This window comes from Collimonas sp. GW821-FHT07E08 (genome assembly GCF_059418905.1).
Window position 1 is genome coordinate 1 of the sequence record NZ_JBWKQR010000022.1, and the last position, 57,671, is coordinate 57,671.

Genomic DNA, 57,671 nt, shown 5'->3' on the forward strand with positions numbered 1-57,671 from the left:
TTTGTAGTGCTCAGGCCAGTCGAAGCTGAAGTCGACAGCGAGGCGATGCCGGTGGATGTCGATGTCGACAGCGAAGACACGTTGCTGTTGGTCGTGCTCAAACCAGTCGAGGTAGAAGTCGACAGCGAGGCGATGCCGGTAGATGTCGAGGTCGACAACGATGAAACATTGCTGTTCGCTGTGCTCAAGCCAGTCGACGTTGATGTGGAGAGCGACGAGACATTGCTATTGGTCGTGCTCAGACCAGTCGAAGCTGAGGTCGACAACGAGGCGATGCCGGTGGAAGTCGAAGTCGACAGCGAAGTCACATTGCTGTTGGTCGTGCTTAGACCAGTCGAAGTTGAAGTCGATAGCGAAGCAATACCGGTAGATGTCGAGGTCGACAGCGACGAGACATTGCTGTTGGTGGTGCTCAGACCGGTCGAGGTAGATGTCGACAGCGAAGACACGTTGCTGTTAGTTGTGCTCAAACCCGTCGAGGCGGAGGTCGACAACGAGGCGATCCCGGTGGAAGTCGAAGTCGACAGCGAAGACACGTTGCTGTTGGTCGTACTCAAACCAGTCGAGGTCGAGGTCGACAATGAAGCGATGCCAGTAGATGTCGAGGTTGACAACGACACAACATTACTATTGGTCGTGCTCAGGCCAGTCGACGTTGATGTGGAGAGCGACGAGACATTGCTATTGGTCGTGCTCAGGCCAGTCGAGGTTGAGGTCGACAACGATGAGACATTACTGTTAGTGGTACTCAAACCGGTCGAGGTAGATGTCGATAGCGACGCCACATTACTATTGGTGGTGCTCAGGCCAGTCGAAGCTGAAGTCGACAGCGATGCGATGCCAGTTGATGTGGACGTCGACAGCGACGCCACATTGCTATTGGTTGTGCTCAAACCTGTAGACGCCGACGATGACAACGACGAAACATTGCTGTTCGTTGTACTTAAGCCAGTTGACGTCGATGTGGAGAGCGACGAGACACTGCTATTAGTCGTACTCAGACCAGTCGAGGTTGAAGTCGACAACGAGGCGATGCCGGTAGATGTCGAGGTCGACAACGATGAAACATTGCTGTTAGTGGCGCTCAGGCCGGTCGAGGTAGATGTCGATAGCGACGAGACATTACTGTTTGTAGTGCTCAGGCCAGTCGAAGCTGAAGTCGACAGCGAGGCGATGCCGGTAGATGTCGAGGTCGACAACGATGAAACATTGCTGTTCGCTGTGCTCAAGCCAGTCGATGTTGATGTGGAGAGTGACGAGACATTGCTATTCGTCGTGCTCAGGCCAGTCGAAGTTGAAGTCGACAACGATGAGACATTACTGTTGGTGGTACTCAAACCAGTCGAGGTAGAAGTCGACAGCGAGGCGATGCCGGTAGACGTCGAGGTCGACAGTGAAGACACGTTGCTGTTGGTCGTACTCAAACCCGTCGAGGTTGAGGTCGACAATGAAGCGATGCCAGTAGATGTCGACGTTGACAACGACGAGACATTACTATTGGCGGCACTCAAACCGGTCGAGGTAGATGTCGACAGCGACGCCACATTGCTATTGGTGGTGCTCAAGCCCGTAGACGCCGACGTGGACAACGACGAAACATTGCTGTTCGTTGTGCTTAAGCCAGTTGACGTCGATGTGGAGAGCGACGAGACACTGCTATTCGTCGTACTCAAGCCAGTCGAAGTTGAAGTCGACAACGAGGCGATGCCGGTGGATGTCGATGTCGACAGCGAAGACACGCCACTATTAGTCGTGCTCAGACCTGTGGAAGTTGAAGTCGACAATGACGAAACATTACTGTTAGTAGTACTCAGGCCTGTAGAAGAAGAGGTCGACAACGACGAAACGCTGCTGCCGGCCGTGCTCAAGCCAGTCGATGTTGAAGTCGACAATGATGCGATACCGGTTGACGTAGACGTCGACAACGATATGACATTGCTGTTGGTCGTACTCAGGCCTGACGAGGTTGAGGTCGACAACGAAGCGATCCCGGCGGAAGTCGACGTCGACAGCGAGGCGATACCGGTAGATGTCGATGTCGACAACGATGAGACATTACTGTTGGTGCTACTCAGGCCAGTCGAAGTTGAAGTCGACAGCGAAGACACGTTGCTATTGGTCGTGCTCAAACCAGTTGAAGACGATGTCGACAGTGATGAGACGCTGCTATTGGTGGTGCTCAGGCCAGTCGAAGCTGAAGTCGACAGCGAGACGATGCCGGTAGATGTCGATGTCGACAACGACGAGACATTGCTGTTTGTCGTGCTCAAACCTGTCGACGTTGAAGTCGACAGCGAAGCTATGCCAGTAGATGTCGATGTGGACAACGACGAAACATTACTATTCGTTGCACTCAAGCCAGTCGAAGTCGATGTGGATAACGAAGAGACATTACTGTTGGCGGTGCTCAAGCCCGTTGACAAGGAGGCTTCCGCCGCCCGTGACGTGCTGATACCCGTTGAAGTGGATGTGGATAACGACGAAACGCTGCTATTGGTAGTGCTCAATCCGGTCGATGTAGACGTCGATAGCGAAGACACGTTGCTGTTGGTAGTGCTCAGACCGGTCGATGTTGATGTCGACAAGGAGGCGATACCGGTTGACGTGGATGTCGACAACGATGCCACATTGCTATTGGTCGTGCTCAAGCCTGTCGATGTTGATGTCGACAATGAAGCGATCCCAGTTGACGTAGATGTCGATAGCGACACCACATTGCTGTTGGTGGTGCTCAGGCCAGTGGAAGTCGAAGTAGACAACGATGAAACATTACTGCCGACAGTGCTCAACCCCGTAGACAAGGAGGCTTCCGCCACCCGTGACGTGCTGATACCGGTTGAAGTGGATGTAGATAACGACGAAACGCTGCTATTGGTAGTGCTCAACCCGGTCGATGTAGACGTCGATAGCGAAGACACGTTGCTATTAGTCGTACTCAAGCCCGTCGAGGTGGAAGTCGACAGCGACGTCACGCTGCTGTTGGTCGTACTCAGACCTGTGGAAGTCGATGTAGACAAGCTGCTGATGCTGCTTGTCGTAGTACTCATTCCCGTACTCAGCTGGTTAACGGTTACGGCATCCTGAGCGGCAGAACCATCTGCTACATTGGTGATGCGACGCAAAGCGGAGGCAGCGCCAACTGATATTTCAGACAAGGGCGCTGTGGTTCCGGTCAAAAAGCCAACACCGGTAGGCGCGGCCGTTCCGGTGACACTGCCCTGTCCAAGAGCCACGCTGTTGGTATATTTTGCATTTGCCCCGACACCAATAGCAACAGCATTGGCGGCGGTGCTAGATACGACCGATAATTGACCAATCGCAATCGATTGCGCTCCTGCAGCACTTGCTCCACCACTGCCGGTACCGGCCCCGCCGCCAATCGCGACCGACGAAGCACCGCCGGCGATGGCATCATCACCCAACGCAAATGCTCCGATACCGCTCGCCTTGGAACCGGATCCAATCGCAGTTGAACTCCCTCCCGTCGCCGACGAGTTGTTACCGATGGCTATGCTATAGGCGGTAGCCGCGTTTGCTCCATTACCTAACGCGACAGCGGCCGTGTCTCCGGCAATTGCGCCATTTCCCACGGCAGTAGCTTGCTGGCCAGTCGCGGTCGCAGCGCTACCAATTGCAGTACCCCCGGTATTGTTTGCCGATGCCTGTCCACCCGAGGCAGCAGTCCCCGAACCGATAGCGATACCCGTAGAGCCAGTTCCAGTAGTCGTGCCGGAAGTACCGTTGGTATAACTCGCAAATGCAGCTGGGGACATCAATACGGTTGCCCCCAATACCGCAGCGGCAATTGCAGCCCCCACTTTCGAGCTGCTGCGCTTGCCGCGCGCTGCGGTATTTTCGGAAACAGCAACCCAGGCACCAAGTGCTTCGCTGTAGACGGTACGGTAGACTTTATTCATGAAAAGCTCGATTCAAGATGTGGTGAGGCTTGCTGCAAGGGATCAGACTGATCGCGCAAGCGAGATCACATGGAAAAAAATAGGGAAATAATTGAGCGCAGCCAAAGGGATGCAGGCACGGCGTCATTTCGCAGCGGTCTCTGCCGGACCATACTGGTAGCCGACCGGGACCCAGCGCTGGTTCTGCCAGACCAGCGCGACCTTTTCCCAGGCACGTGCTTTGGCATAACCCGATATAAAGGTGACGCTGGAAAATTCGCCGCGAGGCAAGCTGGGGTGATCGATCTGATGCTCCATCGCTTGCCAGATGCGCTTGTCAGGTGCCGCACCGTACTGGCTGTGGGCGGTGGCGATATAGGCGACCCAGGTTTTCCGGTCAGACTGGTCTTTCATCAAGGCAGCGCTTTGCTCCCACATCTGCCCCGCCTGGTCGGCATCGGCCAGAGCCAGCCATTGTTTCGCTGTCTCAATGGCGGCGTCGGCAGATTGCGCCATTGCGGCCGCCGAAAACAGCATGCCGGCGGCAAACAGCGCGGCCAGTTTCACCATCCTGAGTGCGCTGCAGAACCCGCCGCACAAGGGCCGTGCGCCATTGAGCAAGGATTCGATCGATGTCCTCTGATGCAATTTACTCATTTTCCACCTTGAAAATTTGACGTTTCATAACCAAAAAGAACTCGGCTTCATCGCATCAAAGGCAGGGAGTTCAAGTGACTTGGGCACTTGCCTCGGACCTCGATTGAAAAATTTGGAGCTCAAACGACTTGCCAGGCGAGCGGAATCCAGTTCCGCAGTTGCCTTTTTTGAATTAACAATATTGGACTTTAAGTAACATTCGTTGCTACTTTGAGTCCTTCTTGCCAATCACTTTGCTGCATAAAAAAAACAGCCAATTCAAACCGCTATCCGGCTTGTCCTGTCAAAATTGCCGACAAGCAAATGAAGGCGCCGCGATTTGCGCAATACCCATTTTTCCAAGACGTTCAGCACTTCATCCAATGATGTAATTTGAACATCAATAAATGTCCAGATTCATAATTTGATGGAAGTGCCAAATGTTAATTTCAATTAACATTTATGTCATCAAAATAAGTTCCCTAAAGTCGCCAATAAACAACGAATAAATTTGTATATGACGATGAAGTTTTTCAGAAAAATTTCTACTTTTATTGCCTTATTTGCATTATTTTTTCCAAAAAAAACCGTACCTCCCTATATATATGGAGATTTATAAGTTATATAGATTTTGAATATCAAAAATGAGGGGTTTCCTGGAATCAAGGAAAATAGATCGAATTAATTCTCCGCCTTGAAATATAAACTTGCTTAATAGAATCAAATTCGCCATTTATTTCTTCGTGGAAATGATAAATAATGTTTCTTATAATTAATAAATTGCAAATGAGAAATTATATGAACAAACGTTAAAATCTGATCATCACAAAGCGATCTGTCGATCGCAGGAAATATCATTTCATCTAGCTTAAATTGCAATTTTTTCCAGGAAAAAGAAACACTGTTTCAAAGCTTGACATGACATGTGAGGCCAGCAGAGGAACAATGCTGCGCAGCGTGTTAACGTTGCCTGAGGATTTTTTGTCGTAGCGCAGCGAAAGCTTGTACGACAAATGGAAATGTAAAGTTGATTGCTAATTCGACAGCAAAATCCGCCCTATCCTATAACAGCACACAGACCGCCCGGGCAATAAAAAACCCGCAATGACATAGTCATTGCGGGTTCATTGCCGAGCTGGGGCAAGCTACCTGGTATCGTCTTGCCCGTCGCTTTCCGCCTCCGCCTCGGCTTCCGCCTGGCGCCGCGCGATTTCTTCCTGGTGGCGCGCCAGCAAGGCGGCGCGCGTTTGCGGCGTTTCCAGGCTGATGCGGCCTAGCGCTCCGGTACGGTAATCTTGCAGCAAGGTATGCGCGGCCTTCTCCAGATCCAGGTCGCCGCCCTTGAGACGAAAACCCCGTCGCACCGCCACTCCTTCGATCACGCTGACGCCGTCGATGCCTTCCGTCTTGATGCCGTACCGCGCAGCCAATAACGGCGCATAGCGAACCAGCAACTCATCGGCCAGGAACGTGGCGACCTCTTCCTCAATCAATGCGTTGGTGCCTATGGCATGGCTGGCGGCAAGCATCAGGCCGTCGCTCGGGTGGGCAATCTTCGGCCACAACATGCCAGGAGTATCGATCAGCACCATATTGTTGCCCAGGTACAGCCGCTGCTGCACCTTGGTCACGGCCGGCTCATCGCCTACCGCTGCCACACGGCGCTTCAGCAAGGCGTTCATCAATGTCGATTTGCCGACGTTGGGAATGCCCATGATCATCATGCGCAGGGGCTTCAAGGGCGTGCCGCGGTGCGGCGCCAGAGTCAGGCACAAACCCGGGATCTTAGCCACATCCGAAGGTTTCTTGCAGCTCAGCGCCACTGCGTGGACATTCTTCTGGCTGTTGTAATAGGCAAGCCAAGCCTGCGTCACGGCAGGATCGGCCAGGTCGCTCTTGTTCAGGATCTTCAGGCAGGGGCGCTGGCGAAACACGCGCAGCTGTTCGATCATGGGATTGCAGCTGGCTTGCGGCAGGCGGCCGTCGAGCACTTCGATCACGAGATCGACCTTCTCCATGGCTTCCGCCGCCTTCTTGCGGGCGGCGTTCATGTGGCCGGGGAACCATTGTATGGACATGCGTAGTCTTGTCTGGCTAAAATAAACCGCTATTGTACGGACTTATTCCGGTCCTACCTCAATCCTGAGGCCGCGCATCGCATGGCGCAGGACGCAGAACGTCAAACCGCCGCACCTGGCCGGGCCCTCCCGAAGCCTTTTCCCATGCCCCTGCAGCAACATGGTTATTCGAGTTCGGCCAGCACTTTCATGTGCGCGACTACGCTGCGGCCCAGCGCCGACAGGTTGTAGCCGCCCTCCAGGCAACTGACGATGCGGCCCTCTGCATGTTCTGCGGCGACTGCCATGATTTGTCGGGTAAGCCAGGTGTAGTCTGCCTCGACCAGTCCCATCTGCGCCATATCGTCTTCCCGGTGCGCGTCAAAGCCGGCCGAAACAAAGATCATTTGCGGCCGGTGCGCCTTCAACGCCGGCAGCCATTGCTCCGTCACCAACTTCCGTACCACGGCGCCGTCGCTGTAGGCCGGCACCGGGATGTTGACGGTATTGTCGCCTTCCGGCTCGGTGCCGCAATGCGGGTAAAACGGGTGCTGGAAAAAACTGACCATCAGCACTCGCGGATCATGCGCAAAAATCTCTTCGGTGCCATTGCCGTGATGGACATCGAAATCGACAATCGCCACCCGCTCCAGTCCGTGCGCTTCCAGCGCGTGACGGGCGGCAAGCGCAATGTTATTGAACAGGCAAAATCCCATAGGGGTGCGCGAGGTAGCGTGGTGTCCTGGCGGACGCACCGCGCAGAAGGCATTGCTGACTTCGCCTGCCAGCACCGCATCGGTCGCTGCCAGTGCCGCGCCCGCGGCGCGCAGCGCAGCTTGCCAGCTATACGCATTGACCGACGTGTCGGGATCGAGCGGATAGCAGCCCGCCTTGCCGGCCAGCGCCAGGCTATGTTCTTTGACCAAGGCAATCATGGCAGCGCTATGCACGCGCGCCAGGTCGCTCTCTTGCGCCAGCGGCATGCCGCGGTAATCAAGCAGCTGGTCGATGCGGCTGGCAATCAGCTGATCTTCGATCGCCTGCAGCCTGGCCGGCGATTCCGGATGGCCTGCGCCCATGTCGTGCAGCTTGCAATCGTGATGGGTATAGAAAGCAGTAGTCAATTGATCTCGCCAAAAGTCTTGCTGAAAATGGGGCTGCAATCCTGTTAGTGTACCCAAGAACCGGGGGATGGGTCAGCGTATCCGCCCAATCCCGCCGAATCGGCCCACTGAAATCGGGACAGCTTGAAAAAAAACACCGCATTTCTTCAAAGGAACTAGGATAACTTCGGGGAAGTTTGTATGATTCTCTCTCCGTTACGCTGCCCTCACCAGACAAACCCATGTTCGCAAAAATCCACGCAGTTGCACAGCAGGTCGGCCAGATCGTCGTCGGCAAGGACCACCAGATCCGCCAGGCATTGGTATGCCTGCTGGCGGGCGGCCACCTTTTGATCGAGGACGTGCCCGGAGTCGGCAAGACCACGCTGGCGCACGCGCTGGCCATTTCCCTGGGCCTGCGCTTTAACCGGCTGCAATTCACCAGCGACCTGCTGCCGGCGGATGTGGTGGGGATTTCGGTTTTCGATCGCGAGAAGAGCAGCTTTGTATTTCATCCAGGCCCGGTATTCACCCAGGTGCTGCTGGCGGATGAAATCAACCGGGCCACGCCCAAGACCCAGTCGGCGCTGCTGGAAGCGATGGAAGAGCGCCAGGTCACCGCGGAAGGCGTGACGCGCGACCTGCCGGAGCCGTTCTTCGTCATCGCCACCCAGAACCCGGCGCACCAGGTTGGTACTTTCGCCTTGCCGGAATCGCAGCTGGACCGCTTCCTGATGTGCCTGTCGCTGGGTTATCCGGACGCCGCCGCCGAGCGCGCGCTGCTGATGGGAGAAGACCGCCGCGTCTTGCTGAAATCGATCGTGCCGGTGATGCAGGCGGCGGAACTGATTGAAGCCAGGCAAGCATTGAAGCAGATCCATACCTCCTCTTCCTTGGTCGACTACGTACAAGCGCTGGCCCATGCTTCGCGCCAGAACGGCCTGTTCGCAGAAGGCATGAGCCCGCGCGCCGCCATCGCGCTGCTGCAGGCGGCGCGCGCCTGGGCTGCCATGGAAGGCCGCAACCATGTCATTCCAGAGGATGTGCAGGCGGTCCTGGTGCCGGTGACGGCGCACCGCCTGCGCCCGCTCAAGGCGCATGCCGGCAGCACCCTGGGCGCGCGCGACCTGGTGCTGCAGCTGATGAAGTCGGTCGCGGTTTAACCGGCGTTTTCATGGCTGCCAGCCTGCCCCCGCTACTATGCTGACATCTCTCCGCCAACGATTCCGAAACTGGCTCGACCAGTCTCTGTTCCAGCTACGCGACGCCGAAGCGGGCGAAGTATTGCTGACCCAGCGGCGCGTGTTCATCGTGCCGAGCCGTCCCGGGCTGGCGTTTGCGGTTGTGCTGGTATTGCTGTTCTTGTGTTCGGTCAATTACAACCTGAGCCTCGGTTTTGGCCTGACCTTCCTGCTGGCCGCCTGCGCTGTCATCGACATGCACCTGACGTTCCGTAACCTCGCCTATCTGTACCTGACGCCAGGCAAGGCAGCCGCGGTATTTGCCGGCGAGGACGCGCTGTTCGAGCTGCACCTGACAAACCGCCGCAAGCATGCCCGTTACGCGATCATGCTCGGCTTCATCGGACGCGGCCTGCCCGCCATAGAACGCGCGATGGATATCTCGGCCCATAGCACCAGCCACCTGACGCTGGCGCTGACCACCACCCGCCGCGGCTGGCAGCCGGCTCCCAGGATACGCTTGCGAACCCGCTTTCCGCTTGGTTTGCTGCGGGCATGGAGTTACTGGCAGCCGGACAGCCGGGCCCTGGTCTACCCGCAGCCGGAAGCGTCGGCATCAGCGCCGCCGTTGCCGCTGGCGCCGATCGAAAAGAGCGACGGCAACGGCGTTGCCGGCCACCAGGATTTTGCCGGCGTGCGCACCTACCAGAGCGGCGACTCGCTCAAACACCTGGCCTGGCGCCAGATCGCCCGGCTGGACACCGATCTCGACGCCAAGCTGATCACCAAGCAGTTCGAAGGCGGCGCAGTCAGCGACCTGGCTATCGATTTTGCATCCCTGCCCTATGACATGGCGCTCGAGGACAAACTCTCGCGCATGACGCGCTGGATACTGGAGGCGGAAGCGCGCCAGCTGCCCTATGCATTCCGCCTCGGCGACAGCGTTTATGCGGCAGCGCTGGGGCCGGCCCACCAGCGCGCCTGCCTGCGTGCGCTGGCGCTTTACCAAGGTGCGCCATGAACACCAGGTCCATGCAGCAGATCAAGGCTGAACTTGAGAGCAAACCCTTGTTCCGCATCTCAAGCACGTATGTGCATTCCCTGTCGCGCGACAAGAGCGACACCGTACTGCTGCTCAGCGCCTGCGCCATGGTGCTGCTGCCGCATTTCCTGCATCTGACCTGGTGGAACTCGCTGGTCTGCGGCGGGCTGCTGCTGTGGCGCGCCTGGATCACCTTGCGCGGCCAGCGCCTGCCGCCGCTATGGCTGCTGCTGCCGCTGGCGGCGCTCACCATGGGCGGAGTCTATATCGACTACCGCACTTTATTCGGACGCGATGCCGGGGTGGCGATGCTGGCGCTGTTGCTGACGTTCAAACTGCTGGAGATGCGCGCGCGGCGCGATTTGTTCGTGGTGCTGCTGCTGAGTTTCTTTTTGCTGCTCACCACTTTCTTCTATTCCCAAAGCATGCTGTCCCTGCTGTGGATGATGGCAACCCTGGTGCTGGTCCTGACGGCGCAGCTTTCTTTCCAATATACCGGCATGGTGCCGCCGCTCAAGCAGCGGCTGCGCCTGGGCGCCACGATACTGGCCATGGCGCTGCCGCTGATGCTGATCCTGTTCTTGCTGTTTCCGCGCATCCAGGGACCATTGTGGGGCTTGCCTGGCGATGCGCACGGCGGACACAGCGGCATGTCAGACAATATGACGCCGGGGAATATCGCGCAACTTGCCTTATCCGACGATATTGCGTTCCGCGTCAAATTCTCCGGCACGCCGCCGGCTCCTGCCCAGCGCTACTGGCGCGGCATAGTGCTGAGCGACTTCGATGGCCGCACCTGGACCCAGGGACGGGCAGGCCGCAATACGGCTGACGCTGAAACCCTTATCCAGCCCGTGGCCGGCCCCAATCCGATAACCGCTGTGCACCAGCAAATCACGATGGAAGCCAATGGCCAGCGCTGGCTGTTTGCCCTGGAAACGCCGCAGCTGGCGCCGACCCTGGACGGCGTCCCGGTACAGCTGACTGCCGACCACCAGCTTCGCGCAGCGCGAGCGATCAATGAGCGTGTCCGCTACGATGTCGTATCGAATCTGAGACCTGCATCGCCAGACCCGATCACGGCAAGCGGCATGCAGCAGGCGCTGGCATTGCCGGACAATTTCAATCCGCGCACGCTGGAGTTTGCCGCCAGCCTGCATGAGAAATGGCCGGACAATGCGGCCTTGCTGAAGGCGGTGCTGAGCTTCTTCCGCAATGAAAATTTCAGCTATACGCTGGAGCCGCCGCTGCTGGGCAAGAATAGCGTCGACGATTTCCTGTTTTCCAGCCGCGCCGGTTTTTGCGAACACTACGCCAGCTCCTTTGTGGTGCTGATGCGTGCGGCAGGCATTCCGGCACGCGTGGTGACCGGTTACCAAGGCGGCGAAATCAATCCGGTCGACGACATGATGACGGTGCGCCAATCCGATGCCCACGCCTGGGCCGAAGTATGGCTGCCGCCGCGCGGCTGGGTCAGGGTCGATCCTACGGCTGCTGTGGCACCGAACAGGATCGAGACCCAGCTCGGCAATCTGCTGCCGCGTTCCTTCTTCGGCAACCTGCTGGGAGGGCCTGCCGGCCAGGCCAGCTGGTGGTCGAGCCTGAACAACGCGACGGCTCTGCTGCGCGCCAATTGGGAAGCGCTCAGCAATGGCTGGAACCAATGGGTCCTGAACTACACGCCGGCGCGGCAAATGGGATTGATGCGTTGGCTGGGACTGGGTGAACTGGACTGGCGCAGCCTGGGCATCGTGATGCTGGCCATAGGCGCGGTGGCAGCCGGCAGCGTCACCCTGCCCTTGCTGCTGGCGCGAAACAAGAGCAACCCGCTCGATACGGTATACTCTTCGCTGTGCGCGCAGATGGCGCGGCGCGGCATGGCGCGCAACAAGCATGAGGGGCCGGCCACTTACGGCCGTCGCCTGTGTGCCGGCGACTCGCCGCTATCGCCCTCCGTCAAAATGGCGGTCAAGCGCTTCATGGATTTGTACGAAGCCCTGCAATATGGCGCCGACTACGGGCCGCACAATAAACCGCCGGCGCCTTTGATGGCACAACTAAAATTACTGCTTTCCCAATGTCGATGAAATCAACCCCAGGTCTCCTTACCGTCGCCCAGCTTTGCGCTCTTGCCCTGGCGATCTCTGCCAGTCCCGCTCTACAGGCCCAGCAAAACAGTTCCGGCAAAGTTGCGTCGGCAAAAATCCGCAAAGTCAGCAGCGTTGCCGACGATGGCGAATTCGCCAATTTCGCCGACTGGAAAGAGGTCTCGGCATTCATCGACCAGATGGTCGAAAAAAACGGCTTCGACCGGAATGAACTGGTCGCCATGTTCAACAAAGTGCGTTACGTCGACAGCGCGATCCAGCTGATGAAGCCGGCTCCGGCCAGCAAACCCAAGAACTGGGCGGCTTACCGTGCCCGCTTTGTCGAGCCGGTGCGGATCCAGGCCGGCGTCGATTTCTGGAACACCTATGCTGACGCCCTGAGCCGGGCCGAGGCGCAGTACGGCGTGCCGGCGGAAATCATCGTCGGCATCATCGGCGTCGAAACCGTGTACGGCCGCAATGTCGGCAGCTTCCGGGTGATGGACGCCATCACCACGCTGGCGTTCGATTATCCGAATACACCAACGCGCGAAGCGCGCATGGCGTTTTTCCGCGGCGAACTGGAAAGTACCCTGCTGTACGCCCGGGAGTCGGGCATCGATCCGTTTACCTTGCTGGGCTCATACGCCGGCGCCATAGGCTGGCCGCAGTTCATGCCGAGCAGCATCCGCCAGTACGGCGTGGATTTTGACGGCAAGGGGAAAATCGACTTACGCAATTCACCGGTCGATGCGATCGGCAGCGTGGCCCATTACCTGGCCGAACACGGCTGGAAAACCGGCCTGCCGGTGGTCTTCCCGGCGACGCTGTCGACCGACACCAGCGCCGAAAACCGCTGGCAGGCTTTTATCGGGCAAGGCCTGGAAGCCAAATATCCGCTGGATGAACTGACCGCGGCCGGCGTAGTGCCTGGCGTAGTGCCGCCGAACGACATACGGTACGGCCTGATCGACTTGCAAAACGGCCAGGCGCCGGCCGAGTACTGGCTCGGCACCGATAATTTCTACGCCATCACGCAGTACAACCGCAGCTTCTTTTACGCGATGTCGGTAGTGGACCTGGGACGTGCGGTGCGGGTGGCGCGCACTGCGCAGTAAATCAGGGATTGCTGACGCTGAGTTCGACCTCGACGGTCTGGCCATTGGCGCTCAGCCAGATCTGCGCATCCTGGATCGTGCACTGCAATTGCATGCTGCGCTGGGCGAAACCGGTCAGGGCCTCGCTGCTGGCCGCGGCAATATTGATAACGGTCAGGTTACGGGCGCGCGCTACCTTGCTGCTGATCTGGTTCCACCAGATGTGGCTGGTGCTGCTATAGCTGTAGACCACCACTTGCGCGGCCCGTCCACAGGCTTTGAGGATGCGCTTTTCGTCAGGCTGGCCGACTTCGATCCAGAGATCGATGGCGCCGGTCAGGTCCTTGGCCCACAAATCGGGTTCCTCGGCATCCGACAAGCCTTTGCCGAATACCAGCGCAGCCGAGGCGTGACGGGCGAACGCCAGCAGGCGCACCATCATGCGCTCGTCGGTTTCCGACGGATGGCGGGCCAGCGTCAGCGCGTGCTCCTGATAATAATGACGGTCCATATCCGCAATTTGCAGATCGGCTTTGAAAATAGTTGCTTTAAGGGCCATAACGCCTATTGTTATATATAGTTGAATCAAACCCGGTGTGTTGCAGTCACGGGATCGGAAGAATAACCCGATTTGCACCGCCTGGAGCACATATATGAGCGCCGGAAGTGGCTGCGGCAACGCTTGATGCAGCCGGATTCATCCTTATATTCATCTTAATTGTTTGCAAATAATGTTTCCCAATCTCATGAAAACTGCTTCATCCACTACTTCCTCAACAGACATGACGCCGTTTTCCAGCGAAGTAATCGCTCACACAAAATTATGGCTGGAGCGTGCCGTGATCGGGCTCAATCTTTGCCCGTTTGCCAAAGCGGTATTTATCAAGGATCAGATTCGTTACGTCGTCAGCAGTGCACAGACGCCGGAAGAGTTATTGGCGGACCTGATGGCGGAGCTGGAATTGCTGCAGCAGGCAGATCCAGAAGCAATCGACACCACCCTGCTGATGCATCCTGATGCACTGCGTGATTTCCTGGACTACAACGACTTCCTGGATGTCGCCGATGCAGCGGTCGAAGAGCTTGGACTGGACGGTGAAATCCAGGTTGCCAGCTTCCATCCCGAGTATCAGTTCGCCGGCACCGACATAGACGACATCAGCAACTATACCAATCGCGCGCCTTATCCTACCTTGCATCTGTTACGTGAAATCAGCGTCGAGCGCGCGGTTGATGCGTTCCCTGAGGCCGCCCAGATATTCGATAAAAACATGCGGACCCTGCAACGATTGGGATTAGATGGCTGGCGGAAACTACTTGGGGAGGGAGATCAACAAAAACAGTCTTAATTATTATTTTAGCAATATTGGAATGTTGTAAAAATGGTGTTCCTTGCAATTTTTACTGAAAGTTACTAAATAGTAATAGACATCGTAATAAGAAAATTTTAAATTGAGCTTGTGCAACTTATTTGTATATTTGGTCACTAAACAAAGGTAGGTTGTTTGTTACCAATGTAATGTACAACATGCTGTGCAATGTACTTAGCGGTATCAGCTGTCCCATGAAGAAAAGATAGGGAGTTTCTTTATGATAAATATGTGCTCAAAATCAGTATAAAATATGGCAAGTTGCAGTTTCGCCAATAAAACTGGGAGGTGCACTTGGTAATAGTTCGCTGCATATTGCACAAACACTTCCCATATATCAACTAGGATAACGGAATCAATTGATTATGACTAACACTACCCCAGACGCACCAACCAGCAACAAGCTCGATGAGCAGGTAACTTACGATCCAAACCATCTGCTCGACTCTTTGATCGACAAGTTGCACTTGAAAAATGATGCCGCACTCTCGCGCTCACTCGAAGTGGCGCCACCGGTCATCAGCAAGATCCGCCATCGCCGCTTGCCGGTTGGCGCATCGCTGCTGATCCGCATGCACGAAGTCAGCGACCTGACGATTCGTGAACTGCGCGCCTTGATGGGCGACCGCCGCGAGAAATTCCGTATCAGCGACAAGCAGTTCAAGCCAAAGAGCAAGATCGAAGCCGAAAAGCTGAAGTAATCGGCATGCCAGCCGCGTCCCTGCTTGAAGCTTGCTTCAGGCAGGGAAAACGCCGGTAGACAAATAGCGGTCGCCACGATCGCAGACGACGAAAACTATCGTCGCGTTTTCTACTTGCTGCGAAATCCGTAACGCCACCTCGCAAGCCCCCGCCGCAGATATCCCGCAGAAAATCCCTTCTTCGCTCGCCAGCCTGCGCGCCATATGTTCCGACGCCGCCTGACTGACTGATTCAATCTGGTCTACCCTGGAATGCTCATATATCTTGGGCAAATAGGCTTCCGGCCATTTCCTGATGCCTGGAATCTGCGAGCCCTCTTCCGGCTGCGCACCGATGATGCGGATAGCCTGGTTCTGCTCTTTCAGGTAAGTGGAAACGCCCATGATGGTGCCGGTGGTGCCCATCGCGCTGACAAAATGCGTGATGCGTCCTTCCGTGTCGCGCCAGATTTCCGGACCGGTGGTTTCGTAGTGCGCGAGCGGGTTATCCGGGTTGGCGAACTGGTCGAGAATCAGTCCTTCTCCGTCTTTCTGCATTTTTTCCGCCAGGTCGCGCGCATATTCCATGCCGCCGGTCTTCGGCGTAAGGATGATCTTGGCGCCGTATGCCGCCATGCTCTGGCGCCGCTCTTCGCTCAGGTTTTCCGGCATCAGCAACACCATCCTGTAGCCGCGCATGGCTGCCACCATCGCCAGGGCGATCCCGGTGTTGCCGCTGGTTGCCTCAATCAGGGTATCGCCGGGCTTGATCTGGCCGCGCGCTTCGGCATGTTTGATCATCGACAATGCCGGCCGGTCTTTCACCGAGCCGGCCGGATTATTGCCTTCCATCTTGCCTAGGATAACGTTGTTCCTCTGCTCGGCTTCGCTGCCGGGGATACGTTTGAGTTGTACCAGGGGCGTATTGCCGATTGTGTCTTCGATAGTCAGATAAGGCATAGTGTGATCAAACGTCATGTGCAAAGAGCCCATTTTAATATGAGACTTTGTTATGCGTATGAAAGCCTGACAAACCGTATGCAACCGCGGCCAGGCAAGCGAGCGGGCGGTCCCGGAAACGAAAAAGCCCTGGAATCCAGGGCTGGGCAAAGCATTTTATCTCCCGGCGGCCACCCGGCCGCCGCTACTTGCCCTTGGCAGCCGGCTTGGCGGCAGTCTTGGGCGCGGGCTCAGCGTCGCCGGTCTTCGGCTTGCCATTCACCAGCAAACCGGCTTGCGACAGCTTGAGCGCATTTTTCTCGCCGATGCCTGATACACGGCTTTCGAAATCGGCCCAGTCCTTGAAGTTGCCGCCTTTGCCGCGCTCGTCGACTATACGCTTGGCGGTGGCGGTACCGATGCCCTTGATGCCGTCCAGGGCAGCCAGGTCGCCTTTGTTGACATCGACCTGGGCAAAACTGGCGGTGGTCATCAACATGCACAATACCAGCAGTATTTTTCTCAGCATTTCGTCTTTCTCCCATAGGTGTGTGGATGACTGAAAAATTCAATCAGACGCGAAAACGTCCAATTAATTATAGTCAGCCACACATGGAAAATTGACATTTAGATCACAAACAAGACTTCGCTTAACCAGGCGCTCTCGTCATCGATAAAGCCTGCTTACGAAGCGCTGCCCAGCAGTTCTTCGCGGCTGACGGTGGCCGTGCCAAGCTTGCCGACGACGATACCGCCGGCGCGATTCGCCAGAGCCACGGCGTCGGCAATCGGCAATCCTGCTCCCAGCATCACTGCCAGCGTGGCAATCACGGTATCGCCGGCGCCGGAGACGTCGAACACTTCGCGCGCCATGGCAGGGAAGTGGCGGATTTCATTCTCGGTGTACAAACTCATGCCTTCTTCCGAACGCGTCAGCAGCAGCGCTTCGAGCTGCAGGGAGGCGCGCAGTTTTTGCGCTTTCGCGGTCAGCTCTTCTTCATTCTTCCAGCTGCCGACAATGCGGATCATCTCTGACTTGTTCGGCGTGAGGACGGTGGCGCCGACGTAACGCGAAAAATCCTCGCCCTTGGGATCGACCAGGATGCATTTGCCGGCTTGCCTGGCGGCGGCAATCATGTCCGCCACATTGACCAGGCTGCCTTTGGCGTAGTCGGACAAGACGACCACCTGGTATTGCGGCAGCAGGGTGTTGAAACGGGTCAGCTTGTCGCGCAATACGGCGTCGGTAGGCGCTTCTTCGAAATCGATGCGCAGCAATTGCTGCTGGCGGCCTATCACGCGCAACTTGATGATGGTCGAGATGGTCGGATCCCGTGTCAGGAAACTGCTGACGCCCATCTCGCCCAGCATGCTGTCGACGGTGTCGCCGGCCTCATCCTGCCCCACCACTCCCAGCAATCCCGAGCTGCCGCCCAAGGTAGCGATATTGCGCGCCACGTTGGCCGCGCCGCCCAGCCGCTCCTCGCGCTTTTCAACCCGCACCACCGGCACCGGCGCCTCTGGCGAAATCCGGCTGACTTCGCCAAACCAGTACCGGTCCAGCATGACATCGCCGACCACCAGAATCTGCACATGCTCGAAAGAGGCCGGCAACTTATAGGTATGATTAGTCATCGTCTTATCCACGCGCCAGCACCGAACGGCCAATGCCGTAATACTCAAAGCCCAGCTCGCCCATTACTTCCGGCTCATACAAATTGCGGCCATCGAATACGATAGGCGTCTTGAGCAGCGTCTTGACCTGGTCGAAATCGGGACTGCGGAAAGTTTTCCACTCCGTCACGATCACCAGGGCGTCGGCGCTTTGCAGGGCCTCGGTCTGGTTGTCGCAAAACCGTATGCGTTCAAAAGCGCCGGGAGCGCCGGCGAAATCCAGCGCCAATACCCGCTTTGCCTCCGCCATCGCGACCGGATCGTGCACCGCCACCGTCGCGCCGCGTGCAATCAGTTCGCCGAGCAGTACCCGCGATGAAGCTTCGCGCATGTCATCGGTATTCGGCTTGAACGCCAGACCCCATAGCGCGAAGTGCTTGCCGCTCAGGTCCGCGCCAAAGCGCTCGCCGATCTTTTGTCCCAGCACATGCTTCTGGTTGTTATTGACCTGCTCCACTGCGCGCAGGATATGCAATTCCTGGCCATAGGCGCGCGCGGTGCGCTCCAGCGCCTGCACATCCTTCGGAAAACAGGAACCGCCGTAGCCGCAGCCGGCATACAGGAAGCTGTAGCCTATGCGCGGATCGGAGCCGATCCCGTGGCGCACGGCTTCGATATCGGCGCCCACCTTGTCGGCCAGGTTAGCCAGTTCGTTCATGAACGAGATACGGGTCGCCAGCATCGCATTCGCGGCATATTTGGTGAACTCGGCGGAACGCACGTCCATCCAGAAGGTACGCTCGTGGTTACGGTTGAAAGGCAGGTACAGCTGCTTCATCAGCGCCTGCGCCTGCTGGCCTGAAGCGCTTTCGTCGCAGCCGATGACGATGCGGTCCGGCCGCATGAAATCTTCGACCGCGGCGCCCTCTTTCAGGAATTCCGGATTGGAGACAACCGAGAATTGCAGGGGCGCGCCAGCCAGCTTGCGTGCGTTCAATTCCTCCTGGATCGCGGCGCTTACCTTGTCCGCGGTCCCGACCGGCACAGTCGACTTATCGACGATCACCTTGAAACCGGTCATGTATTTGCCGATATTGCGGGCGGCCGCCAGCACGTATTGCAGGTCGGCCGAACCGTCTTCGTCCGGCGGTGTGCCCACCGCGATGAACTGCACCTGGCCATGGGCTACGCTGGCGGCGATATCGGTAGAAAAATGCAAACGTCCGGCAGCGCGGTTGCGGCCGACGATTTCAGCCAGGCCCGGCTCATGGATCGGGATGCCGCCGCTGTTCAGCAGCGCAATCTTGCTTTGATCCAGGTCGAGGCAGAATACATCGTTGCCCAGTTCGGCCAGGCAAGCGCCTGTGACCAAACCGACGTAACCGGTACCGATAATAGTAATTTTCATGTTATTCCGTGAATGCGCTGCACAGCCCGATTGTTTATGGCGGGCCGGCGGGTTTTAGTTCATGACGTTCAGTTCTTCGGTGCGACGCGGCGGATAGGTTTCCCAGCGGCTGCAGCCAGGGCATTGCCAATAGAACTGGCGCGCCTTGAAACCGCAGTGGCTGCACTGGTAGCGCGCCAGCTTCTGGGTATAGCCATGCACCAGGTTCTTGACCACCGACAGTTCGGTATGCATTTCCGGCGTTATTTTCATCAAGCGCGCTTCCAGCAGCTTGTCCAGTCCTAGCAGGGTCGGTGTCCGCCGCAGTTCATCGCTCACCAGCTGATTGGTAGCTTCGACGCCATCCAGCTCCAGCACCGCCTTGAACACCACTTCCAGCAAATCGATGGAAGATGCTTCCGCCAGGTAGGAGCGCAGCAGGCTGACGCCTTCATGCGGCCGTCCAACCGCGCGATAGCCATCCATCAGGCGTTGCGCCACCAGCGCCACATGCGGCACGCTTTGCTGCTCGACCCGGCGCCAGACCTGCAGGGCCGCTTCGACGTCGCCCTGCGCCAGGTGCACGTCGCCCAGGAGCATGGTGGCGCGCACGCTGTTGCGGTCGTTGCTCAATGCTTTTTCCAGCAGGGACATGGCGGCTTCGGGGTGGCCGTCAACCAGTTCATCCTGCGCCAGTTCGCAATAAAACTGGGCGATTTCCTTTTGCCGTCCGCCGGCGCCCGATTGCTGCAATGTCTGGGCCGCTTCGATCGCCCGCAGCCATTCTTTTTCGCGCTGGTAGATTTCCAGCAGGGCACGTCCGGCCTGCGCGCCGTACTGGCTGCCGGCGAGCAGGTTAAAGCTCTCTTCGGCCCGGTCCAGCAAACCGGCTTTCAGGTAATCCTGTCCCAGTTCGTACTGGGCGTGCAAACGATGTTCCTGCGCCAGGTCTGGACGCGCCAGCAGGTTCTGGTGGACCCGGATCGCGCGCTCGGTCTCGCCGCGGCGGCGGAACAGGTTGCCGAGGGCGAAATGCAGCTCCGCGGTTTCGGGATCCAGCTTGACGATTTCGATGAATGCATCGATAGCCTTGTCCGGCTGTTCATTCAGCAGAAAATTCAAACCCTTGAAATAACCGCGGGGCAAACTGCGTGATTCGGATATCAGCTGATTGATATCGACCCGTGCGGCGATCCAGCCTAATCCAAAAAAGACCGGGATACCGAGTAACCACCAAATTTCAAATTCCATACGGGCTGTTGTGCTTTATGCGTGACCTGAATCTCAGGTGTGAAAATGCCGGCAAGCCGCCGCCGAGACATTACGGCGATGCAGCTAGTTAGATACTCAGCGGCATTATATATTCTTGATGCTGTCCGGTTGCGGCGCTTGTGACTCTGCCAGGCGCTGTGCCTCTTGTTCTTTTTGCATCGAGGTCAGGGCTTTTTTGGTTTTTGATGCATTGCGGCGGTGACGGAATACGGACGGCGCCATCGCCAGCACGCCAAGGATCGCGCCAAAGACAAAGAAGCCCAGCAGAAACAGCACCAGCGGCCCTTGGATGGTCGTGCCGGGGAAGAACTGCAGGTCGACGTTGCCTTTGTTCTGCAAGGCGAAGCCGAAAAATACGACAAAGAGCAAGATCGAAAGAATTCGGGAAATGATTTTCATGATGCCTTTCCGTTTGATTGGGTAACAGTGGGCAGCATACGAGCTGTTCTGCAGTTGGCTGATTCTACTCTTGCCATTTTCGCAAATCCACGACTCACACAAACAATATTAACTTTAAATGATGCGAAATTGTACGTGAAAAAAAACGGCATCCGAAGATGCCGTTTCGATTTTGCTTACGCACAAACTATAACTCAGTCCTCTTGAATCGGTTGCCCGACCATCGCGTCGACTCGTTCGCGCAACTCCTTGCCTGGCTTGAAATGCGGCACCCGTTTTTCGGGCACCATCACTTTGTCGCCAGACTTGGGATTGCGCCCGATCCGCGGTGGCCGCCGATTCAGCGCAAAACTGCCGAATCCACGAATCTCGATACGCTGTCCGGTCGCCAAGGCATCGGCCATCGCATCGAGTATGGTTTTCACCGCGTAATCCGCATCCTTGGCTACCAGTTGCGGATAACGTTCGGCCAAGCGGGCAATCAGCTCCGACTTTGTCATTAGCTTTACTCGATTACTCTGCTTAGTTCTTGTTGTCGAGTTTTGCCTTCAGCAACGCGCCCAGGCTGGTCGTGCCGGAAGCTGCATTGGAGTCCGAAGCCGAAGACAGCTTTTGCATTGCTTCCTGGGTTTCAACATTGTCTTTCGCCTTGATCGACAGCTGGATGCTGCGAGCCTTGCGGTCGATGTTGATGACCATGGTTTCGACGGTGTCGCCAACCTTCAGGTGGGTACCGGCATCTTCCACGCGGTCGCGGGAGATTTCGGATGCACGCAGGTAGCCTTCGACTTCTTCCGACAACTGGATCACTGCGCCCTTAGGCTCGACCGACTTGACCGTACCGGAAACCAGTGCGCCCTTGTCGTTCATTGCAGCGAAGTTGTTGAATGGATCGCCTTCCAGCTGCTTGACGCCCAGGGAAACGCGCTCACGCTCAACGTCGATTGCCAGAACGATGGCTTCCAGCTCGTCACCCTTCTTGAAGCGACGCACGGCTTCTTCGCCGGTTTCAGTCCAGGACAGGTCCGACAGGTGCACCAGGCCGTCGATGTTGCCGGCCAGGCCGATGAACACGCCGAAATCAGTGATCGACTTGATCGCGCCCTTGACCTTGTCACCCTTCTTGTGGGTAACAGCGAAGTCGTCCCAAGGATTAGCCTTGCATTGCTTCATGCCCAGGCTGATACGGCGGCGGTCTTCGTCGATTTCCAGGACCATGACTTCAACTTCGTCGCCCAGTTGGACAACCTTGTTTGGCGCCACGTTCTTGTTGGTCCAATCCATTTCGGAAACGTGGACCAGGCCTTCGATACCTTGTTCGACTTCGACGAATGCGCCGTAGTCGGTGAGGTTGGTGACTTTACCGAACAGACGGGTGCTTTGCGGGTAACGACGCGACAGACCGGTCCAAGGATCGTCGCCCAGTTGCTTGACGCCCAGGGAAACGCGATTCTTTTCTTGATCGTACTTCAGAACCTTGGCAGTGATCTCTTGACCGACTGTCAGCACTTCCGAAGGATGACGCACACGACGCCATGCCAGATCGGTGATGTGCAGCAGGCCGTCGATGCCGCCCAGGTCCACGAATGCGCCGTAGTCGGTGATGTTCTTGACCACGCCGGTAACGATGGTGCCTTCTTTCAGGGTTTCCATCAGCTTTTGGCGCTCTTCGCCCATCGAAGCTTCGATAACCGCACGACGCGACAACACGACGTTGTTACGCTTGCGATCGAGCTTGATGACCTTGAATTCCATGGTCTTGCCTTCGAACGGCGTGGTGTCCTTGACCGGACGGGTGTCGACCAGCGAACCCGGCAGGAAGGCACGGATGCCGTTGGTCAGGACAGTCAGGCCGCCCTTGACCTTGCCATTGACAGTACCGGTAACGATCTCGCCGGACTCCATCGCTTTTTCCAGCGAGAGCCACGATGCCAGACGCTTGGCCTTGTCGCGCGACAGGATGGTGTCGCCGAAACCGTTTTCCAGCGATTCGATAGCGACGGAGATGAAATCGCCGACAGCTACTTCGAGTTCGCCGTTGTCATTTTTAAATTCTTCGATTGGAATGAAGGCTTCCGACTTGAGGCCTGCGTTGACGATAACGAAGTTATGGTCAAGGCGCACGACTTCAGCAGAAATCACTTCACCAGAACGCATGTCTTGACGTGACAGCGATTCTTCAAACAGCGCGGCGAAAGCGTCAGCGCCGGCAGATGCAGGGGACAGAACAGTGATGGACATAGTTTTGACTAGTTGGCCAGTATTGCCGCGCAAGGTGCTTACTAGGATGCGGTCAATAAAGGGTTAGGTTTTTCAACGTCCGGCCAGACTTTGCGTCAGGCCGAACACCAAGGTGCAGCAAAAAAACAACGTATTTGCATGTTTTTATTCATGCTTGAGACTCAACACCTCTCGCATAACTGATTCAGACAGCGTATTTAAACAAACCGGGAAGCGGCATACCACCCGAGCACTTGCGCGACCGCCTGATCGACAGTCATTGCAGAAGTATCCAGCAGATACGCCCCTTCCGCGGCCTTTAACGGTGCCGAGCTGCGGTTGCTATCGCGCGCGTCACGCTCCGTCAAATCCTTTGAGAGGTCTTCCATATTAGCAGAAAAACCCTTGTCAATCAATTGCTTATAGCGCCGCTGGGCCCTGGCCTCGACACTGGCGGTCAAAAACACTTTCAAGCCGGCGTGCGGGAAAATCACCGTGCCCATGTCGCGGCCGTCGGCGACCAGCCCTGGATGTTGCCGGAAGCTCAACTGCAGGCCAAACAAGGCTTGCCTGACCGTTGGTATTGCAGCAATTTTAGAGGCCAGGTTGCCCACTGCCTCGGCCCGGATATCGTTCGATACATCCTCGTTCGCCAGGAAAATGTGGGCGCCGTTGAAATGGCAATGCAGATGCTCGGCAGCCTTGGCCAGGGCGTGTTCATCGTCGAGCGGGATATCGCGCCGCATCACGGACAGGGCCGTCAGGCGATACAAGGCGCCCGAATCGAGATAATGAAACCCCAGGTGCTGCGCAACCTTCTGCGCGACAGTGCCTTTGCCGGATGCCGTCGGACCATCGATCGTGATGACAGGGATGTGGGAATTGGGCATAGGAGTACTCGATGGTTATGAATGAAATTATTGCCCGCGCAGAACTTGTCCGTCACTCGGCCAAGGGTGCAAAGATTGCCTGCAAGTCGTCTTGCGTCAATCCGATATTCTGGGTTTCGCCTTCGGGCGACAGCATGGCTTGCGCCAGGTCGGCTTTCTTCTGCTGCAGCAGCTGGATGCTTTCCTCTACCGTACCCTTGGCGATCAGCTTGTACACAAACACTGGCTTGTCCTGGCCGATGCGCCAGGCGCGGTCGGTCGCCTGGCTTTCCGCCGCCGGATTCCACCAAGGATCGTAGTGGATCACGGTATCCGCCGCGGTCAGGTTGAGGCCGACGCCGCCGGCCTTGAGGCTGATCAGGAACACCGGCACTTCGCCGTCCTGGAAGCTGCGCACCGCCTCTGCCCGGTCCAGCGTGGCGCCGGTCAGCATGGCGTAGCCGATACCGCGCTGGCGCAGCTCGGCGGCGATCAGCGCCAGCATGCTGGTAAATTGCGAAAACACCAGGATACGCCGGTCTTCCTGGCGCAGTTCGTCCACCATTTCCAGCAGTTCCTGCAGCTTGGCCGACGGCACCTCGGCTACTTCTTTCCCGTCTTCCGCCTCCGCTTCCGGCACGCCGGTCTTGAGCAGGCGCGGATCGCAGCAAGCCTGGCGCAGTTTCAGCAAGGCTTCGAGGATCACGATATGGCTGCGCGCGACACCCTTCTTGGCGACTTCTTCGCGTACCTTCTTGTCCATCACCAGGCGTACGTTTTCGTACAGGTCGCGTTGCGCACCGCTCAGCGTCACCGAGCGCAGCATCTCGGTTTTCGGCGGCAACTCCTTGGCTACCTTGTCCTTGGTCCTGCGCAGCAGGAAAGGCTTGATGCGGCGGCCCAGCAACGCGCGCCGGGCGGCGTCGCCATGTTTCTCGATCGGCTGCCGGAAATCGCGGTTGAAAGCTTTTTCGTCGCCCAGCAAACCCGGCAGCAGGAAATGGAATTGCGCCCACAGTTCGCCCAGGTGGTTTTCCACTGGCGTGCCGGTCAGGCAGAGGCGATGGCGGGCATTCAGCAACGCCGCGCTTTGCGCTACCTTGGAACGGGGATTCTTGATGTAATGCGCTTCGTCCAGGATCAGCAAATGGAACTCATGCCGGCGCCAATGCTCTTCGTCGCGCGGCAGCAAGGCATAGGTGGTCAGGACCAGGTCGAACTGGCCGATCTGATCGAACTGCTCCAGCCGCTGTTTTCCTTGCAGCACCAGCACCCGCAGTTCAGGCGCAAAACGCAGCGCTTCCTGCTGCCAGTTATCCATCAGGCTGGTAGGCGCGACCACCAGCGCCGGCGCAGTCAGGCGTCCGCTTTGCTTCTCGACCAGGATATGCGCCAAGGTCTGCACCGTCTTGCCCAGGCCCATGTCATCGGCGAGGATGCCGGCCAGGTCGTATTCGCGCAGGAACTGCATCCACGCCAGGCCTTCCAGCTGGTAATCGCGCAGTGTCGCCTGCAGGCCGGCTGGCGCCGCAATCTTCTTGACGCCGCCAAAGGTGTGCAGTTTTTGCCCCATGCTGCGCAGACGGTCGCCGCCCACCCAGCGCAGCTTGGCGCCAGCGTCCAGCTCCGCCAGGCGGGCGGCGTCGAGCGCCGATAACCGCACCTGGCTATCCGATTTTTCGGCGAAATACAGTTCGCCCAGGGTATTCAGGATAGGCTTGATGCGGCCCCATGGCATGGCGACATGGATGCCGTCGGACAAACGCACCAGCAGCTCGTCCTGGTCGTCGCGCAGCGCCATGTTGCGCGGATCGAAATCCTGGGGGGCGTGGCGGATCAGGTCGACCAGCAAGGGCAGCAAAGGCACGCGCCGGTGATTGACGACGATGCCCAGCTCAAGGTCAAACGCCGCATTGGCAGGCTGGTCTGCCGCCTCGTCGATCTCGGCATACCAGTCTTCCACCGCGGCCACGTCAAAACGGTATTCCGCCCGCTTGTCGATCTGCCAGCCCTGGCTCGCCAGGCTCGGCAAACCTTCTTTCGCAAAACGCAGCCAGGACGACTGGTCCGGCTGCATGAACATGCCGGGCATCATCGCCAGCGGGTGCTGCGTGCCCTCGAGCGGCAGCATGCCGAGCGCGATCAGCGCCTGCCTGAAAACCGTTTCGGCGTCCTGGTCGCGCACGATCTGTTCGATGCCGGCCGGCGTGTTGCGGCTCAGCGTCGCGGCAAATTGCGTGGATACGATTTCACCGTCATAACGGAAATGCAGTTCGGCGAAATCCTGCATCAGCGGATTGCTGACGCTGGGCAAACTCCCAAGCACCAGCAGCGGCTGCGGCCTGATGTCCTTGCGGATCGTCTGCGGCACCTGCGGCGGGAACGGGATCACATCGTTCAAGCCTTGCGTCAGCAATTGCTGGGCAACCGCCAGGCGATCGTCGGGATCCAATAGCGGCGCCTGTATCACCAGGTCGTTGAGCGCCTTGCTGGAAATCCTGGCGTCGCGCTGCGGCAGCACCAGTTCCCCGCATGACAGGTTGTCGATATACCAGGGCGGCTCGGTCGGCAACAGGTAATCGACATGCTTGCGCGCCTGGATGGACTTCCCTTCGGCTTCTGGCTCCGCTTCGAATTGCCAGCCCAGCTGCCACATGTCGCGCACCACGTCGCGGCTATCCTCCACCGTTTCATGCCAGGCCAGGCTGGCCTGGCGGGTGGCGGCAAGCTGCAACGGATAGGCGGTGCCCTTGGCCAGGTCAGCCAGCGAATTGGCCCATAACAGGCGCTGTTGCTGCAACAGGGCGCGCAGCAGTTGCGCGCCGAGCTTGCCGCTCAATTCGCAAGCCGCATGCTGCGCATGGTTGCCGTCGTTCTGGGCGACGAACAAACCAATCAGGTCACGATCTTCCGGACGCAAGAACACTGCGGGATCGGACAACAGGCGCGGCACGTCGGTCGCCGGCTGGGCAGAGACAAACTGGCCGTTCGGACGCTGCTGCGCCTTGCATAAATGCAGCACGGCTTTCTTGCCGTTATAAGCGGCAGACAATACGAACAATACCTGGTGGGTAGCTGCTTTCTGGCGCAAACCCGAGGGCTGCGCCGGCGCCGACCCGGCCGCGGAGACTTCGCCTTCTACCCGCGTCAGCCAGGCTTCCATAGGCCGCGCCAGTGCTTGCACCTGTGGGGTTTTGGGCGCGGCGGCCGGCCTTACCGCCGCAGGTTGCGGCGGCGCGGGCCTGGCAGCAGGGATTGCCAGCTGGTCGGTGGACGGCCGCTGCAGGTATTCAATCAAGGCCGCTGCCACATGCTTGCAATTGGAGCCGACCGGGCAAGAACATACGCTATCGATATCGGGCGTATCGCGAAATACGGACAGCGTGATTTCTTGCTGGTAGACGTTGCTGCCGCTGCCCTGGACCGTCGCGTTGAGGACGTCGCCATCCTGCTCCACCGCAAGCACGCGGCGCTGGCGGACGTATTCCTGGCCGCGATCATAGGTTGCCTGGTGCAACACGTCGCGCACATCGGCAAGTGTCAGATTCATGCGCGGCCCGCCACCTACAATAAAGTCTGCTCGGCGATCTGCCCGAACACGGTGAAATAATCAGGAAAGGTCTTGGCAACGCATTGCGGATCATTGATGCGCACCGTGGTGCCGCGCAGCGCGGCGCCATCCAGCGAAGCCAGCGAAAAACACATCGCCATGCGATGGTCGTCATAGGTATCGATGGTTGCCGCCTGCAATTGCGCCGGCGGCGTCACGCGCAGGTAATCGCTGCCCTCTTCGATCGTTGCTCCCAGCTTGCGCAACTCGGTGGCCATGGCGCTGAGGCGGTCGGTTTCCTTGACGCGCCAGCTGGCGATATTGCGCAAAGTGCTGGGGCCGTCGGCGTACAAGGCGGCGACAGCAATGGTCATCGCGGCGTCCGGGATATGGTTGAAATCGGCGTCGATGGCTTTTAATACGCCGTTCGAAGACGCTTCAATCCAGTTGTCGCCCATCGTGATGACGGCTCCCATCTGCCGCAAAGCTTCGACAAACCGGACGTCGCCCTGGATACTGTTGCTGCCGACGCCTTCGACCCGCAGCGGCCCGCCGGTTATCGCTCCGGCCGCCAGGAAATAAGACGCGGAAGAGGCATCGCCTTCGACGTGGATGGTCTTCGGGCTCTGGTATTGCTGCCCGGCCGCGACGGTAAACGACTGCCAGCCGTCGCGCTCCACGCTGACGCCGAAACGCTGCATCAGGTTCAGGGTAATTTCAATATAAGGCTTGGAGATCAGTTCGCCGACCACCTCGATCGTCACCGCCTCATGTTTCGCCATCAGCGGCGCCGCCATCAGCAGCGCTGTCAGGAACTGGCTGGAAACGTTGCCGCGCACCTGCATGCGCTGGGTGTGCAGCTGGCCGCGCTGGATATGCAACGGCGGATAACCGGCAACGCCGGTGTAGGCGATGCGGGTGCCGACGGCGTTCAAGGCGTCGACCAGGTCGCCGATAGGCCGCTCATGCATGCGCGCCACGCCGTGCAAGGTATAGTCGCCGCCCATCGCGGCCAGGGCCGCGGTCAGCGGACGGATCGCGGTACCGGCATTGCCCATGAACAGGTCAGCCTGGTGCACGGGAAAACTGCCGCCGCTGCCATGCACGGTATAAGCCTGCGTGCCTTCTGCCTGTTCCCACGCCACGCCTAATTGCTTGAGCGCCATCAGCATGACCAGCGTATCGTCGGATGCCAGCAAATCAAGGATCCTGGTAGTACCGTTGGCCAGCGCCGCCAGCAGCAAAGTGCGGTTGGAAATGCTTTTGGAGCCCGGCAACCGGACCGTGCCCTGCACCCGCGCTACCGGATGCAGATCGATGTATTTCGGATAGTGCTGCTTGCGTTGCGTAGTCATTAGTCGCCGCCTTCTTTATTCTGTTGTTCCGCCGCCTCTATGGCGCTGATCCAGTTGTGCCTTGCCTGTTGCGCATTGCTGTAGACGGCTTCCAGCGCCTGGCCGTCGCCGGCCGCCAGCAAGCCGCGCAAGCGGGTCAATTGCAGCAGGTAAGCATCCAGTTCGCCGAGCAAGGCCTCCTGGTTTGCCAGTGAAATATCGCGCCACATTTCCGGCGACGAGCCGGCGATCCGGGTGAAGTCGCGAAAACCGCTGGCCGCGTATTGAAACAGCGATGCCGCATGCGGCTTGTTGGCGATATCGTCCACCAGCGCATACGCCAGCATATGCGGCAGATGGCTGACCGCGGCAAAAATGGCGTCGTGCTGTTGCGGCGACAAGCGGTGAATCAAGGCGCCGCACTGCTGCCATGCGGCGGCGACCTTGGCCACATCCTGTTCGGCATTTTCCGGCAGCGGCGCCAGCACTACTTTTTTGCCGGCATACAGCTCGGCCAGCGCCGCCTCAGGACCGTTCTGCTCGCGCCCGGCAATCGGATGCCCTGGCACGAACTGGGCAATCTTGCCGCCCAGCGCCGCCCGCGCAGCCAGCACCACATCGGACTTGGTGCTGCCGGCGTCGGTAACGACAGTGCCTGGCTGCAGATGCGGCTCGATGCTGGCGAGGATAGCGCCAGTCTGCGCTACCGGCGCCGCGATCAGGACCAGGTCGGCGCCGGCAACGGCGTCGGCGGCAGAAGCGGCAATGGCATCGATGATTCCCAATTCGCGCGCGCGCTGCAAGGTCGCGAGCTGACGGCCTGCCCCGACCACCTGTTCCGCCGCGCCGGCTTTTTTCAAAGCCAGGGCAAATGAACCGCCGATCAGCCCCACACCAAATATTGCGATTTTCTTGAACACGAATGATGCTTTAATAAAAATTAGTCGAAGCTAAAGTTAACGTCGATGTCAGCTCAGCAGTTTTTTCAGCGCATCAATGAACGCCGCGTTTTCATCCGGCAAACCGATCGTGACGCGCAACCACTGCGGCAAGCCATAGTTGGCGACCGGACGCACAATGATGCCCTGCTTCAGCAGGGCCAGGTTGACGCGGGCGCCGGCGCCTTCGTCTTCACCTACCTTGACCATGACGAAGTTGCCGAACGAAGGCACGTATTCCAAACCCAGTTCGTCGAAGGCCTGCGTCAGCTGGCGATAGCCGTCACGATTCAGCTGCGCGCTGCGCTGCAGGAAAGCGGTGTCGTTCAAGGCCGCCACCGCGGCGGCTTGCGCCAGCGAGTTGACGTTGAACGGCTGGCGGATCCGGTTCAGCAGGTCGGTTATCGCCGGTTGGGCGATACCGAAGCCGATGCGCAAGCCAGCCAGTCCATAGGCTTTCGACATCGTGCGCGAGACCAGCAGGTTCGGATATTTGCGCACCCAGGAGATCGACTCGTATTGCAGCTCCGGCGGCAGGTACTCGTTGTAGGCTTCATCCAGCACCACCACGATTTGCGGCGGCACGTGCGCCAGGAAAGCGTCGAGTTCGGCGGCCGGGATGAAGCTGCCGGTCGGGTTGTTCGGATTGGCGATGAAGATCAGCTTGGTATCGTCGGTAATGGCGGCAGCCATGGCGTCGAGGTCATGGCCGTAATCCTTGGCCTTGACTACGATGGCGCGCGCGCCCACGGCCTGGGTCGCCAGGGCGTACACCACAAAAGAATATTCCGCATACATCGCGGCTTGGCCCGCCTGCACGAAAGCATGGGTAGCCAGTTCAAGGATATCGTTGCTGCCGTTGCCCAGCGTAATCCACTCAGCCGGCACGTCGTATTTGGCGGTGATCGCGGCTTTCAGGTCGAAGCCGTTGGCGTCCGGGTAGCGGCCGATATCGGCGACTGCCTTTTGCATCGCGACCTTGGCCGATTCCGGCATGCCCAGCGGATTTTCATTGGAGGCCAGCTTGATGATCTTGGCTTCGTCCAGGCCAAACTCGCGCGCGACTTCGGCAATCGGCTTGCCGCCCTGGTACGGGGCGATAGCGCGTACATATTCTGGACCAAATTTAATTGACATTGTCTGCTTTCGAAACGTGTTGTTGATTGCTTATCGGCTATTTGCTCAGAAGCTGCGCGGATACGATCCCAGCAGCTTGTAGAACGCGGCGTTTTGCTGCAACTCCGCCAGCGCCTTGGCTACCTTGTCGTCTTCCGCATGTCCCTCGACGTCGACATAGAAATAATATTCCCATGCGCCCATGCGCGCCGGCCGCGACTCGAAGCGCGTCATCGAAACGCCGTGCTTGGCGAGCGGCGCCAGCAACTTGTAAACGGCGCCGGCCTTGTTCGCCACCGACAGCACCAGCGACGTCTGGTCCTTGCCGCTGGCGCCGTTTTTCAGGCGGCCGACCACAGCGAAGCGGGTGCGGTTGTGCGGATCGTCCTGGATGTGGGCGCTGACGATCTGCAGATCGTATTTTTGCGCAGCGATTTCGCCGGCAATTCCCGCCACCGTGGCGTTTTCACTGGCCATGCGCGCCGCCTCGGCGTTGGACGCGACCGCCTGCCGTTCGATATTCGGATAGTGCTGGTTGAGCCAGGCATTGCATTGCGCCAGCGCCTGTGAATGCGCGCAAATGCGGGCCACGCCATCCATCGTGCCGGCTTTGCTCATCAGGCTGTGATGGACCGGGATCGACACTTCGCCACTGATGCTGAGCGTGGTCTGCAGCAGCAAATCAAGGGTGCGGTTGATCACGCCTTCGGATGAATTCTCGATAGGCACCACGCCGAAATCCGCCGTGCCGGCTTCGGCCGCGCGGAACACTTCGTCGATCGACACGCAGGCAAGGCCTTCCACCGCGTGGCCGAACTGCTGGTACACCGCCTGCTCGCTAAACGTGCCGGCCGGCCCCAGGTAGGCAACCGTGACGCGCTTTTCCAAAGCGCGGCATGCCGACATCACTTCGCGGAAAATGGTTTGCACATCGCTGCCTTGCAGCGGGCCGGGATTGCGCTCGGCGACTTTTTGCAAGACTTGCGCCTCGCGCTCAGGGCGGAACACCGGCGCATTGGTCTCGGCCTTGACGTGGCCGACCTCTTGCGCAATCTGGGCACGGCGATTCAGCAAGGCCAGGATTTCGGCATCGATCGCATCGATCTGCTGACGCAGCGGGAGGAGTTTGTCTTCGCTCATATTTCTATCTTTGGTTCTGTTGCTTGGCTAAGCAGGTCATCAAAACAAGCTGTGGTCGGCAACGGGCTAGCCGTGCTGCTTTTCGAATTCTTTCATGTAAGCCACCAGGGCTTGCACGCCAGCCAGCGGCATCGCGTTGTAGATCGACGCACGCATGCCGCCAACCGACTTATGCCCCTTCAACTGCAGCAAGCCAGTCTCTTTGGCGCCGGCCAGGAAAGCGTCGTTCAGTGTTTCATCTGCAAGGAAAAAGGGCACGTTCATGCGCGAGCGGCAGTTGCTGGCGATCTTAGTCCGATAGAAACCGGTCGAGTCCAGGTAGTCATACAACAGCGCTGCCTTGGCGATATTGCGCTGTTCCATCGCAGCCACGCCGCCCTGCTTCTTGATCCACTGGAACACCAGCCCGGCGATATAAATCGCATAGGTCGGCGGCGTGTTGTACATGGAATCGTTGTCGGCCACGATTTTCCAGTTGAACGCAGAAGGACAAGCCGGCAAGGCATGGCCGAGCAAATCTTCGCGCACCACTACCAGGGTCAGCCCGGCCGGCCCGATATTCTTTTGCGCGCCGCCGTAGATCACGCCGTATTTGGACACATCCACCACGCGCGACAAGATGTGCGAAGACATGTCGGCCACCAGCGGCGCGCCGTCGGTTTCAGCGGCGATATCGGGCGTGAACTGGTATTCGACGCCGTCGATGGTTTCATTGGTGCAGAGATGGACGTATGCCGGATCTTTGGACAGCTGCCAGCTGTCGCGCTCAGGTATCTGCGCGAAATGGCTATCTTCGGAAGAGGCTGCGACGTTGACGTTGCCATAGCGCCGCGCTTCCTTCAGCGACTTGGTCGACCAGGAACCGGTATTGATGTAATCGCTGGTGGCCGGCTGGGCACGGCCGTCGCGGCCCAGCAGGTTGAGCGGCACGATCGCGTTCTCGGCAATCGCTCCGCCCTGCATGAACAGCAGCTTGTAATTGTCCGGCACGGCAAGCAGCTCACGGAAATCGTGCTGCGCCGCCGCCAGGATAGACATGAATTCTTTGCCACGATGGCTCATTTCCATCACGGACATGCCGCTGCCCTGCCAGTCCAGCATTTCGGCGGCAGCTTGCTGCAGCACCTCTTTCGGTAACACAGCGGGGCCAGCAGAAAAATTATAGATAGGCATGATGAATAGCGTCAGATAAAAAACCGAGATTGACTACGAACCAACAGATGGCGTTACTGTGCTGCTACTGCTACAAATATCCAAACCCGAACCATGCGCGCCCCGGCTGCGGGCCGGGGCGCGATGCCGTCTTTACTCCGCAGCCGGATCGGTCGGGCCGCGATCGGTCGGGCCGCCGCCTTCTTCGGCGTTGCCGCCGGCATCGGCGTCGGCTTCTGTTTCCACCTCGGCGTCAGACTCGACCACCCGCTGCAAACCGCTCAGCTTGTTGCCGTCTTCCACCGCGATCAACGTCACGCCCTGGGTCGCACGGCCCATTTCACGGATCTCGGCAACCCGGGTACGGATCAGGATGCCGCCGGTGGTGATCAGGATGATTTCATCGCTAGGCTCAACCAGCGTGGCGGCGACTACCTTGCCGTTGCGCTCGCTGGTCTGGATCGCGATCATGCCCTTGGTGCCGCGGCCATGGCGGGTGTACTCGGTGATCGGGGTACGTTTGCCGAAGCCATTTTCAGTGGCCGTCAACACCGATTGCTGTTCGTTTTCAGCGACCAGCAAGGCGATCACCTGCTGGCCGTCTTCCAGGTTCATGCCGCGCACGCCGCGCGCGGTACGGCCCATCGGACGCACGTCGTTTTCGTCGAAACGCACTGCCTTGCCGGAATCGGAGAACAGCATGACGTCATGCTGGCCGTCGGTCAGCGCGGCGCCGATCAGGAAATCGCCCTCATCGAGGTCGACCGCGATGATCCCGGCCTTGCGTGGATTGCTGAAATCCGACAACGGAGTTTTCTTGACGGTGCCCAGGCTGGTCGACATGAAGACATAACGGTCTTCCGGGAAACTGCGGTTGGCGCCGGACAACGGCAACACCACGGTGATCTTCTCGCCATCCTGCAGCGGGAACATGTTGACGATAGGCTTGCCGCGCGAGTTGCGCGAGCCTTGCGGCACTTCCCAGATCTTCAGCCAGTACAAACGGCCGCGGTTGCTGAAGCACAAAATGTAATCGTGGGTATTGCCGACGAACAGCTGGTCGATCCAGTCGTCGTCCTTGGTGGCCATGGCCTGCTTGCCGCGGCCGCCGCGTTTTTGCGCACGGTATTCCGACACCGGCTGCGCCTTCATGTAGCCGGTATGCGACAAGGTTACCACCATGTCTTGCGGCGTGATCAGGTCTTCGGTGCCGAGATCGGTAGGATTGTGTTCGATCTGCGAGCGGCGCTCATCCTTGTTGCCGATGCCGTATTCATTCTTGGCCGCGGTCATTTCGTCAGTGATGATGACGGTGACGCGTTCCGGCTTGGCCAGGATGTCCAGCAGGTCGGCGATCTGCGCCATCACCTCTTTGTACTCGTTGACGATCTTGTCTTGCTCCAGGCCGGTCAGGCGCTGCAGGCGCATCTGCAGGATTTCCTGCGCCTGGTCATCCGACAGCTTGTACAAGCCGTCAGTCTGGATGCCGTAATGCTTAGGCAGGTTTTCCGGACGGAAGGATTCGATGCCGCCGATGTTCTCGTCGCCGGTGCGGGCCAGCATTTCGCGCACCATGGACGAATCCCAGGCGCGCGCCATCAGCTCGGTTTTTGCAACCGGCGGCGTCGGCGCGGCTTTGATCAGGGCGATGAAATCGTCGATATTGGCCAGCGCCACTGCCAGGCCTTCCAGCACGTGGCCGCGTTCGCGCGCCTTGCGCAGTTCGAACACGGTGCGGCGCGTGACGACTTCGCGGCGGTGCGACAAGAAGCATTCCAGCATCTGCTTCAGGTTCAGCAGTTTCGGCTGGCCGTCGACCAGCGCCACCATGTTCATGCCGAAGGTATCCTGCAGCTGGGTCTGCTTGTACAGGTTGTTCAGCACGACTTCAGCGACTTCGCCGCGCTTGAGTTCGATCACCACGCGCATGCCGGACTTGTCCGACTCGTCGCGCAGGTCGGAAATGCCTTCCAGCTTCTTGTCGCGCACCAGTTCAGCGATACGTTCCAGCAAAGCCTTCTTGTTTACCTGGTACGGCAGTTCGTCGATGATGATCGCGGTGCGGCCTTCACGTCCGAATTCTTCGAAATGGGTCTTGGCACGCATCACCACGCGGCCGCGGCCGGTGCGGTAGCCATCGCGCACGCCGGACACGCCGTAGATGATGCCGGCGGTCGGGAAGTCCGGCGCCGGGATGATTTCGATCAGCTCGTCGATGGTGCAATCGGCATTGCGCAATACATGCAAGGCGCCGTCGATCACTTCAGTCAGGTTGTGCGGCGGGATGTTGGTCGCCATGCCGACCGCGATGCCGGACGAACCGTTGATCAGCAGGTTCGGGATGCGCGTCGGCAGCACCGACGGTTCTTTTTCCTTGCCGTCGTAGTTGGGCACGAAATCGACGGTTTCCTTGTCGAGGTCGGCCAGCAGCTCGCCGGCGATCTTGTCCAGGCGGCACTCGGTGTAACGCATCGCTGCCGCGCCGTCGCCGTCGATCGAACCGAAATTGCCCTGGCCGTCGACCAGCATGTAGCGCAGCGAAAACGGTTGCGCCATGCGCACCAGCGTGTCGTAGATCGAAGCGTCGCCGTGCGGGTGGTACTTACCCATGGTCTCGCCGACCACGCGCGCGCACTTCACGAACGGGCGATTCCAGACATTGTTCATTTCGTGCATCGCGAACAAGACCCGGCGGTGCACCGGCTTGAGGCCGTCACGCACATCCGGCAGCGCACGGCCGACGATCACGCTCATCGCGTAATCGAGATAGCTCTTGCGCATTTCTTCTTCGAGGGAAATTGGGATTGTTTCTTTAGCGAATTGATCCATTAGCGAGTCGGCGAGTCTTTACTTGGGTTGATCGATCACAGATATCTATATCCGATATAAACCGGCATTCAGGACGGCAATCGCGGCGCAAGGCCGCATGTTGCCAGGAACGCTGGTAATAAGACGTATGATTTTAGCACGCGGGGCGGCCGGTTCAGGCTTTTCAGGGAGCGCGCAAGATCCTGGGCGGCGGGGGCAGAAAATCTGGCCGCCGGAAAAAATATGTTTAAATGCCGCCTTGCCCTGCAATCAGGCGATTTTGAATATCGTCCCGCCTCGCCATTTCTTTCAGGAAACAATTTATGCGCCATACCATCGTGCTGAGTCTATTAATAGGCTCGGCTTCCGGCTTCGCAGCCAATCCCGGCTTCGCCCAGACCGTCCCGGCCCGGGCTACTCCTGAAAACAGCGCTTATCTGCAGGACGGAAGCGGTCCGGTCGTGCGCAGCCAGGATGGCTTGTGCTGGCGCTCCGGCTACTGGGACCAGAATGACGCGGTCATCGGTTGCGACGGCGCCCTGGCGGCGCCGGTCATGAAGGCCAGTGCGCCTGCCCTGGTCGCCGATCCGATGATCGCCAGCAATGAAATCGCCCCTGCTGCCGTGACCACACGATGCAATGCCAGCGTGACGCTGGCGAGCGACCAGAACTTTGGTTTCGGGAAGGCAACGCTGACCAATGCCGCCAAGCAGCGCATCGACCAGCAAGTCATTACCGAACTGACAAACTGCGGCAGCGCGGATCTGATATTGGTTACCGGCCATACCGACCGCCTCGGCTCAGAGAAATATAACCGGAAGCTATCGGTGCAACGCGCCGCTAACGTAGCCAGCTATTTGAAGAGCAAAGGCGTGACCAGCAAAATAGAAATTGCCGGCGCCGGCGCATCGGATCCGATATTGCAATGCAGCAACAAACTGAGCCGCAAAAAACTTGTCGATTGCCTAAGCCCCAACCGCAGAGTCGTAATAAAAATGCAATCAAATTAAAATAAAATAGATAGTTCTCTTGCGCCGATGTAAGATGACGCCCGTGGTGATGTTTTCATAGTGTTATGTTGTATGAAAACAACGAAGCAGGCAAAACGTGGGCTGGATCATTTGGCATCCTTCGCTAGCGCTTGCAGCCTGTGGCAGAATGGTGGTCAAGTTCATTGCGTGTGGTCAATCCCACATGTAACGGCCTGAACCACGTGGTACTATCCAATTTTTGATGTCGTATATTAGTTGCGCAGTTAATCTGCGGATATCTCAACCGAGAGGAGAAACATGAATAAATTAGCAAAACTCGTCTTCGCTGCGTCCGCAGTCGTCGCACTCTCTGCCTCTGCGCAGGAAATCAAAGATATCCAGGCAAACACTCCTAACAGTGCTTACGTGCAAGATGCACGTGGTGTAATCGCACGTGACCCGTACGGTCTGTGCTGGCACACCGGCTACTGGACACCAGCTGACTCGGTTCCAGGTTGCGACGGCGAAATCGCTCAAGCTGCTCCAGCTCCAGTTGCTCCAGCTCCAGCACCAGTCGTTCCAGCACCAGCACCAGTTTCGCAAAAGGTTACTTTTGCTGCTGACGCATTCTTTGACTTCGACAAAGCTGTCCTGAAGCCAGAAGGCAAAGCAAAACTGGATGACCTGACATCGAAACTGGGCGCAATCAACCTGGAAGTCATCATCGCTGTTGGCCACACTGACTCGGTCGGTTCTGTTGCTTACAACCAAAAACTGTCGGTTCGCCGCGCTGAAGCTGTCAAGGCATACCTGGTACACAAGGGTATCGAAGCTAACCGTGTTTACACCGAAGGCAAGGGCAAGTCGCAACCGGTCGCTGATAACAAGACCGCTGCTGGCCGCGCTAAAAACCGTCGCGTTGAAATCGAAGTTGTTGGTACAAGCAAGTAATCGACTCAACCTCGATCAGAGAACCCCGCCTCGGCGGGGTTTTTTTTCGTACAAAAAACCAGCGCCAAGGGCCAGCCCGGAAACTTTCGGCGATGGTTTTTAATCAGACAACAAACCGCAACGCTGTACTTCCAGCTATGATTCAACCTATGAACGCAGACCCATCAGAACTCAAGAAATTCAGCGACCTGGCTCACCGTTGGTGGGATCCGGAATCGGAATTCCGCCCTCTGCATGAAATCAATCCCTTGCGCCTGGAGTGGATCAACTCGCGCGCCGCGCTGGCCGGCAAGAACGTGCTGGATATCGGCTGCGGCGGCGGCATCCTGGCCGAATCCATGGCGCGCAAAGGCGCTACCGTCACCGGCATCGACCTGTCCGACAAAGCCCTGAAGGTAGCTGACCTGCACAGCCTGGAATCTGGCATCCAGGTGCGTTACGAGAAAATCGCCGCTGAAGAAATGGCCAGCCGCGAAGCCGGGCAATTTGACGTGGTGACCTGCATGGAAATGCTGGAGCACGTACCCGATCCGGCATCCATCGTGCGCGCCTGCGCCACGCTGGTGAAACCTGGCGGGCAAGTGTTTTTCTCCACCTTGAACCGCAACCTGAAAGCCTACCTGCAAGCGGTACTGGCGGCCGAATACCTGCTGCGCATGCTACCCAAAGGCACGCACGACTACGCCAAGTTCATCACACCGGCCGAACTGGCGCAGTTCGTCCGCAACACCGGACTGGCGGTGGATGTCATGCGCGGCATGAGCTACAACCCGCTGACCCGGATCTATTCGCTCAACCAGGACACCAGCGTCAACTACCTGATGGCTTGCACCCGGCCTGGGTAATTGCTTCGAGCCGGCGCCGTACCTGATCAGCGCCGGCCGTTTTATCGTATTTTAGGAACCACCCATGCCCTTGCCAATGCCGCGCGCCATCCTGTTTGATCTTGACGGTACGCTTGCCGACACTGCTCCGGACCTGGCTGCCGCACTGAACCGATTGCGCCGCGACCGCGGCTTGAGCAGCACCCCGTACGAACAGCTCAGGCCGCATACTTCGGCCGGCGCGCGCGGCATGATAGGCGCCGCCTTCGGCCTGAAGCCTGGCGATCCCGACTATGAAGAACTGCGGGTCGGTTTCCTCGACCATTACGCCGCCGCACTGGCGGTCGACAGCACCTTGTTCGACGGCATACCTGCCTTGCTCAACGACCTGCGCCAGCGCCGCCTGGGCTGGGGCGTAGTCACCAACAAAGCCGCCAGGTTTACCGATCCCCTGGTTTCCCAGATCGGCCTGGGAGATGCGGATTGCGTCATCTCCGGCGATACCACTCCCCATGCAAAACCCCATCCGGAACCGCTGCTGGAAGCCGCCCGGCGCCTCAATCTGCAGCCGCAGGAATGCTGGTATGTCGGCGACGACCTGCGCGACATCCAGGCCGGCCGCGCGGCGGGCATGGTTACCGTGGCCGCGGCCTGGGGTTATTGCGGCGAAAGCGCGCCGCAATCCTGGGACGCGGATGCCCTGATCGATGCTCCCCATCAATTGCTGGCTTTGCTGCCGCAAGCAATCTCGAAGAATTGAATTAATCAGCGGGCAATACTGTCTGGCGGTATATTGTGGACATGCTTGCCCATAAGGAATAAAAATGGCAAATATCCCCCGTCCTTCCTGGCTGCCGCGTGCAATGCGCTGGACCGGCATCGCAGTCATCGTGTTGCTGGTGCTGGCACTGATCAGCTGGCTGGCGGTGCCGCCTGTCGCCAAGCACCTGGTCGAACAACAGATCGAAGCCCAGCTCGGGCGCAAGGCAACCGTCGGCAAGATCGACTTCAACCCTTTCAGCCTGGCGCTGACGGTATCTGATTTCACGCTCTACGAGCAGGACAAGACCACTGCCGCATTCTCGGCAAAAACGCTGCTGGTCAACGCCTCGTCGGCCTCGCTGTTCCGGCTGGCGCCGGTGCTCAATGAAGCCAAGCTGGTCGATCCCCGTCTGCACGTGGTGCGCACCAGCGCCGACGGCATCGGCCGCTACAATTTCTCCGACATCATCGACCGTATCCTGGCGATGCCGAAGAGCGACAAGCCGACCCTGTTTTCGGTGTCCAACATCCAGCTCGAAAACGGCAGCATCAAGTTCGACGACAAGGTAACCAACAAGCTGGTCGACATCCAGGCGCTCAACATCGGCGTACCCTATGTCTCGAACTTCCCGAGCAAGGTCGACACTTTTGTGCAGCCGCACCTGTCGGCCAAAGTCAACGGTACGCCGTTCGACCTGAGCGGCCGCAGCAAGCCATTCGCCGGCAGCCTGGAAACCTCGCTGGCGATCGATATCGACCAGCTCGATGTCGCCAGCTTCGTGGCGTTTTCTCCGGTGGCGCTGCCGCTGGCGATCCAGAGCACCAAGCTGTCGACCAAGCTCGACCTGACTTTCATGCGCAACAAGGACAAACCCGAAGTATTGCTGTCGGGCGCGATCAAGCTGGCCGACGTCGCCCTCGCCGACAAGAATGCAGCGCCGCTGCTCAAGGCACAGGCGATCAATGCCCAGATCAATAAACTCAACGTCCTGACCGGCGCCGCCGCGCTTGACCAGATCGACATCCAGCAACCGGAAGTCTGGGTCAACCTGAACGCCGATGGCAGCCTGAACTGGGCGGCGCTGAGCACCCCGGCTGCGAAGCAGGAAATCACCAAGGATGCCGCCAAGGATGCGCCGAAAAAACCAGCCGGCCCGGCACCGCAGATGACGCTGGCCAAACTCAGCATCCACGGCGGCACCGTCAACTGGCTGGATGCCGCCAACGCCTCGCCGGCGCTGAACCTGCAGGTCAAGAACGTCGCGCTGGATGCGAGCCGGCTGTCGCTGGCCGCCGACGCCAAACCGGCGACCGTAACCCTTTCCAGCGGCACCGAAAACGACCAGCGCATCCAGTTCATCGGCCAGATCACGCCTGCCAAAGGCATCGTCGCCGGCAAGGCCAGCATCAACGCCTTGTCGCTGGCGCCGTACCAGCCTTATGTCAACCGCTCCCTGGCGGCGGTATTGTCCGGCCAGCTGTCGCTCAGCACCTTGCTGGCGATCGACGGCAGCCGCATCCGCCTGCACCAGCTGGGCATCGATGTAGATGATCTCAAGGTAGCAGCAAAAACCAGCACGGGCGGCAGCATAGGGGCCAAGAAAATCAGCCTGGAAAACGCCAGCGTCGACACCGAAGCCCACACTTTCAACGCCGATGCCTTGCACCTGGCAGGCATACAAGGCGATGTGCGGCGCGACGCCCAGGGCAAACTCAACCTGCAGCAATTCATCGCCAATACCGGCAGCGCCGGCAAGGCCGCCCCTGCCGCGCCCGCCAAGAAAAGCGGGCCTGACTGGGTCGCTACCCTGGGCAAGTTTGCCGTCAGCGACAGCAGCCTGGCTTACCAGGACGATGCGGTAAAACCGGCCGCCAAGCTGCGCGCAGACGGCCTCAACCTGAGCGCCGAAAACATCTCCAGCAAACTCGATAAACCGATCAAGGTTTCCCTGCGCACCCAGCTTAACAAGACCGGCAAATTGTCGGCCGACGGCAGCGTCGCCGCGCAAATGAAATCCATCACCCTCGACCTCGACGCGCAAAACCTGCCGGTGGCCGCTTTCCAGCCGTATTTTACCGACTACGTGAACGTTAACCTGACTTCGGGCCAGGCCAGCACCAAAGGCAAATTGTCGCTGACGCCGCCCAGCGGCCGCCAGGAACTCGCCACCAGTTATAACGGCAACCTGCGCCTGGCTAATTTCCGCGTGCTCGACAAGGAAACCTCGGCCGATTTCCTGAAATGGAAACTGCTCGACGTCAGCGGCATCAACGCCAATATCGGCGGCCCGCGCCAAAACGTCACGCTGGCGAAGATTGCCCTGACCGATTTTTATGCGCGCATCATCTTGTCCGAATCGGCCAAGCTGAACTTGCAGGATATCGTCGTCTCGAAAAACGCCCCGGCCGGCACGCCTGCACCGTCCCTGACTTCCGCGGAGGCGGGTGAAGGCATGGGCCAGAGGACGCAAAAAGTCACCAAGTCGACTGCCGAAGGCAAGGTCACCGTGGCCCCCATCGCCGCCGCGCCGCCTAAAGAGAATGCACCGGTGGTCAAGATCGGCCAGGTGGTCATCAAGGGCGGCAACATCAACTACACCGACAACTTCGTCAAACCGAACTACACCGCCAACATGACCGGCATGAACGGTACCGTCGGCGCAATTGCTTCCGACAAGCCGGCGCCGGCGCCGATAGACCTCAACGGCAAGATTGACAACGACGCTCCGGTCGCCATTTCCGGCTCGCTGAATCCTTTGTTCAAGCCGATGTTCCTCGACATCAAGGCCAGCGCCAACGGCGTCGAATTGCCGCGCCTGACTCCGTATGCCGCCAAGTACGCCGGCTACGCCATCGAAAAGGGCAAGCTGTCGATGGATGTCAGCTACCGCATCGAAAACGACAAGCTGGTGGCGCAGAACAATGTGCGCATCGACCAGCTTACTTTCGGCAACAAGATCGACAGCCCTACCGCCACCAAGCTGCCGGTGCTGCTGGCAGTCGCCTTGCTGAAAGACCGTAACGGCCAGATCAACATCAACCTGCCGATTTCCGGCACCTTGTCCGATCCGGAATTCTCGATAGGCGGCATCATCGTCCGCATCTTCGTCAACCTGATCGTCAAGGCCGTCACTTCACCGTTCGCGCTGATCAGCTCGGCCTTCGGCGGCGGCGCCGGCGGCGACGATCTCGGCTACGCTGAATTCGCGCCCGGTTCAGCCACCCTCACAGCCGCTACCCAAAGCAAGCTGGACACCCTGGCCAAGGCCCTGACCGACCGCCCGGCGCTGAAGCTGGACCTGATCGGCCGGGTCGATCCGAAAAGCGATACCGACGGCGTCCGCCAGCAAATCCTCAACCGCAAGCTGAAAGCGCTGAAACTCAAGGATTCGGTTGACGGCAGCGACGATGCGCAATCGGACGATGTGGCCTTGACCGATGCCGACAAAGAGAAATACATGGGCAAGGTATATGGCTCGGAAAAATTCGACAAGCCGCGCAACGTGATCGGCCTGTCAAAATCGCTGCCGACCGCGGAGATGGAAAAACTCATCGTCGCCAACACCGCTGTGACCCAGGACGCCTTGAGCGCGCTGGCAACCCGGCGCGCCGAAGCCGTCCGCAAATACCTGGAGACCAAGGGCCAGATCCCGCTGGAACGGATCTTCCTGATCGCGCCGAAACTGACCGCCGACGGCATCAAGGACAAGGGCCAGCCGAACCGGGTCGATTTTGCGCTGAAATAGAGAGATTCCGGCAAGAGGAAAATTTCCTCTTGCCGGAAGAGCGACGGGAACATCACACGCGTTGCAGCCCCAGTGAAAACACCACGCCGTCCGCCACATTCAATGCCGTAATGGTCCCGCCCATCTTGGCCATATACGTCTTGGCCACAAAAAGTCCTTGTCCCCTGCTGCCGTTCGCACCAGCCTCAAGCTGATCCGACACGCCGTATTCGAAAATCTTGCCGATCAGTCCTTCAGCGATATTCGGCCCGTAGTTATGGATGGCGATGGTGGCAGCGGTTTCCGTGGTTTTCAGGTCGATGGAGATCATGGAACCCGGCTGGCGGCAGCGATCGGCATTGCGCAAGACATGCGTTACCACATCTTCCAGGGAGTAATCGTCGGCCCTGACCATCACGCCCTCCTGGCCGCCGGAAAACCTGACGTCCGCAATGCCGACCAGCGGCGCATTGTCCGCCACGTTTCCGAGAAAAGCGCCGATGTCGATTGCCGTCACTTGCAACACCGTAGATTGAAACGCTTCGCTGGGAGAGGCGCTGCCATACAGCACCCGCACCGCCTGCTGCATGCGGTTGATGTAGCGGCTGCTCTGGCTTTCGGCCGTGCCGTGCAAGGCCATCAGCGACTGCAGCGGCGACATGATTTCATGGCCCACCGCATGCCACATTTCCTTTTCCTGCTCGGCGCGGATTTCCTCCCGTTCGACATCTTCCTTGACGCGCCTCAGCAGGTCATGCAGGCAGCTTGCCAGCACGCCAAGCTCATCGGCGCCGCGCAGGTCGGCCAGGTTGAACTGGTCGAGGCCGCCTGAACCCTTGACGATCTTCGACACCTTGGCTGCACGCCGGGTCAGCATCGTGATGCGGCGGATAATGCCGATCTCGATGATCAGCCAGGCCACGAACAAGGCCAGCAGCATCGCCCCGACAAACCACAATACCCGCGCCGCCACGACGCCCAGGCTGCGATTGACGCTGCGCTCGTCGCCGATCAGGGTGACGTCATAGATCCCCGCCGACGTCACGACGGATTCCCTGCTTTCGTTCGGCGCGCCGGCTTCGTCCACGGGAAGGCGGCGCACCAGCCGGCTTAGCAGGCGCGAGGTATCGTCCGGGTGATCTTCGGCGCCGACCAGGCTGACCAGGTCAGCGCCGCCTGCCGCGCCACGCTTCCTGATGCGCAAGCTCTCGCCCGGCAGCAGAAGCGAGGCCAGGTCGCCCACCGAAAATGCCCGCGCCGCGGCGGCGCTTTTACTGTCGAAAAGCAGTGGGCCATCGCCCGGGGGCAAGACCTCGATGCGCACCTGGATGTTATCCAGGTCGGCCGGCGGCCAGACCGGATTTTTTTCCTGGAACAGGGCATCCTGCAGGACACCCACCGGCAGGCGCAGCGAGAAAAATGAACTGCGCGGGCAATCGGCATCGCCGTCGCCCTGCCCGGGCTTGCTGCATAAGGTGCTTTGCCAGATCCAGCCGCGGAAATCCTTGACCGGCCTGGACCCCACGCGGCCGCTATCGTCATCGAGGAAACCGGTCAGGCGGCCATGCGCTCCACGCGTTTGCACGGCATTCGGATCGCCGTTCTTTTCAAACGGCGCGATCCAGCGATAGGTCTGCCCGCGCAGCGTCACTGTCACCCGCACGCGATGCGCGTCGCCGATATCCTGCTCGCCGCGTTGGTGCGGCATCAGTTCGTCGCTGACGAAACTGCCGGCCACATAAATGAAACCGCCGGCCCACGGGTTGTTGCCGACGGCCACGCATAGCGCGCCGTCGTCGCCATACTGCACCAGGCAGCCAGACATGGTGATCGCTTGCCGCACTTTGTTCTGGTCGTCGAAATCGAGCGAGGGAAACGGCAGCAACACCGGATGCAGCGCAGCCGCATCGCCATTTTCAGCGCGTGGATTCAACAGCGCCAATTGTCCGGCAGGATGACGCAAGGTGGCCAGGATCTGGTCGCCGGTCTTGCGGAAACTGGCCTGGTAATTCTTGTAGCTCAGCTGCTTTTCCTGCTGCAGCACGTATAGCGCCAGCGCAACGGTAGCCACCGCCAGCAGCAGGAAGGCGCCGCGAAACAGGATGCGCAAGCGGTATTGGGCGATATTCGGAAAGCTGAACTTCATATGCAGTCATCCCCGCGGTTGAAGTGGCCGCACATCATTTTTCCTGGTCAACCCAGCGAAAGCCGCGCATCGGGATATTTTCAATGCAGGCAAACTCTGCATCGACCTCGCGGAACGCATCGCGGATGGTGCTGACATGCTTGCGGATATTGTCGCGATTGCGTCCGCTCTTGACCACCTGGAACAGCTGTTCATAGGTGACAACCTGGCCGCGATGCTCGTACAGCGCCGCCAGCAGGCGCTGCGCCGTCAGCGGCAGGTTGATGCGTTGCGCGCGCCAGATCGGGGTCTTCTGGCGCAGCGGGTCGATCGACAGTTCATTGCTGCTGGCCGCGGGCGCGCCCTCCTTCGCGCTGTTGCGGTCCTTTGCGGCGCGCAGGATTTCCAGGAAGGTATCGATGAAATCGGATTCCTCGAAGGTTGCCTTTTGCAGGTAGTCCCAGGCATCCAGCGCCTTCATGATGCTGCGGTAGATGGTGGCCGGCATGGCCGACACCACCAGCACTGGCGTTGCCTGGCCCTTGTTGATGGCATTGATGATGGCGACGCCGGCATGGCGCTCGCGCCCTAGCTCGATGTCAAGCACCACCAGGTCATAGTTCTCGCGCGCCAGCGCCGCTTCGGCGTCGTCGCGCGTATACCACTGGTCGACGTGGATGCCGGGCTTGGCCGATTCGATCCAGCCCTTGAGCTGGTTGCTGGTCGGGATGTCGTCTTCGATCACCGCTACTTTTTGTGCCTGCTTTGACATTTTTTCTCCGCTGCATCCGCTATCAATGACGCCCCTCGTCCTCGCTCTTTTCGCGGCTTGCCCGCTGCTCCCGTGCATCTGCAGGGAGAAGGCGCCCGCATGCGGGACGGAGGGTCATGAAAGTATCCACGCTTTCCCATGAATTGTCTGCGCCGCGCTGTGAGTATTTCTTCACACGGCTTACCGGACTGCGACGTTGCGGAGCATTCACCGCCCCCGGATAACGCGACTGCCCCGGCCTGGCCATTGTTACTTCCGCGGCCTGGAGCGCAAGATTCTCCCCAGGGAAAAGCACTGCATGCCGCTCCCAACCATCGAATTACTACATCAACCGGGGGAAATATCATGTCTGAACGGCTCGAATCACTGGCGCAGGGCTTGCTTGCGCTGCTCACCACCACCATTTCGGCAATCGGCGCTGCGCTGGCCGGCCTGGGCCGCGCTGCGCGGCGTGCCTGGATGCTGCTGCTGGCGCTCGCGCTGATAGGCGGCAGCGGCTACGAACTGGTTACCCACCCGCCGTTCAAGCCCCTGGAGCCCGGCGAAGTCGGCATCCGCGCCAACAAGCTCACCGGCGGCACCACCGAGGTGAAAGACGGCCTGGTGGTGGTCATCCCCGGCCTGCATGAACTGCGGCGCTACTCGCTGCTCGACCAGGTCTACCGCCCGGTCCGCAGCAGCAAGGCGAATGGCGAAGCACCGTTCCAGTCGATCGAGGGCCTGTCGCTGGGCGTGGACCTGACCATCCGCTACGCCATCGACCCGGCCAGGCTGGCCGCCATCGCAGAAAAACTGCCTGCCGACATCAACGGCGAGATCGTCGAGCCGATGGTGCAGGGCGTGATCTACAAATCCTTCACCCGGTATTCGGTGCGCGACATCTTTTCCACCAAGCGCGGCGAAATCCAGAAGGAAATAGAAAACGAATTGAAACCGAAACTGGCGGCTGACGGCATCATCCTGCGCGGCGTGCAGATGGGCCAGGTCGACCTGCCGCCGGAGTACCGCCAAGGCATGGAAAAATTGCTGGCCGAAGAACTGGAAAGCGAAAAAATGAAATACACGCTGGAGCTGAAGAGCAAGCAGGTGCGGCAAACCGAGCTGGAAGCCGAAGCCGACAAGGTCAAACGCGAAAAATCGGCGGAAGCGGCCGGCAACGAACAAATCATCGCCGCCAAGGCCCAGGAAGAAGCCATGAAGCACGTGTTGCCGTTCAAGCAAAAGCAGATCGAGCAGCGCCAGTATGAAGCCGAGGCAGAAAAGGTATCGCGCATCAAGACCGCCGAGGGCAGCGCAGAAGCGCGCCGCATCGAAGCCACGGGTGAGGCCGATTCACGCCACAAGCTGGCCGACGTCGAAGCCTACCGCCTGGAAACCATCGGCAAGGTCACCAGCGCCCAGCTTGAACGCGACGGCGCGCTGATCTCGAAGAATCCCTTGCTGATCCAGAAAACCATGGCCGACAAGCTGTCCGACAAGATCTCGGTAATCATCGCCGCGCCCCCGGCCAACGGCGGCTTCATCGGCTCTGCCCTGCTCGGCGGCGGCCAGGCGGTTGCCTCGCAAAACCCGCAAGCCAGCGTTACCGCACCTCAGGAGACACAGCAATGATGCTCGCCGCCCTGGCCCTGGTCGCCATCGTCACCCAGGATAGCGCCGCCCTGCGCGCCGCGCCCCGCGAATCTGCCCAGCAGCAAGCCGTACTCTGGCAAGGCGACAGCCTGGAAGTGCGCGGCGAGAAGATGGACTACCTGCAGGTATACGATCACCGCCGCGAACGCGGCGGCTATATCCGCGCTTCGCAAGTACGCACCCAGTCGCTGGAGCCGAAAGACGCTCCTGACCTGCTGGCGGTGGTGCGCTTCCTGCGCGACACGCCGGGAGCCGAAGCGCTCGGCATCAGCTACGCGGCGGCCTACCTGAAAGCGGCGCCGGCCGAAGCCATCGGCCCCGAGCCATTCGATGCGCTGGGCGCCATGGCGGAACGGCTGGCGCGCCGCGCCTCCGCCAAACGCGGAAAAACCGACGACACCGTATTGGCGGCCCATCTTGAAGTGGCATCCAGCTACGGCATCAGCATGCAGGGCTTCGAGCGCGATGGGCGCATCCAGCTTTGCTACAACGGTGAAGCCTTCCGCCGCGTATTGGCCATGAAATCGGACGATGGGCAGCGCGCCCGCGCCGCCCTGGCGCTGACCCGGCCCGAATGCGTAGACCCCAACCTCACGCCCACCGACCGCAACAGCCTGGATGCCTGGCGCGGCGACATCCTCGACCGCGTGCAATTGACCAACCTGCCCGAATACGAAAAAAACCGCCTGCGCCTGCGCCGCGCCGGCGTCTGGGCCAGCATCGCCTTCGAACGCGCCAGGCAGCGCCTGCCGGCCCAGGAAGCCGCCAACCGCGCCCTGCAGGAACTGGCCGGCGTCAACAAGGAAGAAATCGCCGAACCGGACGCAGCAGCCTATACCGATGCTGCAGTGCGCGTCGCTGCCTCGCGCTGGGCGGCAGAACCGGAACCGGCAGCCGGCAGCGGCCTGGCGGTCATCACCGCGCCCGGTGAAACCGGCGAAACCTGCGTCGCGCTGGTAGACGCCAAACACGATCAAAAGAACCCGCTCTTCAAGCGCTGCACCTATGGCCTGGTCTGGAAAGCCTCGGCCAGCGTCAACGCCCAGCAAACCGCACTGGCGCTCGCGGTGCAACCGCTCGATTCGTGGCGCGAGCTCTGGGTATTCCATCAGGGAGATAAGGGCTGGACCGTCGACATCCTGCCGCCGGCCGCGAACGCGCCCGATGTCGGCTACCTGGAATTCGCCGGCTGGGTGCCGGGCAGCGCCAAGATGCTGGCGGTGCGCGAAGCGCGCGTGGACGGGCGCTTCAAACGCAGCTTTGAAGTAATCCGGATGGATACCATGGATGTCGAGAAACAGGCTGACAACCCGCGCTCCCTGACCCTGTTTTACCGCTGGCAGGACCCGGCCTGGAAGAGAGGAACCTTGAGCATGCGGTGACGGCGGATGCGCAAGCCGGGCTGGAAAGCCCGGCATGGCGCCAGGCAAGAGCCGGGATGCGAGCTGGAAATCCGCGCCATTGGCTCCAAGCCAGCCAGGCGCACGGCATGCCCGTCTCGGATCGAGCGATAAAGTGCTATACTGACAGCTGCTTTACCCTTCGGGGGCGACCTGGTTTCGACGTGGGTTACAAAGCAGCGCAGGGCATACCGAGGACCGACTACCTCGTAAATACAATCGGAATAGATCTAACTGCAAACGATAACTCGTACGCACTAGCCGCTTAATAACCGGTTAGCTCTACACCATCTCGTCCCTGGGGTGGGCTGGTAAAACAGCAGTAGAGTCATTTACAGGGAATCGCTTTTAGCCGGGTTACTTGGCTGAAAGTTAAATTTAGGTGACTCGCCTGAACGAAGCGTGTGCGTCCGCGTCGGCTGGGTTAAATCAAATGACAGCACTAAGTATGTAGAACTGTCTGTAGAGGACTTGCGGACGCGGGTTCGATTCCCGCCGCCTCCACCAATATATCGTTTTAAATCAAAGACTTGAAATTATAGTGCTGTCATGTATGGGGTGTTTTGGGGGCTGTTTGGGCTCCAGAATGGCAACATAATGGCAGCATTTCTTTTTTCATCTAATGAGGCGGATTCGATTTCCGCCACCTCCCCTATTACAAACCACACCAGGCCGCCGCAAACCTCGTAAATACTGGGGGTTTCAAAAGCTGCGAGGTCTGGCGATGGCTCAAATAGTCTCCATTTCCGCCCAAATTTCGCCCACGTTTGCAACTTAGCGATAACGCTGTTACCAATCTCGCCCACCAATAATCGCACCCATGAATCGGCGTCAGTCAATCCTGACGCCGATCGTCATTTTGGGCGGACATTTTTTTGACAATATCGGCATGTGTTGTTTATTTACAATATTTGAATGTCAAATATTGTCATGTATTGTCACGTATTGTCATGCGGCAATGTAATCCTGAGAAAATGAATTGTTAAATCAAATACCGATTTAATAGCATATGCGAGGGATTTTTAGAATTCAAAACGTTAAATACCATCTTTCATTGTTAAGTTCTCAATGCGAGCCACAAACACGAAATGTTAAATCTATAAGCGCCAATAAAAAAAATGCCCCAACTTATTCACTATCGTCTAGTTCTTTCCGCTGCCTCTTCCCTTGTGCTAATACCTGCGCTGAGCGTGGTACCGGGAATAGCCTACGCAGCGTGCAACACTTCTGGTCAACTCACAACCTGCGATGCTAGCGCGACCAATCCTTGGGTTACGACAGTGGGGACCGGCAATCTGCCCGCCGAGGATGGCCGAACCGTCACCGTCGGGACAGGCAGCCAGCTCGCAGTCGGCGATGCAAACGCCATCAGCCTGCGCGACAATGCGACTGTGACGGTCCAGAACGGCGGTACGGTAAGCGCCAAGGGGGTCAACAACAATGGGCTGTACAGCACCGGCGCCAATACAGTCGAATTCCGCAACAACGGCACATTGACGGTCGATCAGGGAGGTCAAGTTCTCGCGACCGGCACTCAAGGCAGTGCGGAAGCCATCAATCTGCAAGGCGCAGGCAACGTCATCACCAACAATGGCACGATCAAGGCAGATCATGCCGCCGCCATCTGGTTTCAGAATACAAGTGGCCTGAACACGATCGTCAATAATGCAACGGGAATCATCCAGGCGCCAGGCAACGTGATCGGCGCATCGGGAAACGGTGCGGTCGACTTTACCAATAGAGGGCAAGTCATCGGCAATCTTGTTTTTGCCGGCGGCAATGATACGCTGCGGCTCTATACGGGGTCGGTCATTACGGGCAATTTCAATGGCGGCGGCGGCAATAACACCATTTTCTTGAGCGGCGCCGGAAGTTCGTCTCTGTCTGGCAATATGGTCAACTTCTCATCGCTCATCAAAAACGATACGGGAACCTGGACGCTCACCGGCACCATCACGGGGGCCACTGTCGCCGAGGTTCAACAAGGCACACTGGCGCTCACCGGCAACAACAGCGCGTATACCGGCAAGATGACCGTCGATGCGGCAGGCACGCTTGAGGCGCGGGCGCAGAGTTTGCCGCCTAGCGTCATCGACAATGGCCTGGTGCGCTTTGTACAGCCTGACAGTGGCACTTATGCCGGTCTCATTTCCGGCACCGGCGCGGTCGAAAAGACCCAGGGCGGCACGTTAGTTCTGGCACCGACAGCTGCCGGCGGCAATACCTATTCCGGCGGCACCACGCTCACCGGCGGCACCGTTGCTGTCGGCGCCGACAACGCACTGGGTGCAAACACCGGTGGACTGACATTCAACGGCGGCACACTTCAGCTTCTGCAGAGTTTTGATCTCGCCAATCCGCGTGCGGTAACGATAAATGCGCCGGGCGGCACAATCGACACACAAGGATTTGCATCCACGCTGACGCAAGGCATGACTGGCTCGGGCAGCTTCAACAAGGCAGGAACAGGAAGTCTGACGCTTGCAGGAAGCAATACCTATACCGGCGGCACGACGATTTCGGCCGGTACGCTGCAACTGGGTAACGGCGGCACGACCGGCAGCATCGTGGGCGATGTCGCCAACAACGGCTCTCTTGTCTTTAACCGCTCTGACACGCTGCTTTTTCCTGGCACGATCTCAGGCACAGGCTCGGTCAACCAGGCCGGCAGCAGCACCACGGTGTTAACCGGGAACAGCACTTATAGCGGAGGAACCAGTATCTCGGCCGGTACGTTGCAACTTGGCGGCGGTGGCACAACAGGTAGCATCGTGGGCGATGTTACAAACAATGGTGCGCTGGTCTTCAACCGTTCCGACGACGTGACTTTCCCTGGCACGATTTCCGGGACCGGCTCGGTTACGCAGGCAGGCGCCGGCATGACCGTGCTGAACACCGGCAATCCCTATACCGGAGGAACGATCGTCGCAGCCGGAACACTGGCAGTGGGCGACGCCTCGCACACCGCGGCGGCATTGTCCGGCGGCGGTAATACAACCGTCGCCTCAGGCGCCACGCTCGGCGGCTACGGCAGCGTCACAGGAACGGTGACCAACAACGGCACGATTGCGGTGGCCAATGCCTTGCCTCAGTTTGCCGGCTCGGGCAACGGCAGCTTTACGATCAACGGACCATTGACCAACGCCGGCCTGCTGCAAATCGGCGGCCAAGGAGTTGGCAACCGGCTCACTGTTGTCGGCAACTATGTCGGCCAGAATGGCAGCATCGCCCTGAACACCTACCTCGCAGGCGATGGCGCAGCGTCGGATCGCTTGGTGATCAACGGTGGTGCCGCCAGCGGATCGTCCAGCTTACGTATCACGAATGTCGGTGGGCCCGGCGCGGCCATAGTCGCCGACGGTATTGAAGTGGTGCAGGCCGTGAACGGCGCGACGACCGCCGCAAGCGCTTTTGCGCTGGCGGGACCGGTCAAGGCTGGCGCCTATTCCTACTATCTCGCCAAAGGCGGCGTGAGCGGCGGCACCTCGGAAAACTGGTATCTGCGTAATACCGTGGCGCAAACTCCAACACCGCCCGTCGTTGTGCCTCCAAGCACGCCCACAGGTACGCCCCCGGCTGCGGCGCCGTCCACCCCGTCGGTTACTCCTGCAGACCCAACGCCGTCGGCCGGCTCTGGAGCAATCCCACTGTATCGCCCCGAGGTCCCTGTCTATGCGGCAGTTGCCAGCGTCGCCCGGCAAGTCAATATTCAGCAACTCGATAATTTTCATGACAGGCAGGGCGAGCAGTCGCTGCTGATCGAGAACGGCGAACTGCCGGCGGCCTGGGGCCGTGTCTGGGGCAGCCATACCAAGCAACGCCAGGATGGCACTGTCACGCCCCAGTTCGATGGCTCAATGACGGGAATGCAGGTCGGTCACGACATCTACGCAGACACCAGCGCCAGTGGCCAACGCAACCATTACGGTCTGTTTGTCGGCTTTGCGCATGCCACCGGCAAGGTCAACGGTTTTGCGATGGCCGTGCAGAATCTTGATGTCGGCAATCTTGCTGTCGACGCATACAGTCTTGGCGGCTACTGGGCCCATGTCGGCCCGAGCGGCTGGTACACGGATGCAGTGCTGATGGGAAGTTCGCTGTCGGCTGATCCGCGCTCGCACGATGGCGTGGGCGCGCACACCCACGGCAGCGCGCTTATCGGATCGATCGAGGGCGGTCTTCCCATTCCACTCGGCGCGGATGTGACCATCGAGCCTCAGGCGCAAGTGATCTGGCAAAATCAATCCTTCAATAACTTGAATGACGGTATCTCGACTGTGAGCTTCAACAACGGCAACACCTTCCTCGCTCGCCTCGGAGTACGGTTGCAAAGCCGTTTTGAAACAGCTGCCGCGATCTGGCAGCCATATCTGCGGCTGAACCTGCTGCGCAGTTCCGGCTCCCACGACACCACCACCTTTGACGGCACTACCGTGATTTCCAGCGGTACGAATCAGACAGCGGGCCAGCTGAACGCAGGCCTGGTTGCCACGATCAACAAGTCGGCCAGTGCGTTTGTGACCGGAACTTACACGACCAACCTCGGCGGAGCGCAACAGCGCACGGCGATGGTGGATGCCGGCATGCGATGGAGCTGGTAAGCATGGCGGCAATGTCTTGCGTGTCTTCATGCAATTGCGGAACGGGTGATCCTCAGGTAGTTTAATGTGCCGCAACGAGGATACTTGATGGTGAGGGTGATACATTCACTTTCACCATTTTTTACGTTTCCGCTATCGACTCAAACTGTGTAAAAACGAAGCGCCGTCGCGCCCTCCCCATGAATTAGGAATTTTTGGATCCCGATATAAACGAGGTCAGTTCTGAAACGTAGATAGCTATCTCATCCACGTTAATGGTACGCAGATGAAACGGTTAGTCCACGGCGTGGAATGAGACTGAAACCCTGTACTACATCTACCTCCAGCCATTTTCTGCAGCAAATTCGTAGCACTCAATTTATTGCGGAATTTATTTGTTTTGGCGCCAGACCATCGTTCATTGCGCAATCGACAATCTCTAGCTGAAATGCTGTCGACCGCCAAAGGAACCAGGTTCCTTTGGCGGGCAGATGCATGGCTTATGGATGTCCGAGTGTACTGGCATCAGTCCAGGTGTAACCCAATGTCGTAATACACTGAATCAAGTTTTTGAAGTCGCTGAACCCGGTTGTAACCTGCGGCGCAAGCGACGACTCCAGCCAGAACGGGTGAAAGAAGAAAGATGCGAATCCATCTCTTACCACCGTGGCATATTGGGCATTAAGACAAAGATCTTGCCAAGTGTAGGTAATATTTGAGGTTGGATCGATAGAGCTAATATTGTATTCAATATTCCCCAGATTTTCCGGCACGTTCCACTGGCCGTAGTAGTCTTGTTTGATGACGTAGGGGAAGAACTGTCCAACTGAAAAATCCTTACCCACGGCCGCCGTAAAATTAGGGATGTCGGAGGTGTAATAGACAGCGCGCTGATAGGTTGTGTTAAATACTAGCGGCACAGCCTTCGTGCTCAGCGGCGATGCCTGATAGTGCGGTGTCTCCCAGGCAAATGGCGCGTAACCGTTACTCTGCAATTCTGTCTTTCCTGCCTGGAGACGTCCCAATGCCCACGCAGTCGAATCTTCGGCCACCGGGGTATTCGCCACGGCATTCCAGAATTCAAAATCGTCGGCGCTGACCCCTGTATTTTTATTCCGCATCGAATCGTATTGATGCGTATAACCATGCATCAGAATTTTCCCGCCTCGCGCCAGCGCGTAATTCAACGATGTCTTGAGAGTCCCGGCCTGCGACAACGGTACTTCTTCTCGAACCCCGCCGTTGTACACGCCCAAAGGGTCCATATAGTGTGGAATAGTCGCAATCGAAAATGGAATGTGTTGGCTCAGCAAATAGTCCGACAGTGTTTGCATTGTGCCGAAATTGACCAACGCATCGACATCTTCCAGCCGTACCAGAGCTTTATGGCTTACCGGTTGATTGTCACCGAGGATGTCGTGCAATATATCGCACAGGACCAGATAGCGGTCGCGTGGGCCGATGTATGACAGTGGCAAGTCAGCGAAATACCAGAAATTGCCGGAGCGGATAATATACGGCGCTTGCGCGGACGTCTTGCTGTTCGTAATCGTGACCAGCGCCTGTGCCTTGGTCGTATCGATGACCTGCGTGATGCCGACGTCGGGATCGGCGTTGACTGTGTTGCTCGGAGCATCGTAGGCATAATACTTCACCATCGACTTGCCCTTGTAGGAGACGGTGTCGAAGAAACCCGGCGTCGGGTTGCTCGAGCTGGGCGGCGCATTCAATCCCTGCAAGCCGTTAAAGCCGAATCCGTAATGGGTATTGAAGTTATACGCCCCGTTCCATGCGAACTGCCACAGGTTGTATTTGAACCAGACGACGGTTTTCTGCGTGGCATTGACGTCGTTAAGAAATGCCGCCGGAATCGGATTGTTATAGTACGACCCCAGATAGAAAGTGGCCTGATAGGACTCCATTTTGCCGGCGGTATAGTTTTGTATCGGCACCAGGTCGACGGCACTGTTGAAGTGTCCAATCAGATTACGCAGCATGATGGCGTAGGCAAATCCCAGCTTCTCATACTGATCAGGGGAAGGGGCATCGTACACAATCAATACTTTTATCGGTGTGGTCAGGATTTGCGCCGTTGCTGGCGACGGGGTAAGCAAAAACAGCTCGGCGATCAGTACGAAAATAGCTGCAATCTTTTTCATGATTGGCCACCTGCTTTTCCGGTTTGTTTACGCTCTTCATCATCGCTGGATTTATTCTTCTTGACGTCGCCCTTGTGATGATGGCCGTGCTGGATGTCTTTTCCGGGCACCTGGCCCGGCGTGACCACCGTGTCAAAAACGGGTTTCGGAGGAGGGGGGATGTCGACATTGCCCGCATTGGCGGAGGCAGCAAAACCAATTGCCGCGCCGATGCCCGCCATGAAAATGCGCAACGGCGTTTTACCTGTAGCTTTCATGATTTCTCCCATTGAAGATGAGTACTTCAGCGCCAGCCTTCTCGTTAAGTCGGGCTGGGATATCGCATCCGGGAACTAGCAATGCAAACTTTGAATGTGGGATGTGGCCGCACGACATTACGATGCAATCTCGAGATGAGATAGAAAACGTGCCAATTCTTTCTCATGAGAATGGCCGTTTTCAATCCACAAAACGTTAGCTTAAAGCATAGACGAAAGTACAATTTTAGAAAGTGCTATTTTAAAAAACACTATTTTTACTAGCTTTCCATGTGACATCTCGCTCAGATATCCGATAATCGCGACCGCGTAAAAAATTCAAGCTACCGAGGTCTATGCCGATCGCAAAAAAAAATCAGCACAGCACCGAGATGCACACTCCTCCCCTGCATAAAAATCCGCCCGCGCATCACATGCGGAAAGCAACGCTCCACATGCCATCTCAGCGAAACAATCCGGAATCTGCACACGCCTGTTTTACGCCTTGTCAAAAACGGACATCACATTCTCTCGACAGTTTTTCCGCACGCCATTAATCGTGGCTACCCCATTCCAGGCGCTAAGAATGACATCGCATCCTTATATTTTTTTATTGGCGCCTACTTGATGCAGCACGGAAAAACAATAGCCAAACCGGCCAACTTGCCTGTCCGAAGCCGACAAGGTTTTGTCTTAAATGCTAGATGTTGCACTCCTATGATCAGATCAACGTAAATGCACTCGTTTGACGTGCCCTGCGCTGATCGCGTCCAAACCACAGCAGCACTTCGATCACGCTTTGTCCTGTCGAAAAGAGACATTTTCGTTTAGTTCGGCGAGGCATTCGCAACGCTTGTTGCGGCATAAAAATATCGCTCCCATCCGGCACATTTCTTATGCACAGCACGCTGACGAGATGATCTTTATTGGTGGTAACACTTGTCGATGCCCAGGGGCACATGGGCAAGACAATCTGATGAATGATGCCCCCACTCCAAGGAGAAACAGAAATGAAAAAGCAAATTATTGCCGCATCCATAGTGTCACTGTTCGCCGTCTCTGCATTCGCCCATCAATCTTCGGGTTCAAATACAAACACTAGTACAGCCACAACCACCAGTGTCGCAACCGCAGTGTCGGTCGGCGGCGCAGGCGGCGCAGGCGGATCGGCATCTTCCGGCGGCGCAACCGGCGGATCGGCCACCGGCGGCACGGCAACGGGCGGCAATGCAACCCAAACCATTACCGGCGGCCTGGCCAATACCGGCGGCAACTGGACCGGCGCCGGCGGCAGCACGGCAACCGGCGGCGCAACTACAGCCGGCGGAACCAGCAGCGGCGCCGGCACTGGCGGCAGCAGCGGCGACGCTGGCAGGTTTGGCAGCACCACAGGCGGTGCTGGCTCATCCAGCGCCACCGGCGGTACGCAAGCTTATAACGGCAATGCCACTTCAGGCGGAGGAACCAGCGGCTCATGGACCGGCAACGCAGATGCATCGATTAGCGGCGTCAGCAATACCGGCGGCGCGGCAGGAAGTTTCGTGTTCGCCGGCGGCGCCTGGTCTGGCAATGCCACTGCCGGCAACGGCGGTTTTGGCGGCAGTGCATTCTCGTCGGCAAAAGCCGGCAATCAATAACAACAACTGG

41 protein-coding genes, 1 other RNA gene and 2 pseudogenes are annotated in these 57,671 nt (G+C 58.5%); 16 read left to right on the forward strand and 28 right to left on the reverse strand.

What is annotated here, in order from left to right; translation table 11 throughout:
* The 5 genes and pseudogenes from AC07RZ_RS22090 to AC07RZ_RS22110 all read right to left on the reverse strand — a co-directional run.
* Positions 1-2,378: pseudogene (locus AC07RZ_RS22090) on the reverse strand (ESPR-type extended signal peptide-containing protein); the annotation flags it as partial.
* Between the two features lie 1,407 nt (positions 2,379-3,785).
* A pseudogene (locus AC07RZ_RS22095) lies at positions 3,786-3,917 on the reverse strand (ESPR domain-containing protein); the annotation flags it as partial.
* Positions 3,918-4,040: 123 nt separating this feature from the next.
* A complete protein-coding gene (locus tag AC07RZ_RS22100; protein ID WP_342831514.1) occupies positions 4,041-4,553 on the reverse strand; it encodes a DUF4019 domain-containing protein in 513 nt (170 codons plus the stop codon).
* Between the two features lie 1,124 nt (positions 4,554-5,677).
* A complete protein-coding gene (gene ylqF / locus AC07RZ_RS22105) occupies positions 5,678-6,610 on the reverse strand; it encodes a ribosome biogenesis GTPase YlqF (RefSeq protein WP_342831516.1) in 933 nt (310 codons plus the stop codon).
* A gap of 164 nt (positions 6,611-6,774) precedes the next feature.
* Positions 6,775-7,713 (reverse strand): histone deacetylase family protein, encoded by a 939-nt coding sequence (locus tag AC07RZ_RS22110; RefSeq protein WP_494669592.1) that lies wholly within the window; start codon positions 7,711-7,713, stop codon positions 6,775-6,777.
* A gap of 221 nt (positions 7,714-7,934) precedes the next feature.
* Here AC07RZ_RS22110 and AC07RZ_RS22115 point away from each other — a divergent pair, with 221 nt between their 5' ends.
* Genes AC07RZ_RS22115 through mltB form a run of 4 tightly spaced genes read left to right on the forward strand, consistent with a single transcriptional unit; the run spans position 7,935 to position 13,120 of the window.
* Complete coding sequence (locus AC07RZ_RS22115) at positions 7,935-8,855, forward strand: AAA family ATPase (RefSeq protein ID WP_144742624.1); 921 nt, start codon at positions 7,935-7,937, stop codon at positions 8,853-8,855.
* Positions 8,856-8,892: 37 nt separating this feature from the next.
* Complete coding sequence (locus AC07RZ_RS22120) at positions 8,893-9,894, forward strand: DUF58 domain-containing protein (RefSeq protein ID WP_144742625.1); 1,002 nt, start codon at positions 8,893-8,895, stop codon at positions 9,892-9,894.
* A complete protein-coding gene (locus AC07RZ_RS22125; RefSeq protein WP_494669593.1) occupies positions 9,891-12,002 on the forward strand; it encodes a transglutaminase TgpA family protein in 2,112 nt (703 codons plus the stop codon). The genes AC07RZ_RS22120 and AC07RZ_RS22125 overlap by 4 nt, the downstream gene beginning before the upstream one ends.
* Positions 11,993-13,120, forward strand: a complete 1,128-nt coding sequence (gene mltB, locus AC07RZ_RS22130) for a lytic murein transglycosylase B (protein WP_144742627.1) — start codon at positions 11,993-11,995, stop codon at positions 13,118-13,120. Before AC07RZ_RS22125 ends, mltB begins: the two co-directional genes overlap by 10 nt.
* A gap of 1 nt (position 13,121) precedes the next feature.
* On the opposite strand, the gene AC07RZ_RS22135 is transcribed toward mltB, so the two are convergent.
* Entirely contained in the window at positions 13,122-13,658 is a 537-nt protein-coding gene (locus AC07RZ_RS22135) for a YaeQ family protein (protein WP_092400434.1), read from the reverse strand.
* Between the two features lie 223 nt (positions 13,659-13,881).
* On the opposite strand from AC07RZ_RS22135, the gene AC07RZ_RS22140 reads away from it, so the two are divergent.
* Both AC07RZ_RS22140 and AC07RZ_RS22145 read left to right on the forward strand, forming a co-directional pair.
* Positions 13,882-14,448, forward strand: a complete 567-nt coding sequence (locus AC07RZ_RS22140) for a DUF1415 domain-containing protein (protein ID WP_186450680.1) — start codon at positions 13,882-13,884, stop codon at positions 14,446-14,448.
* A 386-nt stretch (positions 14,449-14,834) separates the two neighbouring features.
* Positions 14,835-15,170: a hypothetical protein gene (locus AC07RZ_RS22145; protein WP_038492934.1), complete on the forward strand. Its 336-nt coding sequence runs from the start codon at positions 14,835-14,837 to the stop codon at positions 15,168-15,170.
* A 36-nt stretch (positions 15,171-15,206) separates the two neighbouring features.
* Here AC07RZ_RS22145 and cysM read toward each other — a convergent pair whose 3' ends face one another.
* The 16 genes from cysM to gyrA form a co-directional block, all read right to left on the reverse strand.
* A complete protein-coding gene (cysM, locus tag AC07RZ_RS22150; RefSeq protein ID WP_494669594.1) occupies positions 15,207-16,109 on the reverse strand; it encodes a cysteine synthase CysM in 903 nt (300 codons plus the stop codon).
* Between the two features lie 184 nt (positions 16,110-16,293).
* Positions 16,294-16,617, reverse strand: coding sequence for a helix-hairpin-helix domain-containing protein (locus AC07RZ_RS22155; RefSeq protein WP_144742629.1), 324 nt, complete (start codon positions 16,615-16,617; stop codon positions 16,294-16,296).
* Positions 16,618-16,772: 155 nt separating this feature from the next.
* Positions 16,773-17,723 (reverse strand): D-glycero-beta-D-manno-heptose-7-phosphate kinase, encoded by a 951-nt coding sequence (rfaE1, locus tag AC07RZ_RS22160; protein ID WP_494669595.1) that lies wholly within the window; start codon positions 17,721-17,723, stop codon positions 16,773-16,775.
* Between the two features lie 4 nt (positions 17,724-17,727).
* Positions 17,728-19,110, reverse strand: a complete 1,383-nt coding sequence (locus AC07RZ_RS22165; protein ID WP_494669596.1) for a UDP-glucose dehydrogenase family protein — start codon at positions 19,108-19,110, stop codon at positions 17,728-17,730.
* Positions 19,111-19,164: 54 nt separating this feature from the next.
* Positions 19,165-20,340: a lipopolysaccharide assembly protein LapB gene (lapB, locus tag AC07RZ_RS22170; protein ID WP_092400420.1), complete on the reverse strand. Its 1,176-nt coding sequence runs from the start codon at positions 20,338-20,340 to the stop codon at positions 19,165-19,167.
* 105 nt (positions 20,341-20,445) lie between these two features.
* Positions 20,446-20,760, reverse strand: a complete 315-nt coding sequence (locus AC07RZ_RS22175; protein WP_092400418.1) for a LapA family protein — start codon at positions 20,758-20,760, stop codon at positions 20,446-20,448.
* Between the two features lie 194 nt (positions 20,761-20,954).
* The gene (locus AC07RZ_RS22180; protein WP_038492951.1) at positions 20,955-21,260 is read right to left on the reverse strand and encodes an integration host factor subunit beta; all 306 of its coding nucleotides are present in this window, start codon (positions 21,258-21,260) and stop codon (positions 20,955-20,957) included.
* A gap of 22 nt (positions 21,261-21,282) precedes the next feature.
* Positions 21,283-23,001, reverse strand: coding sequence for a 30S ribosomal protein S1 (gene rpsA / locus AC07RZ_RS22185; protein ID WP_092400416.1), 1,719 nt, complete (start codon positions 22,999-23,001; stop codon positions 21,283-21,285).
* 197 nt (positions 23,002-23,198) lie between these two features.
* Entirely contained in the window at positions 23,199-23,870 is a 672-nt protein-coding gene (gene cmk, locus AC07RZ_RS22190) for a (d)CMP kinase (protein ID WP_494669597.1), read from the reverse strand.
* A 52-nt stretch (positions 23,871-23,922) separates the two neighbouring features.
* Positions 23,923-27,399, reverse strand: a complete 3,477-nt coding sequence (locus tag AC07RZ_RS22195; protein ID WP_494669598.1) for a DEAD/DEAH box helicase — start codon at positions 27,397-27,399, stop codon at positions 23,923-23,925.
* Positions 27,400-27,413: 14 nt separating this feature from the next.
* Positions 27,414-28,754: a 3-phosphoshikimate 1-carboxyvinyltransferase gene (gene aroA / locus AC07RZ_RS22200; protein ID WP_494669599.1), complete on the reverse strand. Its 1,341-nt coding sequence runs from the start codon at positions 28,752-28,754 to the stop codon at positions 27,414-27,416.
* Complete coding sequence (locus AC07RZ_RS22205) at positions 28,754-29,653, reverse strand: prephenate dehydrogenase/arogenate dehydrogenase family protein (RefSeq protein WP_144742635.1); 900 nt, start codon at positions 29,651-29,653, stop codon at positions 28,754-28,756. The genes aroA and AC07RZ_RS22205 overlap by 1 nt, the downstream gene beginning before the upstream one ends.
* A 48-nt stretch (positions 29,654-29,701) precedes the next feature.
* A complete protein-coding gene (hisC, locus tag AC07RZ_RS22210) occupies positions 29,702-30,808 on the reverse strand; it encodes a histidinol-phosphate transaminase (RefSeq protein ID WP_494669600.1) in 1,107 nt (368 codons plus the stop codon).
* 45 nt (positions 30,809-30,853) lie between these two features.
* Complete coding sequence (gene pheA / locus AC07RZ_RS22215) at positions 30,854-31,927, reverse strand: prephenate dehydratase (protein ID WP_144742637.1); 1,074 nt, start codon at positions 31,925-31,927, stop codon at positions 30,854-30,856.
* A gap of 66 nt (positions 31,928-31,993) precedes the next feature.
* The gene (gene serC, locus AC07RZ_RS22220) at positions 31,994-33,100 is read right to left on the reverse strand and encodes a 3-phosphoserine/phosphohydroxythreonine transaminase (RefSeq protein WP_494669601.1); all 1,107 of its coding nucleotides are present in this window, start codon (positions 33,098-33,100) and stop codon (positions 31,994-31,996) included.
* A 132-nt stretch (positions 33,101-33,232) separates the two neighbouring features.
* A complete protein-coding gene (gene gyrA / locus AC07RZ_RS22225) occupies positions 33,233-35,908 on the reverse strand; it encodes a DNA gyrase subunit A (RefSeq protein ID WP_494669602.1) in 2,676 nt (891 codons plus the stop codon).
* A 302-nt stretch (positions 35,909-36,210) separates the two neighbouring features.
* Between gyrA and AC07RZ_RS22230 the strand changes: the two genes are divergently transcribed.
* The 5 genes from AC07RZ_RS22230 (at position 36,211) to AC07RZ_RS22250 (ending at position 43,141) form a co-directional block, all read left to right on the forward strand.
* Positions 36,211-36,897, forward strand: coding sequence for an OmpA family protein (locus AC07RZ_RS22230; RefSeq protein WP_494669603.1), 687 nt, complete (start codon positions 36,211-36,213; stop codon positions 36,895-36,897).
* Between the two features lie 279 nt (positions 36,898-37,176).
* Entirely contained in the window at positions 37,177-37,809 is a 633-nt protein-coding gene (ompA, locus tag AC07RZ_RS22235) for an outer membrane protein OmpA (protein WP_092400396.1), read from the forward strand.
* Positions 37,810-37,958: 149 nt separating this feature from the next.
* Positions 37,959-38,654: a bifunctional 2-polyprenyl-6-hydroxyphenol methylase/3-demethylubiquinol 3-O-methyltransferase UbiG gene (gene ubiG / locus AC07RZ_RS22240; protein WP_342831536.1), complete on the forward strand. Its 696-nt coding sequence runs from the start codon at positions 37,959-37,961 to the stop codon at positions 38,652-38,654.
* A gap of 64 nt (positions 38,655-38,718) precedes the next feature.
* Positions 38,719-39,393: an HAD family hydrolase gene (locus AC07RZ_RS22245; RefSeq protein ID WP_494669604.1), complete on the forward strand. Its 675-nt coding sequence runs from the start codon at positions 38,719-38,721 to the stop codon at positions 39,391-39,393.
* A 64-nt stretch (positions 39,394-39,457) separates the two neighbouring features.
* Positions 39,458-43,141: a DUF748 domain-containing protein gene (locus AC07RZ_RS22250; RefSeq protein ID WP_494669605.1), complete on the forward strand. Its 3,684-nt coding sequence runs from the start codon at positions 39,458-39,460 to the stop codon at positions 43,139-43,141.
* A gap of 52 nt (positions 43,142-43,193) precedes the next feature.
* On the opposite strand, the gene AC07RZ_RS22255 is transcribed toward AC07RZ_RS22250, so the two are convergent.
* Positions 43,194-45,266: a sensor histidine kinase gene (locus AC07RZ_RS22255; protein ID WP_494669606.1), complete on the reverse strand. Its 2,073-nt coding sequence runs from the start codon at positions 45,264-45,266 to the stop codon at positions 43,194-43,196.
* 34 nt (positions 45,267-45,300) lie between these two features.
* The gene (locus tag AC07RZ_RS22260) at positions 45,301-46,017 is read right to left on the reverse strand and encodes a response regulator (protein ID WP_144742644.1); all 717 of its coding nucleotides are present in this window, start codon (positions 46,015-46,017) and stop codon (positions 45,301-45,303) included.
* Between the two features lie 345 nt (positions 46,018-46,362).
* On the opposite strand from AC07RZ_RS22260, the gene AC07RZ_RS22265 reads away from it, so the two are divergent.
* The 3 genes from AC07RZ_RS22265 to ssrA all read left to right on the forward strand — a co-directional run bounded on the left by AC07RZ_RS22265 (position 46,363) and on the right by ssrA (position 49,556).
* The gene (locus AC07RZ_RS22265; protein ID WP_494669607.1) at positions 46,363-47,628 is read left to right on the forward strand and encodes a prohibitin family protein; all 1,266 of its coding nucleotides are present in this window, start codon (positions 46,363-46,365) and stop codon (positions 47,626-47,628) included.
* Entirely contained in the window at positions 47,625-49,031 is a 1,407-nt protein-coding gene (locus tag AC07RZ_RS22270) for an SH3 domain-containing protein (RefSeq protein WP_494669608.1), read from the forward strand. The genes AC07RZ_RS22265 and AC07RZ_RS22270 overlap by 4 nt, the downstream gene beginning before the upstream one ends.
* Before the next feature lie 162 nt (positions 49,032-49,193).
* Positions 49,194-49,556: a transfer-messenger RNA gene (ssrA, locus tag AC07RZ_RS22275) on the forward strand.
* 29 nt (positions 49,557-49,585) lie between these two features.
* Here ssrA and AC07RZ_RS22280 read toward each other — a convergent pair.
* Positions 49,586-49,888, reverse strand: coding sequence for a hypothetical protein (locus AC07RZ_RS22280; RefSeq protein ID WP_494669609.1), 303 nt, complete (start codon positions 49,886-49,888; stop codon positions 49,586-49,588).
* A gap of 441 nt (positions 49,889-50,329) precedes the next feature.
* Here AC07RZ_RS22280 and AC07RZ_RS22285 point away from each other — a divergent pair, with 441 nt between their 5' ends.
* Positions 50,330-53,650 (forward strand): autotransporter family protein, encoded by a 3,321-nt coding sequence (locus tag AC07RZ_RS22285; RefSeq protein ID WP_494669610.1) that lies wholly within the window; start codon positions 50,330-50,332, stop codon positions 53,648-53,650.
* Positions 53,651-53,676: 26 nt separating this feature from the next.
* Here the strand turns inward: AC07RZ_RS22285 and AC07RZ_RS22290 are convergent, their stop codons facing one another.
* The 3 genes from AC07RZ_RS22290 to AC07RZ_RS22300 all read right to left on the reverse strand — a co-directional run bounded on the left by AC07RZ_RS22290 (position 53,677) and on the right by AC07RZ_RS22300 (position 56,045).
* A complete protein-coding gene (locus AC07RZ_RS22290) occupies positions 53,677-53,751 on the reverse strand; it encodes a Com family DNA-binding transcriptional regulator (protein ID WP_494669626.1) in 75 nt (24 codons plus the stop codon).
* Between the two features lie 378 nt (positions 53,752-54,129).
* The gene (locus AC07RZ_RS22295) at positions 54,130-55,788 is read right to left on the reverse strand and encodes a DUF2334 domain-containing protein (protein WP_494669611.1); all 1,659 of its coding nucleotides are present in this window, start codon (positions 55,786-55,788) and stop codon (positions 54,130-54,132) included.
* Positions 55,785-56,045: a hypothetical protein gene (locus tag AC07RZ_RS22300; RefSeq protein WP_494668223.1), complete on the reverse strand. Its 261-nt coding sequence runs from the start codon at positions 56,043-56,045 to the stop codon at positions 55,785-55,787. Before AC07RZ_RS22300 ends, AC07RZ_RS22295 begins: the two co-directional genes overlap by 4 nt.
* Before the next feature lie 989 nt (positions 56,046-57,034).
* On the opposite strand from AC07RZ_RS22300, the gene AC07RZ_RS22305 reads away from it, so the two are divergent.
* Positions 57,035-57,661: a hypothetical protein gene (locus AC07RZ_RS22305; protein WP_494669612.1), complete on the forward strand. Its 627-nt coding sequence runs from the start codon at positions 57,035-57,037 to the stop codon at positions 57,659-57,661.
* Positions 57,662-57,671: the final 10 nt, after the last annotated feature.

Bases quoted from the DNA above. Each gene is read 5' to 3' on its own strand.
- AC07RZ_RS22270 (WP_494669608.1), top strand. From the start codon at position 47,625: ATGATGCTCGCCGCCCTGGCCCTGGTCGCCATCGTCACCCAGGATAGC.
- AC07RZ_RS22250 (WP_494669605.1), top strand. From the start codon at position 39,458: ATGGCAAATATCCCCCGTCCTTCCTGGCTGCCGCGTGCAATGCGCTGG.
- rpsA (WP_092400416.1), bottom strand. From the start codon at position 23,001: ATGTCCATCACTGTTCTGTCCCCTGCATCTGCCGGCGCTGACGCTTTC.
- cmk (WP_494669597.1), bottom strand. From the start codon at position 23,870: ATGCCCAATTCCCACATCCCTGTCATCACGATCGATGGTCCGACGGCA.
- AC07RZ_RS22135 (WP_092400434.1), bottom strand. From the start codon at position 13,658: ATGGCCCTTAAAGCAACTATTTTCAAAGCCGATCTGCAAATTGCGGAT.
- ylqF (WP_342831516.1), bottom strand. From the start codon at position 6,610: ATGTCCATACAATGGTTCCCCGGCCACATGAACGCCGCCCGCAAGAAG.
- AC07RZ_RS22100 (WP_342831514.1), bottom strand. From the start codon at position 4,553: ATGAGTAAATTGCATCAGAGGACATCGATCGAATCCTTGCTCAATGGC.
- AC07RZ_RS22305 (WP_494669612.1), top strand. From the start codon at position 57,035: ATGAAAAAGCAAATTATTGCCGCATCCATAGTGTCACTGTTCGCCGTC.
- cysM (WP_494669594.1), bottom strand. From the start codon at position 16,109: ATGCCTTATCTGACTATCGAAGACACAATCGGCAATACGCCCCTGGTA.
- aroA (WP_494669599.1), bottom strand. From the start codon at position 28,754: ATGACTACGCAACGCAAGCAGCACTATCCGAAATACATCGATCTGCAT.
- hisC (WP_494669600.1), bottom strand. From the start codon at position 30,808: ATGTCAATTAAATTTGGTCCAGAATATGTACGCGCTATCGCCCCGTAC.
- ubiG (WP_342831536.1), top strand. From the start codon at position 37,959: ATGAACGCAGACCCATCAGAACTCAAGAAATTCAGCGACCTGGCTCAC.
- AC07RZ_RS22260 (WP_144742644.1), bottom strand. From the start codon at position 46,017: ATGTCAAAGCAGGCACAAAAAGTAGCGGTGATCGAAGACGACATCCCG.
- AC07RZ_RS22195 (WP_494669598.1), bottom strand. From the start codon at position 27,399: ATGAATCTGACACTTGCCGATGTGCGCGACGTGTTGCACCAGGCAACC.
- gyrA (WP_494669602.1), bottom strand. From the start codon at position 35,908: ATGGATCAATTCGCTAAAGAAACAATCCCAATTTCCCTCGAAGAAGAA.
- AC07RZ_RS22230 (WP_494669603.1), top strand. From the start codon at position 36,211: ATGCGCCATACCATCGTGCTGAGTCTATTAATAGGCTCGGCTTCCGGC.
- AC07RZ_RS22180 (WP_038492951.1), bottom strand. From the start codon at position 21,260: ATGACAAAGTCGGAGCTGATTGCCCGCTTGGCCGAACGTTATCCGCAA.
- AC07RZ_RS22300 (WP_494668223.1), bottom strand. From the start codon at position 56,045: ATGAAAGCTACAGGTAAAACGCCGTTGCGCATTTTCATGGCGGGCATC.
- AC07RZ_RS22155 (WP_144742629.1), bottom strand. From the start codon at position 16,617: ATGCTGAGAAAAATACTGCTGGTATTGTGCATGTTGATGACCACCGCC.
- AC07RZ_RS22115 (WP_144742624.1), top strand. From the start codon at position 7,935: ATGTTCGCAAAAATCCACGCAGTTGCACAGCAGGTCGGCCAGATCGTC.
- mltB (WP_144742627.1), top strand. From the start codon at position 11,993: ATGTCGATGAAATCAACCCCAGGTCTCCTTACCGTCGCCCAGCTTTGC.
- AC07RZ_RS22295 (WP_494669611.1), bottom strand. From the start codon at position 55,788: ATGAAAAAGATTGCAGCTATTTTCGTACTGATCGCCGAGCTGTTTTTG.
- AC07RZ_RS22145 (WP_038492934.1), top strand. From the start codon at position 14,835: ATGACTAACACTACCCCAGACGCACCAACCAGCAACAAGCTCGATGAG.
- AC07RZ_RS22165 (WP_494669596.1), bottom strand. From the start codon at position 19,110: ATGAAAATTACTATTATCGGTACCGGTTACGTCGGTTTGGTCACAGGC.
- AC07RZ_RS22140 (WP_186450680.1), top strand. From the start codon at position 13,882: ATGACGCCGTTTTCCAGCGAAGTAATCGCTCACACAAAATTATGGCTG.
- lapB (WP_092400420.1), bottom strand. From the start codon at position 20,340: ATGGAATTTGAAATTTGGTGGTTACTCGGTATCCCGGTCTTTTTTGGA.
- AC07RZ_RS22175 (WP_092400418.1), bottom strand. From the start codon at position 20,760: ATGAAAATCATTTCCCGAATTCTTTCGATCTTGCTCTTTGTCGTATTT.
- serC (WP_494669601.1), bottom strand. From the start codon at position 33,100: ATGCCTATCTATAATTTTTCTGCTGGCCCCGCTGTGTTACCGAAAGAG.
- AC07RZ_RS22125 (WP_494669593.1), top strand. From the start codon at position 9,891: ATGAACACCAGGTCCATGCAGCAGATCAAGGCTGAACTTGAGAGCAAA.
- AC07RZ_RS22120 (WP_144742625.1), top strand. From the start codon at position 8,893: ATGCTGACATCTCTCCGCCAACGATTCCGAAACTGGCTCGACCAGTCT.
- ompA (WP_092400396.1), top strand. From the start codon at position 37,177: ATGAATAAATTAGCAAAACTCGTCTTCGCTGCGTCCGCAGTCGTCGCA.
- rfaE1 (WP_494669595.1), bottom strand. From the start codon at position 17,723: ATGACTAATCATACCTATAAGTTGCCGGCCTCTTTCGAGCATGTGCAG.
- pheA (WP_144742637.1), bottom strand. From the start codon at position 31,927: ATGAGCGAAGACAAACTCCTCCCGCTGCGTCAGCAGATCGATGCGATC.
- AC07RZ_RS22255 (WP_494669606.1), bottom strand. From the start codon at position 45,266: ATGAAGTTCAGCTTTCCGAATATCGCCCAATACCGCTTGCGCATCCTG.
- AC07RZ_RS22245 (WP_494669604.1), top strand. From the start codon at position 38,719: ATGCCCTTGCCAATGCCGCGCGCCATCCTGTTTGATCTTGACGGTACG.
- AC07RZ_RS22265 (WP_494669607.1), top strand. From the start codon at position 46,363: ATGTCTGAACGGCTCGAATCACTGGCGCAGGGCTTGCTTGCGCTGCTC.